Raw genomic sequence first — 54,873 nt, 5'->3', positions numbered from 1 at the left:
CATTTCAGGAAAAACGCTGTTATAGTTACCTTCTTTGCTGCTGACGCCCAGCGACGGCAAGCAAAAACAAATCGGGGTGTAGCTTAGCCTGGTAGAGCGCTACGTTCGGGACGTAGAGGCCGGAGGTTCGAATCCTCTCACCCCGACCAGATTAAAAAAAAAAAAGCCGAATCAACGAAAGTTGATTCGGCTTTTTGTCTTTCTGCCCTCCCGATCCTCATGGCCACCCCTGCCCCCGCGCAAGTAGGGTTGCGCCCGTGTCGCGCAAACGCCAACACGTCCCGCCGTCGCCTTTACAAAAAGTGACCCCAGCGGCAAACTGCCCCGATCCCAGGACGTGAACCGTATCGTCCGTCCGTGGCCGGCGGCCACTGTCCAACCACTGCGCACCTGTCATGACACTCGGACTTGCCCTGGCCCAGAGCCGGCGTATCGCGCCCGCCCTGCTTGCTCAGCTGGAGCAGGCCGCCCGTGAAAAGCAGTCGCAGCTGATCGACGAGATCGTCGGCAGCGGCACCATGAGCGCGCACGACCTGGCGGTGTTTGCCGCGGACAAGTACCAGCTGCCGCTGCTCGACCTGAACCAGTACAACCTGACCAAGGTGCCGCCGGGGCTGGCGGGCAACCGCGAATTCCATGCGCACCGCCTGCTGCCGCTGGGCCGCCGCGAAAACCGGCTGGTGCTCGGGCTGTCCGATCCGTCCAACCAGGCCGGCCTGGACGCGATCAAGGAAAAGTACAAGGTGCCGGTCGAAGCGGTGGTGGTCGAGCACGACAAGCTGATGAAGCACGTGCGCTCCGCCGGCGAGGCGCTGGGCACGCTGAAGAACATCTCGCCGGTGCAGGCCGAGCGCAAGATGATCGAGTACGACCCGGTGGCGGCCGCCGGCGCGCAGCGCAACCGCACTGCCGCCGATGCCATCGACGACGCGCCCGTGGTGCGCTTCCTGCAGAAGCTGCTGACCGAAGCCTTCCACCGCGGCGCGTCCGACCTGCATTTCGAGCCGTTCGAGACCTTCTACCGGATCCGCTTCCGCGTGGACGGCGTGTTGCAGGAGGTGGCAAGGCCGCCGCTGGATATCCGCGACAAGATTGCCACCCGCATCAAGGTCCTGTCCCGGCTGGATATTTCTGAAAAGCGCGTGCCGCAGGACGGCCGCATGAAGCTGCTGATCGCGCTGCCCAAGGATCCGAAGGACAACAAGGACAGCAAGGACGCGAAGGATCCCAAGGACAAGGACGCCAGGGAAACGGTCGAGAAAGCCGTCGATTTCCGCGTCTCGACGCTGCCGACGCTGTTCGGCGAGAAGATCGTGATGCGGATCCTGGAATCGTCGACCGACAAGCTCGACATCGACCAGCTCGGCTACGAGGCGCAACAGAAGGCGCTGCTGCTGGACGTCATCAAGCGTCCGTACGGCATGGTGCTGGTGACCGGCCCCACCGGCAGCGGCAAGACGGTGTCGCTGTACACCTTCCTGAACCTGCTGAACCAGGGCGACATCAATATCTCGACCGCAGAGGACCCGGCCGAAATCCAGCTGCCCGGCATCAACCAGGTCAACGTCAACGACAAGGCCGGCCTGACCTTTGCCGCGGCGCTGCGTTCGTTCCTGCGGCAGGATCCGGACGTCATCATGGTCGGCGAAATCCGCGACCTGGAAACCGCCGATATCTCGATCAAGGCCGCGCAGACCGGCCACCTGGTGCTGTCGACGCTGCACACCAATGACGCCCCCACCACGCTGACGCGGCTGATGAACATGGGGGTGGCGCCGTTCAACATCGCTTCCAGCGTGCTGATGATCACGGCGCAGCGGCTGGCGCGGCGGCTGTGCACCTGCAAGCGCGCCGGCGAGCTGCCGCGCGAGACGCTGCTGGACGCCGGCTTCCGCGAACACGACCTGGACGGCAGCTGGCAGCCCTACCATCCGGTCGGGTGCGAGCGCTGCAACGGCAGCGGCTACAAGGGCCGCTGCGGTATCTACCAGGTCATGCCGATCACCGAGGCCATGCAGCAGATCATCCTGTCGCACGGCACCGCCCTGCAGATCGCCGAGCAGGCGCGCAAGGATGGCGTGCTATCGTTGCGCGAAGCCGGGCTGCTGAAGGTCAGGGCGGGCGTCACGTCACTCGAAGAGGTGCTGGCGACCACGAATACGTAGCAACTGAGTCAAGTCACAACGTAAATACAAGACGTACCAGAAACGTCATTTACACCGGGGGTCAACAACATGGCGACGCGCGCACCAGCGGCGGGCGCCCGGACGGCAGCACCGTCGCGGGCAAAATCAGGCAAGGGGCGCAAGGCCCCCACCCAGTACATCTTCGAATGGGAAGGCAAGGACCGCAAGGGCAAGACCTTCACCGGCGAGCTGCGCGCGGAGAGCCAGGCCGAGGTCACCGCCACGCTGCGCAAGCAGGGCCTGACCATCGTCAAGCTCAAGAAGCGCAAGGCCGCGCGCGGGCGCAAGATCACCGAGAAGGACATCGCCTACTTCACCCGGCAGCTGTCGACCATGCTCAAGGCGGGGATTCCGCTGCTGCAGTCGATCGACATCATCGCGCGCGGGCACGCCAATCCCAACTTTACCCAGCTGCTGTCCGAGATCCGCTTCGATATCGAATCGGGCAGCAGCATGGCGGCGGCATTCCGGCGACAGCCGAAGTACTTCGACACGCTCTACTGCAACCTGATCGATGCCGGCGAACAGGGCGGTATCCTCGATGCGTTGCTGGAGCGCCTGTCGCTCTACATGGAAAAGACCATCGCGCTGAAGGGCCAGATCAAGTCGGCGATGATCTATCCGATCGCGGTGCTGACGGTGGCCTTTGCCGTCACCGTGATCCTGATGCTGTTCGTGATCCCGGCGTTCAAGGGCGTGTTCTCCAGCTTCGGCGCCAACCTGCCCGCACCAACGCTGCTGGTGATCGCGATCTCGGACTTTTTCGTGCAGTACTGGTACCTGGTCATCGGCGCGCCGGTGGCCGGCATCACGTTCTACCTGCGGGCGCGCAAGAAGTCGGAGAAGGTGCAGCGCTGGTCCGACCGCGCGCTGCTGAAGCTGCCGATCTTCGGCAGCCTGTTCCGCAAGGCGGTGATTGCGCGCTGGACGCGTACGCTGGCGACCATGTTCGCCGCCGGCACGCCGCTGGTGGAGTCGATGGAGTCGGTGGCGGGCGCCGCCGGCAACTGGGTCTACTACGACGCCACGCGCGAGATCGAACAGTCGGTGCGCATCGGTACCAGCCTGACCAACGCCATGCAGGCCACGCACGTGTTCGACAACATGGTGCTGCAGATGACGCAGATCGGTGAAGAATCCGGCGCGCTCGACAACATGCTGCTGAAGGTGGCCGAGTTCTACGAGCGCGAGGTCGACGACGCGGTGGCCGCCATCTCCAGCCTGATCGAACCGATCATCATCGTGGTGCTGGGCGTGCTGATCGGCGGCATGGTGGTGGCGATGTACCTGCCGATCTTCAAGCTGGGACAGGTGGTGTAAGCGATGGCGCTGGCGTATTCCGTTTCGCCGTTTCCCGCCGGCAGCGGGCAATTGCTGCAGGCACTGGCGGCGCTGCCGCCTGCCTTCATGGTGGCGGTGACGGCCGTGCTGGGCCTGGTGGTGGGCAGTTTCCTCAACGTGGTGATCCACCGGCTGCCGCGCATGATGGAGCGCGAGGAAGCCAACTATATCGCCGAGCTGCGCGGCGATCCGCTGCCCTACCCCGCCCGCTACAACCTGATGGTGCCGCGCTCGGCCTGTCCGCACTGCGGCCACGCGATCGCGCCCTGGGAAAACGTGCCGGTGCTGAGTTGGCTGGCGCTGCGCGGGCGCTGCTCGGCCTGCAAGACCCGGATCAGTGCGCGCTATCCGCTGGTGGAGCTGGCCTGCGGCGTGCTGAGCGGGCTGGTGGCGTGGCGCTTCGGCCCTGGCGTGCAGGCATTGGCGGCGCTGGTGCTGGTCTGGGCGCTGCTGGCGCTGACCCTGATCGATGCCGACACCCAGCTGCTGCCGGACCAGATCACGCTGCCGCTGCTGTGGCTGGGACTGGTGCTGAACCTGGGCGGGTTGTTCGTGCCGCTGGCCGATGCCGTGATCGGTGCCGCCGCCGGCTACCTGGTGCTGTGGGCGGCGTACTGGCTGTTCCGGCTGGTGCGTGGCAAGGAAGGCATGGGTTTCGGCGACTTCAAGCTGATGGCGGCACTCGGCGCGTGGTTTGGCTGGCAGGCGCTGCCGGCGCTGGTGCTGCTGTCATCGGTGGCCGGCGTGGTGTTCGGGCTGGCCAGCATCGCGCTGCGCCGGCAGGATCGCGACACGCCCTTCCCCTTCGGCCCCTTTATCGCGCTGGCGGGCCTGGTGGTGCTGGTGTTCGGCTCCGGTGTGCTGCCGCTGACCGTACTGCCGTGAAGCTGGTATTGTGACGGCAACATCGTCAACTGGCCTTCACGGCATCCCCACATGCTGGAAATCGGACTGACCGGCGGCATCGGCAGCGGCAAGACCCGCGTGGCCGACATGTTCGCCGCGCGCGGCGCCGCGATCATCGATACCGACCTGCTCGCCCATCAGATCACCGCCCCGGGCGGGCGTGCCATCCCGGCGCTGGTCGAGGCCTTCGGGACCGAATGCCTGCGCCCTGACGGCGCCATGGATCGCGACGCGATGCGCGCGCTGGTGTTCGCCGACCCGGCCGCCAAGGCGCGCCTCGAAGGCATCACCCATCCGCTGATCCGCGCGCTGACCAACGAGCATGCGCAAGCGGTCCGCGACGCCGGCGAGCATCCTTACCTGATCTACGTGGTGCCGCTGCTGGTCGAGTCCGGCTCATGGCGCGAGCGCGTGGGCCGGGTGCTGGTGGTCGACTGCACGGAAGACACCCAGGTGGCGCGCGTGATGGCGCGCAACGGCTTCAGCCGCGAACAGGTGCAGGCGATCATGGCCAGGCAGGCAACGCGGCGCGCGCGGCTGGCATGTGCCGACGACGTCATCGACAACGACGGGCCGGTCGATGCGCTGGTGGCACAGGTGGACCGCCTCGACCGCTATTACCGCGAACTGTCGGCGTCCGGAAAGGTCCATCCCGAAGCTGGCGCATGATGCGCGGGCACGGCCCGGCGGCACGCGGCGAACGCGCGTCCGACATTGTCCTCGGCCCGGGTCTCGCATAGAATGCGCTGGAACATGCCGGGAAATCGCCGCATACTGCGGGCATTGGACACCGCGGATCACTCCGACACAGTCCACCCAGCCCCTTCCGGCGTTCCCCGGGCCACATTCCGCACCGGGCCTGCTCCTCACAGGGGCCCGCCCGGCGCCCTGCACGGACATAGCACTTGATTCTGTACGAATACCCTTTCAACGAACGCATCAGGACACTCCTGCGCCTGGAGGACCTGTTCGATCGGCTGGAATACTTCCTCGGCCAGGATCATCCCCAGCAGCACCATGTCGCGCTGACCACGCTGTTCGAGATCATCGACGTAGCCGGCCGCGCCGACCTCAAGACCGACCTGATCAAGGAACTGGAACGCCAGCGCCAGGCGCTGGCGCCGCTGCGCGCCAACCCGCAGATCGACCAGGAAGCGCTGGACAGCGTGATCGGCGAGATCGAGCAGGGCATCACCATGCTCAACCAGACCGTGGGCAAGGCCGGGCAGCTGCTGACCGACAACGAGTGGCTGACCAGCATCCGCAGCCGTGCCATCATTCCCGGCGGCACCTGCGAGTTCGACCTGCCTGCCTACTACGCGTGGCAGCATCGCCCCGCTGAGGATCGCCGCGCCGATATCCTGAAGTGGGCGCGCCCGCTGGTGTCGCTGCGCATGGGCACCACCATCGTGCTGCGCCTGCTGCGCGAAGCCGGCCAGAGCGGCAAGGTCATCGCCACCGGCGGCAGCTACCAGCAGATGCTGTCCGGGCGCAGCTACCAGTTGATGCAGGTGTGGCTGGATGACTCGCTGCTGGCCTTCATCCCGGAAATGAGCGCGAACAAGTACATGCTGTGGGTGCGTTTCACGCAGCAGGACGGCGACCTGCGGCCGCGCTCGGTCGATGCCGATATCCCGTTCCTGCTGAAACTCTGCAATTTCTGAAGCCTGAGTCTGAAGCCATGCCCGCTGTAGTCAAATGCCCCACCTGCGGCACCGAGGTGGCCTGGGTGCCCGACAACAAGTTCCGCCCGTTCTGTTCCGAGCGCTGCAAGCAGATCGACCTCGGCGCCTGGGCGTCCGAAAAGTACGTAATTGGCGGCAAGCCGGGCGAGACGCCCTCGCCTGACCTGCCCGGCGACGAGGACGACTGACGTAATCGCCTCCGCCGCACAGTCCGCTCAGTGCGCCGCCGCCAGTACGCGGCGGTAGAACCCCACGCACACCAGCACGAAGACCGCCAGGCCCAGCCACACGCCGTCGATCGGCGCAATCACGGGCGCCGCGGGGCGCGGGTAGGTCAGGCAGGGCCGGCCCGGGGTCTGTGCCCTAGGCTTCTTCGCCCAGCCATTCGACCACCGGAATGGTGGCCGGCAGCAGCGGCGCGACCGTCACGGGCACCGTCTGCCAGGAAAAGGCCTGGCCTTCGCGGCCGACCGGGTCACCGCGCCAGGCAGTGACCTTGCAGAAATGCAGCCGCACATAGGCGTGCGGGTAGTCGTGCTCGAGCACATGCCAGCGCTCGCACGCGGTAATGTCCAGCCCCAGCTCCTCATGCAGCTCGCGGGCGAGCGCGGCTTCCACGGTCTCCCCTGGCTCGAGCTTGCCGCCGGGGAATTCCCAGTAGCCCTCGTACGGCTTGCCCGCGGGGCGCTGCGCCAGCAGGAAGCGGCCATCCGGCTGCACCATCACGCCGACGGCGACTTCGGTGACCTTGCGCGGCGGGTTGCCGGCGGTCTCCGCGGGCTTGTCCATGGCCGCGCTCATGCCTTGTCGTTCCCCGGCACGTCGGCGATGTACGGCTGGCCATGCTTGCCGCCCCAGTCGCGCGCGAACTGCCACGCCACGCGGCCCGAGCGCGAGCCGCGCTCCAGCGCCCACACCAGCGCGTCGCCGCGCGCGGCGGCGATGTCTTCGTCGGTGCAGCCGAAGTGCCTGAGCCAGTGGCCGACGATCGCCAGGTACTCGTCCTGCTTGGGCGGGTAGAACGACAGCCACAGCCCGAAGCGCTCGGACAGCGAGATCTTCTCTTCGACCACTTCGCCAGGATGAATCTCGCCGTCGTCGGTGTGGCGGTAGGTTTCGTTGTCCTTCATGTACTCCGGCAGCAGGTGCCGGCGGTTGGACGTGGCGTAGATCAGCACGTTGTCCGACTGCGCCGCGACCGAGCCGTCCAGCGCCGACTTCAGCGACTTGTAGCCCGACTCGCCTTCCTCGAACGACAGGTCGTCGCAGAAGATGACAAAGCGCTCGGGCCGGGTCGAGACCAGCTCGACGATATCGCCGAGGTCGCCCAGGTCATCCTTGTCGACCTCCACCAGCCGCAGGCCGTCCTTGACGAAGGCATTCAGGCAGGCCTTGATCAGCGACGACTTGCCGGTGCCGCGCGCGCCGGTCAGCAGCACGTTGTTGGCCGGCAGCCTGTTCACGAACTGGCGCGTGTTGGCGACGATGGCGTCCTTCTGGCGCTCGATGTTCTTCAGGTCGTCCAGGTGGATTGGCGGCAGCTGGCGCACCGGCTGCAGGTAGCCGATATTGCCGAACAGGCTCTGGCGCTTGCGCCAGCGGAACGCTACCGCCTCCTGCCAGTCCGCGTCGTTCAGTTGCGGCGGCAGCCATTGTTCGAGGCGTGAGAGGAAGTTGTCGAGGCGGGCAGCGAGGTCGGACATGGCGGGGCGGAGAATGGATTCTTGCGCCCTGCCCGCGTGCGCGGGCAGGATGGAACGGGCTCAGGAACGGTAGTCGGCGTTGATCGACACGTAGTCGTGCGACAGGTCGCAGGTCCACACCGTGGCTTCGGCATTGCCGCGGCCCAGCGCGATGCGCACCGTGATCTCGGCCTGCTTCATCACGCGCTGGCCGTCTTCCTCGCGATAGTCGGGATTGCGGCCGCCGTCGCGGGCGACCCAGACATCGTCCAGCCACAGGTTGACGCGGCCGACATCGAGGTCGTCCACGCCGGCGTAGCCCACCGCGGCCAGGATGCGGCCCAGGTTGGGGTCCGAGGCGTAGAACGCAGTCTTGACCAGCGGCGAATGCGCGACCGCATAGGCGATCTGGCGGCACTCGGCCACGTCCTTGCCGCCTTCGACGCGGATGGTCATCAGCTTGGTCGCGCCTTCGCCGTCGCGCACGATCATCTGCGCCAGCTCTTGCGCCAGGCCGGTCACGGCATCGCGCAGCGCTTCGAAGGCCGGGCCTTCGGCACGGTCGACCACGGCACCGGACTTGCCCGAGGCGATCAGCACGAACGAATCGTTGGTCGAGGTATCGCCGTCGATGGTGATGCTGTTGAACGAGTGATCGGCGGCGTGCGTCACCAGTCCCTGCAGCACCGGCTGCGCCACTGCGGCGTCCATGGCGATAAAGCCCAGCATGGTCGCCATGTTCGGGCGGATCATGCCGGCGCCCTTGCTGATGCCCGACAGCGTCACGGTCTTGCCGTCGATCTGCGCCGTGCGCGACGCGACCTTGGGCTGCGTGTCGGTGGTCATGATGGCTTCCGCCGCGGCCAGCCAGTTGTCGGCCCTGGCATTGGCGATGGCGGCAGGCAGCCCTGCCAGCAGGCGGTCCATCGGCAACTGCTCGAGGATCACGCCGGTCGAGAACGGCAGCACCTGGTCGGCGCTGATGCCCAGCTGCGCGGCCAGCGCGTCGCAGGTGGCGCGGGCATTGGCCAGGCCCTGCTCGCCGGTACCGGCGTTGGCATTGCCGGTGTTGACCACCAGGGCGCGGATGCCCTTGCCCGACTTGTCCGCGGCAGCAAGGTGCTCCCGGCACACCTGCACCGGCGCGGCGCAGAAGCGGTTGCTGGTGAAGACGCCGGCCACGGTGCTGCCTTCGGCCACTCGCACCACCAGCACGTCCTTGCGGTTGGCCTTGCGGATGCCCGCCTCGGCCCAGCCGAGCTCCACGCCGGCGACGGATTTCAGGTTCTCTGCCTGGGGCAGCGGAAGATTGACGGGCATGTAGGACTCCTCGATGTTCCTGCTCGCGACTTGCTTGTCATCAGACGAACATGCCCGCGAGGGGCGGGCATGTTCGTTTCCTGTTGCGTCACGCCCCGCGCTGCGGGACCGACGTCATACCGGGCACCCGGCGCGGCTCAGTTCAGCTGAGCTTGCCGTGGCACTGCTTGAACTTCTTGCCCGAGCCGCACGGGCACGGATCGTTGCGGCCGACCTTGGGCATGCCCGCCAGCGCCAGTTCGGCGGCGGCCATGGCAGTGCCGGTGCGCTGCGACGGCGCTTCCTCGACCGGCTCGCGGCCTTCGGCGAACTCGTCGTGCTTGTACTGCACGTTCTCCAGGTGCGACAGGCCTTCCTCGATCTCCTCGGAAGCCTGTTCCAGTTCCTCCGGCGACTGGATCTGCACGTTGAAGGTCACGCGGGTGACTTCGTTCTTGATCACGTCCAGCAGGCGCGCGAACAGCTCGAACGACTCGCGCTTGTACTCCTGCTTGGGATCCTTCTGCGCATAGCCGCGCAGGTGGATGCCCTGGCGCAGGTGGTCCAGCGCGGCCAGGTGTTCGCGCCAGTGCGTGTCGATGCTCTGCAGCATGACCGAGCGCTCGAAGCCGGCGAACGACTCGCGGCCGACCATCGCGACCTTGCCGTCGTAGCGTTCGGTCGCCGCCTTCATGATCAGGTTGAGCAGCTCTTCGTCCTCGATACTCTGCGCGCCCTCGATGGTCTGCGCCAGCGGCACTTCCAGGCCCCAGTCCTCGCGCAGGCGCGCTTCCAGGCCGGCGATGTTCCACTGCTCTTCCATGGTGTCGGCCGGCACGTGGTCGCGGAACAGCTCGACCAGCACGCTTTCGCGCAGGTTGGCGACCATCTCGCCGACGTCATTGGCCTCGAGCACGTCGTTGCGCAGCTTGTAGATTTCCTTGCGCTGGTCGTTGGCGACGTCGTCGTACTGCAGCAGCTGCTTGCGGATGTCGAAGTTGCGGCCTTCCACCTTGCGCTGCGCCGATTCGATCGAGCGCGTGACGATGCCGGCCTCGATCGGCTCGCCTTCGGGCATCTTCAGGCGCTCCATGATCGCGCGCACGCGGTCGCCGGCAAAGATGCGCAGCAGCTGGTCGTCCAGCGACAGGTAGAAGCGCGACGAACCCGGGTCGCCCTGGCGGCCGGCGCGGCCGCGCAGCTGGTTGTCGATACGGCGCGATTCATGGCGCTCGGTGCCGACGATATGCAGGCCGCCGGCAGCCTTGACCTGCTCGTGCAGCGAATGCCATTCGTCCTCGAGCTGCTTGATGCGCGCGGCCTTGTCGGCGTCGGACAGGTTCGGGTCCGCTTCGATAAAGCCCGACTGCTTTTCCACGTTGCCGCCCAGCACGATGTCGGTACCGCGACCGGCCATGTTGGTGGCGATGGTGATCATCTTGGGACGGCCGGCCTGCGCCACGATCTCGGCTTCGCGGGCGTGCTGCTTGGCGTTGAGCACCTGGTGCGGCAGCTGTTCGCGCTCGAGCAGGCCCGACAGGTATTCAGAAGTCTCGATCGAGGTGGTACCCACCAGCACCGGCTGGCCGCGCTCGTAGCAGTCGCGGATATCGCGCACCACGGCGTCGTAGCGCTCCTTGCCGGTCTTGTAGATCTGGTCCTGCTGGTCCTTGCGCTGGGCCGGGCGGTTGGTCGGGATCACCACCACTTCGAGGCCATAGATCTCCTGGAACTCGTACGCCTCGGTATCGGCCGTGCCGGTCATGCCGGCCAGCTTGGTGTACATGCGGAAGTAGTTCTGGAAGGTGATGGTCGCCAGCGTCTGGTTCTCTTGCTGGACGGTCACGCCTTCCTTGGCCTCGACGGCCTGGTGCAGGCCGTCGGACCAGCGCCGGCCGGTCATCAGGCGGCCGGTGAATTCGTCGACGATCACGACTTCGTCGTTCTGCACCACGTAGTGCTGGTCGCGATGGAACAGGCTGTGCGCGCGCAGGGCGGCGTACAGGTGGTGCATCAGCGTGATGTTCTGCGGCGCGTACAGCGACTCGCCCTCGCCGATCAGGCCCTGCTGCGCCAGGATTTCTTCGGCCTTCTCGTGGCCGGCCTCGGTCAGGTAGACCTGGTGGCCCTTCTCGTCGACGTAGTAGTCGCCCGGCTTCTCGACGCCGGTGCCGTCGGCCTTCTCTTCGCCGATCTGGCGCTCGAGCAGCCTGGGGATGCCGTTCATGCGCTGGTACAGGTCGGTCTGGTTCTCGGCCTGGCCCGAGATGATCAGCGGGGTGCGCGCCTCGTCGATCAGGATCGAGTCCACTTCATCGACGATGGCGTAGTTCAGCGGCCGCTGCACCCGCTGCGACGGGTCGTAGACCATGTTGTCGCGCAGGTAGTCGAAGCCGAACTCGTTGTTGGTGCCGTAGGTGATGTCGGCGTTGTACGCAGCCTGCTTCTCGTCATGCGCCATCTGCGACAGGTTCACACCCACCGACAGGCCCAGGTAGTTGTACAGGCGGCCCATCCACTCGGCATCGCGCTGCGCCAGGTAGTCGTTGACCGTCACCACGTGCACGCCCTTGCCGGTGATGGCATTCAGGTACACGGCCAGCGTCGCGGTCAGCGTCTTGCCCTCGCCGGTGCGCATTTCGGCGATCTTGTTGTCGTTCAGCACCATGCCGCCGATCAGCTGCACGTCGAAGTGGCGCATCTTCATGACGCGCTTGCTGGCCTCGCGGCACACGGCGAAAGCCTCGGGCAGCAGCGCTTCGAGCGACTCGCCGCCGGCGTGGCGCTGCCGGAAGGTCTCGGTCATGCCGCGCAGGTCGTCGTCCGAGAGTTGCTCGAACTTCGGCTCCAGCGCATTGATCTGCGCCACCGTGCGGCGGTATTGTTTGATCAGCCGCTCATTGCGGCTGCCGAAGACTTTCTTGAGAAGGCCCGTGATCATCGATTGCTTTCACCTGCGCGGGACCGGATTGACGCCCCTGGTAAGCGGGCTCCCCGGCGGCCGGGCGAGGAATGGATAGATTGGCGCGAAACGCCGAGTTTATCATGTGCCGGGGTCACGGCCGGAACGCGCGCCGGGCCTTGCCGTGCAAGGCTGCGAATGCCAGACACCGGCCAGCGCGGGCCGACCCCGCCCCCTGCCTGCAGCAGTTTGGGGCGGGTGCGGGTGCTTCAATCCTTTCCGCCCCGGGCAGCCCCGCCGCCCCTTGCTAGAATGCAGCCATGCGCCGCTTCACCCACCACGCCCTGCAGACCGCTGCCGCCAAGCCGCTCAATGACTGGCTGGCCAAGTCCGGCCCGGTTTCCGGGCTGATGCAGACCGCGCGCCAGCTGTCCGTGCTGGAGGCCGAAGTGCTGTCGCTGCTGCCCCCCGGCATGCGCGCCGGCATTGCCGTGGCCGGGGTCAAGCGCGACGCCGTCGACGCAAACGGCCAGGTGCTGCTGTTGCTGGCGGCACACGGCGCGGCCGCGGCGCGGGTGCGGCAGGTGGTGCCGACGCTGCTGGGACGGCTGCAGCAGCGCGGCTCGCAGATCACCGCGATCCGGGTGCGGGTGCAGCCCGAGGTGCAGCGCCACGCGGACTGGGACACCGGTCCGGTCGAGCGCAAGCGCACCAGCGGGCAGATGACGCCGACCGGCCTTGCCAGCCTGGACCAGCTCGCGCGCACGCTGCCCGATTCGCCGCTGCGCGACGCGCTCAAGACGCTGCTCTCGCATCACCGCTGAGCGGCCGACGGCGATTTCCGGACAAACAAGAAAGCCGACCCCCGGGTCGGCTTTCTCGTTGCGTGGCGGACAGGTGGCCCGGCTCAGGCAAAGGCCGGCTGCGCCTGCGGCAGGAAGGCAGCGGGCGCTTCCTCGACACGGTCGAAGGTGACCAGTTCATAGGCCTCCTGGTCCGCCAGCAGCGCGCGCAGCAGCTGGTTGTTCAGGCCGTGGCCCGACTTGTGCGCGACATAGGACCCGATCAGCGGATGGCCGACCACATACAGGTCGCCGATGGCATCGAGGATCTTGTGGCGCACGAATTCATCGCCATAGCGCAGTTCCTCGTTGTTCAGCATGCGGTGCTCGTCCAGCACGATGGCGTTGTCCAGGCTGCCGCCGCGCGCCAGGCCCATCTCGCGCAGCGCTTCCACCTCATGGGCAAAGCCGAAGGTGCGGGCCCTGGCGATCTCACGCACGTAGCTGGTGTCGCCGAAGTCGATCGAGAAGGTCTGGCCGGTCTTGTCGACCGCCGGATGACGGAAGTCGATGGTGAACGCCAGCTTGAAGCCGAAGAACGGCTCCAGCCGCGCGAACTTGTCGCCTTCGCGAACTTCCACCGGCTTCTTGACGCGGATAAAGGTCTTCAGCGCGTTCTGTTCTTCAATGCCGGCCGACTGCAGCAGGAACACGAAGGACGCGGCGCTGCCATCCATGATCGGGATTTCCTCGGCGTCGACGTCGACATAGAGGTTGTCGATGCCCAGGCCGGCGCATGCCGACATCAGGTGCTCGACGGTCGAAACGCGCGCGCCATCCTTCTGCAGCACCGACGCCAGGCGCGTGTCGCCGATGGCCGAAGCGGCCACGGGAATCTCGACGGCCTCGGGCAGGTCGACGCGGGTAAAGACGATCCCGGTGTCGGCGGCTGCGGGACGCAGGGTCAGCGTGACCTTGCGGCCGGAGTGCAGGCCGATGCCAACCGTCTTCACCAGGGATTTGATCGTGCGCTGTTTGAGCATGACAGCCTCAACTATTATAAAAATCTATCGTAGTGCTTTTTCTGATTAAGCGATTTTACCACCACCTGGAAGGTGGTGCAGCCGGGTTTTGTTTCCGGCTGTTAACACCGCATTAAGATGTTGCGAATAATCCACGTTTACCCGAATGACTGTGTCAGCCGCGCAACGCAGCCAGCACGGCGTCGGCGCTGCTGACGCGGAATTCGCCGGGCGCCTCCACGTCGAGCCGGGTCACCACACCATCGTCGATCACCATGGCATAGCGCTTGGAGCGCACGCCCATGCCGCGCGCGCCCAGGTCCTGGTCCAGGCCCAGCGCACGCGTCCATTCGGCGCTGCCGTCGGCCATCATGCGTACCGCGCCGGCGACCTGCTGTTCGCGGCCCCACGCGCCCATGACGAAGGCGTCGTTGACCGACACGCACCACACTTCATCGACGCCGGCGGCGCGCAGGTCTGCGGCATGCGTCACGAAGCCCGGCACATGCTTGGCCGAGCAGGTCGGCGTGAACGCGCCGGGCAGCCCGAACACCACGATCTTGCGCCCGCGCACCAGGTCGGCGACGCGGAAGGCGTTGGGTCCGAGCGAGCAGCCCTCGCTCTCGGTTTCGATGAATTCCTGCAGGGTGGCGTCCGGGACGCGGGAACCGACGGTAATCATGGGGCGAAGTCTCTGGGTTGTCTGAAGGATAGGACGGATGGCGGCCGGCTGCGCCGCAGCGGCGCGGCAGCGTGCCGGTTCAACAATCCGGACAGCGATCCGGACAGCGTTCCGGGTAGTGTTCCGTACTGCGGGCAACCCCAAGATCATAGGCGCCGCGCCGGCGATGCAAAAGCCGGATCACATCCGGTCGCATTCGATACACCTTGCTACAAAGACGTCCGCGCGACGCACCTGTGGGTGCGCCGCGCGGACGGCGAGACATCCCGACCGGGAAGGCGGGAAACCAGTCCGGGGAGGCGGCCAGCGGCACGCCCTGCCCGGCGACGGGATGCAGGTTGTGGCGGACGATGCGCCGTTGCGGCAGGCGGCGCGGCGCCGCCGGCTGCCTGCCGGGTCACGTCAGTCCATGCAAGGCACGCGCGGATAGGGAGCGCGCGTGCATCGCGACAAGGCGACGCGATCCGTCAGGCGGCCGGTGGAGGCACCGATGCCGAGCCGTCCGGCGCTCAGTCTGCCTGCTTGCGCAGGAAGGCCGGAATATCGTACGTGTCCACACCCTTTTCCTGCAGCGCCGCCACGTGGGCCGACGCCGATTCGCGCGAGCTGCGCCATACCGCCGGCGTGTCCAGGTTGCTGTAGTCCGGCGAGCTGTGCTGCGCAGCGGTGGCGGCCATGTTGGCCATCATCTGCACCGGCATGTTGTCCGTGCCGGTCTTCAGCAGCGTCATCGGCTGCTGCTTCTTGGCCGAGCGGCCCAGGCCGGTCGCGACCACGGTCACGCGCAGCGCATCGCTCATCGAATCGTCGTACACCGTACCGAAGATCACGGTCGCGTCTTCCGCGGCGTAGCTGCGGATGGTGTTCATGACTTCCTTGGTTTCCGACAGCTTCAGCGAACGGCTGGCGGTGATGTTGACCAGCACGCCGCGCGCGCCGGACAGGTCCACGCCTTCCAGCAGCGGGCTGGCAACGGCCTGCTCGGCCGCCAGGCGGGCGCGGTCCACGCCCGACACGGTGGCCGTCCCCATCATGGCCTTGCCCTGCTCGCCCATCACCGTCTTCACGTCTTCGAAGTCGACGTTCACCAGGCCGTCAACGTTGATGATCTCGGCAATGCCGGCCACCGCGTTGTGCAGCACGTCGTCGGCGCACTGGAAGCATGCGTCCATCTCGGCGTCGTCGCCCATCACTTCGAACAGCTTTTCGTTCAGCACCACGATCAGCGAGTCGACGCTCGATTCCAGCTCGCTGGAGCCATGCTCGGCCACCTTGGCGCGGCGCGCGCCTTCGAAGTCGAACGGCTTGCTGACCACGCCCACGGTCAGGATGCCCATTTCCTTGGCAACCTGCGCCACGATCGGCGCGGCACCGGTACCGGTACCGCCGCCCATGCCGGCAGTGATGAAGACCATGTGCGCGCCGCGCAGCGCGTCGGCGATCTGCTCGCGGGCCTGATCGGCGCAACCGCGGCCGACTTCCGGCTTGGCGCCGGCACCCAGTCCCGTACTGCCCAATTGCAGCACGCGCGAAGCGCTGGAACGCTTGAGCGCCTGGGCGTCGGTATTCATGCAGATGAATTCGACGCCCTGCACGCCGCGGCTGATCATGTGCTGCACGGCATTGCCGCCCGCGCCGCCCACGCCGACCACCTTGATGATGGTGCCGTCCATCACTTCCGTTTCGATCATGTCAAAGTCCATCACTGCCTCCGAGAAGAATCAGTCCCCAGACGATGCAGCCTCCCCGCCGCAACCCCTGGTTTCTGAACAAAAAAACCATTAAAAGAAAGAACCACGAAACCTTTGCTCAACGCGCCATCGGCTGTCCGGTAGACAAGACCTTGCGCGCGCCGTCGCATCTTCAGCCCGGCAAATTTCCGCATCGATCAGAAATTGCCGACGAACCATTCCTTCATGCGGGTCCAGACCTGCTTGACCGACCCGCTCTGCACCGCCACCTTGCGCCCGCGCATCCGTTGCACGCGGCCTTCCAGCAGCAGGCCCATCACCGTCGCATAGCGCGGGCTCTTCACCACCTCGTGCAGGTTGCCGCGGTACTCCGGCACGCCCACGCGCACGGGCTTGAGGAAGATGTCCTCGCCCAGCTCGACCATGCCCGGCATCATCGCGGTACCACCGGTGATGACCACGCCGGACGACAACAGTTCTTCATAGCCCGACTCGCGCACCACCTGGTGCACCAGCGAGTACAGCTCTTCGATGCGCGGCTCGATCACCGCGGCCAGCGCCTGGCGGCTGAGCGTGCGCGTGCCGCGGTCGCCCACGCCCGGCACCTCGATCATGTCTTCCGGATCGGCGATCGCCTGCTTGGCGATGCCGTACTGGATCTTGATGTCCTCGGCGTCCGGCGTGGGCGTGCGCAGCGCCATGGCAATGTCGTTGGTGATCTGGTCGCCGGCGATGGGGATCACGGCCGTATGGCGGATCGCGCCTTCGCTGAAGATGGCGATGTCGGTGGTGCCGCCGCCGATGTCGACCAGCACCACGCCCAGTTCCTTCTCGTCCTCGGTCAGCACCGCCAGGCTCGAGGCCAGCGGCTGCAGGATCAGGTCATGCACTTCCAGGCCGCAGCGGCGCACGCACTTGACGATGTTCTGCGCGGCGCTGACGGCGCCGGTGACGATATGCACCTTCACTTCCAGGCGGATGCCGCTCATGCCGATGGGCTCGCGCACGTCTTCCTGCCCGTCGATGATGAATTCCTGCGTTAGGATGTGCAGGATCTGCTGGTCGGTCGGGATATTGACCGCCTTGGCGGTCTCGATCACGCGCGCCACGTCGGTCTGCGTGACCTCCTTGTCCTTGATTGCCACCATGCCGCTGGAGTTGAAGCTGCGGATATGGCTGCCGGCAATGCCGGTAAAGACCTCCGAGATCTTGCAGTCGGCCATCAGCTCAGCCTCTTCCAGTGCTTTCTGGATCGACTGCACGGTGGCCTCGATATTGACCACGACCCCTTTCTTCAGACCCTTGGACTCCGACTGGCCCATCCCGATCACCTCGTAGCTGCCGTCGGGGCGCAGTTCTGCGACCACCGCCGCCACCTTCGAGGTGCCGATATCGAGACCGACCAACAGGTCCTTGTATTCCTTGCTCATCGGGTTTTCTCCGCGTTCTTGCTCTTCAGTCGCGTCGGATTGTTGTTGGAAGTACCGGAAACCGCTGCCGCTGCCTGCGTAGCCCGGGCCGCCTTCGCCGCCCGCTCCGCCTTCTCGGCCCGCACCGCCGCAGCGATCTGCGCCTCGGTCAGGAAGCGGGCATTGGCGGCGCGGATGGCAAAACCATTGGGATAACGCAGGTCGGCGTAGTCGATCTGCTTGCCCCACTGCTCGGTGACCTGCGGCCATGCAGCGACGAAACGCCTGACCCGCTGGTCCATCGCAGTGCGGTCTTCATCGTTCTGCTCGCGGCCAAGCTCGACCACCATGCCGTTGGACAGCCTGGCGCGCCAGGCATAGCGGCCCGACAGCGTCACCGCCAGCGGCTCGGTATGCAGCGGCTTGAACCACTGGCGCATGACCTCGAGCTTCTCGATCACGTCGCCCTCGCTGTCCGGAGGACCGTCCAGCGCCAGCAACTGTGCGTCTTCTTCCGCCTCGGCGGTGTTGGCCACGAAGATCTCGCCGTAGGTATTGAGCAGGCGCCCGCTCTCCGGCGAGCCCCAGGTACCCAGCGCCTCGTGTTCCTCGACCTCCACGGCCAGGCCGTTTGGCCACTCGCGCCGCACGCTGGCGCGCCGCACCCAGGGCACCGACTCGAACGCCTGCCGTGCCGCGTTCAGGTCAAGCGTGAAGAAGTTGCCCGACAGCTTGCCCAGCGCGCTGGCACGCACGCTGGGGGCGTTCACGTGGCGCAGCGCGCCGCCGTCCATCGGCGCGATCTCCACGTGGGTGATGGCAAACACCGGCCGCTGCGCCAGCCACAGCAGGCCGGCCGCGAGCGCCATCAGCGCCACCACGGCATAGAGCGTGGTGGCGATCAGGTTGAGCAGGCGTGCGTTATGCCACATGGTCCAGGCGGGTTCTCTGTTATTCGGGCTTCCAGTGCTCGTTCGGGTGCAGGTCCAGCGTCGCGGCGGCCACCACCTGCAGCACGAAGTCCTCGTAGCTGATGCCGGCCGCGCGCGCCGCCATCGGCACCAGCGAGTGGCCGGTCATGCCGGGCGAGGTATTCATCTCGAGCAGGAAAGGCTTGCCGTCGGCGCGCAGCATCACGTCGGCGCGCGCCCAGCCGCGGCAGCCCAGCACCCGGTAGGACTGCACCGCCAGCGCCTGGACTTCCTTCTCGACTTCGGGGTCCAGTCCTGACGGACACAAGTATTGGGTATCGTCAGTAAAGTACTTATTTTGATAGTCGTAGTTCGCTTCGGGCGCGACGATGCGGATCACCGGCAGCGCTTCGGCGGTATCGCCCTCGCCCACGATCGGGCAGGTCAGCTCGGCGCCGTCGATGAAAGTCTCGGCGATGACGTCGTTGTCCAGCGCCTCGGCCTTCTCGAACGCCTCGCGCATCTGCCCGGCCGCCGTCACCTTGGTCAGGCCGATCGACGAGCCTTCGCGCGCCGGCTTGACGATCAGCGGCAGGCCCAGGTCGGCGACCACCGCGTCGAAATCCGTATCGGCATGCAGCATCGCGAAACGCGGCGTGGGCAGGTCATGCGTGGTCCACAGGCGCTTGGTGGCCTGCTTGTCCATCGCCAGCGCCGAGGCCAGCACGCCGCTGCCGGTGTAGGGCACGCCCAGTTGTTCCAGCAGGCCCTGGATGGTGCCGTCTTCGCCATAGCGGCCGTGCAGCGCGATAAAGACGCGGTCGAACTTGGCCGCGGCCAGCTCGGCCACGCCTTGCAGGCCGGGATCGAAGCCATGCGCGTCGACGCCGCGCGACTGCAGCGCGGCCAGCACGCCGCTGCCCGACATCAGCGAGATCTCGCGCTCGGCCGAGCGGCCGCCGAACAGCACGCCGACCTTGCCCAGCGACTTGGGATCGATATTGGGATGGGCGACGAAGCTCATTGCTGGCCTCCCGACTGTTGCGTCTGCTGGTGCGACACCAGTTGCCCCGGCACGCCGCCGATCGAGCCGGCGCCCATCGTCACGACCACATCGCCGGGCCGGACAGCATTCAGGATGGCCTGCGGCATCTCTTCCATCTGCTCCACGAAAACAGGTTCTACCTTGCCGGCCACGCGCAACGCGCGGGTCAGCGCACGGCCGTCGGCGGCCACGATCGGGGTCTCGCCGGCGGCATAGACCTCGGACAGCAGCAGGGCATCGACAGTGCCCAGCACTTTGACGAAGTCTTCAAAGCAATCCCGCGTACGGGTGAATCGGTGCGGCTGGAACGCCAGCACCAGGCGGCGGCCCGGAAACGCGCCGCGCGCCGCGGCAAGCGTGGCGGCCATTTCCACCGGGTGGTGGCCGTAGTCGTCCACCAGCGTGAAGGTACCGGCACCGTCGGTGGTGGCCACTTCGCCGTAGCGCTGGAAGCGGCGGCCCACGCCGTGGAACTCGCGCAGCGCCTTGACGATGGCGGCGTCGGGCACTTCCAGCTCGGTCGCGATGGCGATCGCCGCCAGCGCGTTCTGCACGTTGTGCATGCCGGGCAGGTTCAGCACGATTTCCAGCGGCGGCTCGGTATGGCCGTTGAGCTGGCGCAGCACGGTGAAGTGCATCTGGCCGTCGACCGCGCGCGCGTCCACGGCGCGGATCTGCGCGTCTTCGGCAAACCCGTAGCGCACCACCGGCTTGGACACGAACGGCAGGATCTCGCGCACGTTGGGGTCGTCGACGCACAGCACGGCAATGCCGTAGAACGGCAGGCGCTGCGTGAATTCGATGAACGCCTGCTTGAGCCGGGCAAAGTCGTGCCCGTAGGTGTCCATGTGGTCGGCATCGATATTGGTGATGACCTCGATGACCGGGAACAGGTTCAGGAACGATGCGTCGGATTCATCCGCCTCGGCCACGATGAAGTCGCCGGTGCCCAGGCGCGCGTTGGCGCCGGCGGAGTTGAGCCGGCCGCCGATGACGAAGGTGGGATCCAGCCCGCCTTCGGCCAGCACCGATGCCACCAGGCTGGTGGTGGTGGTCTTGCCGTGCGTGCCGGCGATGGCCACGCCCTGCTTCAGGCGCATCAGCTCGGCCAGCATCACCGCGCGCGGCACCACCGGGATGCGCTTGCTGCGGGCGGCCAGCACCTCGGGGTTGTCGCCGCTGACCGCGGTCGACACCACCACGGCGTTGGCGCCGGTCACGTTGGCCGCGTCATGCCCGTGCATGACCGTGGCGCCGAGCGAGGCCAGGCGCCGCGTGGCGGCATTGCTGCCCACGTCGGAACCCGAGACCTTGTAGCCCAGGTTCAGCAGGACCTCGGCGATGCCGCTCATGCCGGCCCCGCCGATCCCCACGAAGTGGATGTTTTTGACGATATGCTTCATTGGATTGCTGCTTCGCTCACTTCAGTCCCTGGCCAGCTGGCTGCACACCTCGGCGACGCGCCGGGTTGCCTCAGGCTTGGCTAGTCCGCGCGCCAGGCGCGCCATGTCTTTCAGCTGCGGCCGGGTCAGGCTGGCGATGGTCTGCGCCAGGCCCCCGGCCGTCAGGTCTTGTTGCTGCACCAGCAGGGCCGCGCCCTGGCTGGATAAAAACTTTGCGTTGGTGGTCTGGTGATCGTCCACTGCGTGCGGGAACGGCACGAACAGCGCCGCCACGCCCGCCGCGGCCACTTCCGACACCGTCATCGCGCCGGCGCGGCAGATCACGAGATCCGCATCGGCATAGGCGCGCGCCATGTCGTCGATGAACGGCAGGGTCTGCGCCGGCACCTGTGCCGCCGCATAGTTGGCGCGCAGCGTGTCGATCTGCTTCGCGCCCGCCTGGTGCGTCACCACCGGGCGCTCGCTTTCCTGCAGCAGCGCGATCGCCTTCGGCACCACCTCGTTCAGCGCCGCGGCGCCCAGGCTGCCGCCCACCACCAGGATGCGCAGCGGACCGGTGCGCTGGTCGTAGCGCGCCTCGGGCGCATCCAGGTGCGCCAGTTCCTCGCGCACCGGGTTGCCGGTCCATTCGCCGCCGGGCAGCGTGTCCGGGAACGCGCACAGCACGCGGTCGGCCACCTTGGCCAGCACCTTGTTGGCCAGGCCGGCGATCGAGTTTTGCTCGTGCAGCACCAGCGGGCGGCCCAGCAGCGAGGCCATCATGCCGGCCGGGAAGGTGATGTACCCGCCCATGCCCAGCACCACGTTCGGCTTTACCCGGCGCAGCGCGCCGATGCTCTGCCAGAACGCGCGCAGCAGGTTCAGCGGCAGCAGGAACTTGGTCACCAGCCCCTTGCCACGCAGGCCGCCGAACTGGATGTATTCCATCGGGATGCCGTGCTTGGGCACCAGCGTGGCTTCCATGCCGGTGCGGTTGCCCAGCCAGACGATGTTCCAGCCCTGCTCGCGCAATGCATGCGCGACCGCCAGCCCCGGGAACACATGCCCCCCGGTGCCGCCGGCCATCACGAGCAGGGTGCGCGGTGCGGTCATACCTTGCCTCCGCGCATCAACACACGGTTTTCATAGTCAATGCGCAGCAGGATCGCCAACGCCACGCAGTTCATCAGAATCCCCGACCCGCCATAGCTCACCAGCGGCAGCGTCAGCCCCTTGGTCGGCAGCAGCCCCAGGTTCACGCCCATGTTGATAAAGGTCTGCCAGCCGATCCACACGCCGATGCCCTTGGCCACCAGTCCGGCAAAGGTGCGGTCGAGCTGCAGCGCGGTGCGGCCGATATTGAAGGCGCGGCGCACCAGCCAGTAGAACAGCACGATCACCACCAGCACGCCGACAAAGCCAAACTCCTCGCCGATTACCGCAAGGATGAAGTCGGTATGCGCCTCGGGCAGGTAGTGCAGCTTCTCGATGCTGCCGCCCAGTCCGACCCCGGTCCACTCGCCGCGGCCGAAGGCAATCAGCGAATGCGTGAGCTGGTAGGCCTTGCCCAGCGCGTTGCTCTCTTCCCACGGGCTCAGGTAGGCAAAGATCCGCTCGCGCCGCCATGGGGACGCCGTGATCAGCAGCGCGAACGCGCCCACCGCCACGCCGACCAGCCCGGCGAACAGCTTGCCGTTGATGCCGCCCAGGAACAGGATGCCCATCGCCACCGCCGCGATCACCAGGAACGCGCCCATGTCGGGCTCGAGCAGCAGCAGCATGCCGACCACCACTACCGCCACGCCCATCGGCAGGAAGCCCTTGGACACGGTCTGCATCCACTCCTGCTTGCGCACGGTGTAGTTGGCGGCGTACAGCACCACTGCCAGCTTCATCAGTTCCGACGGCTGGAAATTCATCACGCCCAGCGGGATCCACCGGCGCGCGCCGTTCACGCCCTTGCCGACGAACGGCACCAGCACGATCACCAGCAGGATCAGCGCGACGATAAAGAGCTTGGGCGCATACCGGTCCCACACCTTCACCGGCACCTGGAACGCCACCAGCCCGACCGACAGTCCGATAAACAGCGCGAACGCATGCCGCACCAGGAAATGGCTTTCGCGGTAGTTGGCGTAGCGCGGCGAATCCGGCAGCGCGATCGAGGCCGAAAAGACCATCACCAGGCCGAGCGCGAGCAGCACGATCGCGACCCACAGCAGGGGCTGGTCGTACTCCATCATGCGCGAACGCGTGGGCTTGACGCCCGAAACCGCGTCACGCAGGCCACCCCAGGCGTTGCCGATGGTGGCGCCGATGAAACCGCTGCGCTTGACCTGTGCCTCACTCATGGCAGGATCCCCCGGGACAGGGCCAGTTCTTCCACCGCGGCGCGGAATACCTCGGCGCGGTGCACGTAGTTGCGGAACATGTCGAGGCTGGCGCAGGCCGGCGAAAGCAGCACGACGTCGCCGCGCTCGGCCAGTTCGGTTGCCTTGGTCACGGCTTCTTCCAGCGTGGCGGCATCGGCCAGGGTCGAGCCGCTGCCCTGCAGGGCATCGCGCAACTCTCCCGCGGCCCGGCCGATCAGCACCACGGCGCGTGCGTATTGCGCCACCGGCGCGGCCAGCGGCGAGAAATCCTGGCCCTTGCCTTCGCCGCCCGCGATCAGCACCACGCGCTTGTCCAGCCCGGACAGCGCGGCCACGGTGGCGCCGACATTAGTGCCCTTGCTGTCGTCGAAATACTCGACGTCATCGATGGTGGCGACCCACTCCACGCGGTGCGGCTCGCCGCGATACTCGCGCAGGCCATGCAGCAACGCGTTCATCGGCAGGTCGATGGCACGGCACAGCGCCAGCGCCGCCATGGCGTTGGTGGCGTTGTGCATGCCACGGATATGCAGCGCATCGGCCGGCATCAGGCGCTTGTGGCGCACCGGCACGGCTTCCTCGGTAGCTTCGGCGGCCTTGCGGCGGCGCGGCTTGCCCTCCCCTTCCGCTTCCGAATCGGGTTCGGCCAGCACCAGCCAGGGCATGCCGCCCTCGCGCAGGATGCCGAAGCTGCCCGGCACTTCCGGCAGATCGATGCCGAAGGTCACCGGCTTGCGGCCGGCCCGCGCCATGTCCAGCGTGAGCCGGTCATTGCGGTTCAGCACCTGCACGCACTCGCTGCCGGCGGGCCCGAAGATGCGCGCCTTGGAGGCGGCGTAGGCTTCCATCGAGCCGTGCCAGTCAAGATGGTCCTGGCTCACGTTGAGCACGGTGGCCGCATCCGGCGCCAGCGTATGCGTGGTTTCCAGCTGGAAGCTGGAGAGTTCCAGCACCCACACCTCCGGCAGCGTGGCCGAGGCGATGCACGCCGACAGCTTGTCCAGCGCCGACGGGCTGATATTGCCCGCCACTGCCACGGTCTTGCCGGCGCGCTCGACCAGCCGGCCGGTCAGTGCCGTGGTGGTGGTCTTGCCATTGGTGCCGGTGATCGCGAGCAGCTTCGGCGCGTAGCCGGATTCGGCCTCCAGGTGCCTGAGCGCGCGCACGAACAGCTCGATCTCGCCCCACACCGGGATGCCGCGCGCCTGCGCGGCGGCCAGAAGCGCTCCGGTGCCGGCGTCCAGCGGCGACAGCCCGGGGCTGATCGCCACCAGGCCGATACCGTCGAGCAGGCTTTCCGAGAACGGCCCGCCCACGAACCCGGCCGAAGTCAGCTCGGCCTGCAGGAAGACAAGGTTGGCGGGCGCCTCGCGCGTGTCGGCCACGCGCACCGCGCAGCCGTTCAGGCCACACCAGCGCGCCATGGCCAGCCCCGATTCGCCGAGGCCAAGTACCAGCACATGAGGTTTCTGCAGCTCGCCAAACACTTCGATTTCCTGCCTTTGGTTTCCTGTTTCTATATAGAGAGCGCCGCGGTTCTGACCATCGGCGCAACCACCAACACCCCTAGCGCAGCTTCAGCGTCGACAATCCGATCAGCACCAGCAGCATGGTGATGATCCAGAAGCGCACCGTGACCTGCGTTTCCTTCCAGCCGCCCAGCTCGAAATGGTGGTGCAGCGGCGCCATCCGGAACAGCCGCCTGCCCTCGCCAAAACGGCGCTTGGTGATCTTGAACCACGTGACCTGCGCCATCACCGACAGCGTTTCGACCACGAAGATGCCGCCCATCACGAACAGCACGATCTCCTGGCGCACGATCACCGCCACCGTGCCCAGCGCGCCGCCCAGCGCCAGCGCGCCCACGTCGCCCATGAACACCTGCGCCGGATGCGCGTTGAACCAGAGGAAAGCCAGCCCTGCCCCGCCCAGCGCGGAACAGAAGATCAGCAGCTCCCCCGCGCCCGGGATATGCGGGAACAGCAGGTACTTGCTGTAGACCGCGTTGCCCATCACGTAGGCAAACACGCCCAGCCCGCCGCCCACCAGCACCACCGGCATGATCACCAGGCCGTCCAGGCCGTCGGTCAGGTTCACGGCGTTGCTCGAGCCCACGATCACCAGGTAGGTCAGCACGATGAAGCCGGCCACGCCCAGCGGGTAGCTGATCTCCTTGAAGAAGGGCACGATCAGGTTGGACTTGTACGGCATGTCGAGCGACAGCCCGCCTTCGACCCAGTTCAGGAACAGCTCCCAGACCCGCACGTTGCTGCTTTCGGACACCGAGAACGCCAGGTAGACCGCGGCCACCAGGCCGATCAGCGTCTGCCAGAAAAACTTTTCGCGGCTCGACATGCCGCGCGGGTCGCGATAGACCACCTTGCGGTAGTCGTCGACCCAGCCGATGGCGCCGTAGCCGAAGGTGACCAGCATCACCACCCAGATAAAGCGGTTGCCCCAGTCGCACCAAAGCAGCGTCGAGACAGCGATCGACACCAGCACCAGCACGCCGCCCATGGTCGGCGTGCCGGACTTGACCAGGTGCGTCTGCGGGCCGATGGTGCGCACCGCCTGGCCGACCTTCAGCTCGGTCAGCTTGCGGATCACCCACGGCCCGAACGTCAGGCCGATCAGCAGCGCGGTGAGGTTGGCCATCACCGCGCGGAAAGTCAGGTAGTTGACGACCCGGAGGAAGCTGTAGTCGTTTTGCAGCCACTGGGCCAGAGCCAATAACATCGTGTTGTCTTCGTTAATGTGCGGAAGTGTCTGCGACCAGCGCAGCGACCATCCGTTCCATGCGCATGAAGCGCGATCCCTTCACCAGCACGGCGCCGGCTTGCGCCACCATGCCCCCGCTGTCTTCCTCCAGGGCCTTTGCCAGGTCCTCCGCGCTGCCGAAATGGCGGCCATTGGCGCCGAACGCACGCACCGCGTGCACGGCCAGCTCGCCGGTGCCCCACAGCTTGTCGACGCCGCGCGCCTGCGCGTAGGCGCCGATTTCTTCGTGGAACGCCGGCCCCTGGTCGCCGACCTCGCCCATGTCGCCCAGCACCAGCACGCGCGGCGCGGCGAAGCCGGCCAGCACGTCGATGGCGGCGCGCATGGAATCGGGGTTGGCGTTGTAGGTGTCGTCGATGACCACCGTGCCGCCCGGTGTGTACTTCACCTGCAGACGGCCCTTGACCGCCTGGAAGCCGGCCAGCCCCGCCTGGATCGACGGCACGTGCACGCCCGCGGCCAGCGCGCAGGCGATAGCCGCCAGCGCGTTGCGCACGTTGTGCTCGCCCAGCAGCGCGAGCCTGACTTCAAACGCATGGCCCGGCGCGCGCACCTGCATCACCTGCGCGCCGTCGACCAGTGCCATGGTGGCGTGCACATCCGCGCGCTGCGATGTGCCGAACGACAGCGCGCGGCGCGCACCGGCGGCCTCGCGCCAGACCGGCGCAAAGGCACCGCCGCTTTCCTCGTCGAGCGGGAACACCGCCACGCCGTCCGCCGGCAGCGCCGCCAGCGCGGCCGCGTGTTCGTGCGCCACGGCTTCCACGCTGACCATGAATTCCTGGTGCTCGCGCTGCGCGTTGGTGATGACCGCCACGGTGGGCTGGGCGATGCCGGCCAGGTAGACGGTCTCGCCCGGATGGTTCATGCCGAGCTCCAGCACCGCCAGCTTGTGCGTGGCGCGCAGGCGCAGCACCGTCAACGGCAGGCCGATGTCGTTGTTCAGGTTGCCGCCGGTGGCCAGGCGCTGGTCCTCGCCCACCGCCGCGGCGAAGATCGCCGCGATCATTTCCTTGACCGTGGTCTTGCCGTTGCTGCCGGTCACCGCCACCGCGGGCAGCGTGAACCGGCGGCGCCAGCCGGCGCCCAGCTCGCCCAGCGCGATGCGGGTGTCGGGGGCGACGATGGCCGGCACGCCGGCATAGTTGCTGGTAGCCGCGTCGCGGCTCACCAGCACCGCAGCGGCGCCCTTGGCCACCACGTCGGCGATGAAATCATGCGCATCGAAGCGCTCGCCCTTCAGCGCGACGAACAGGTCGCCGGGCTCGACGGTACGGCTGTCGGTCTGCACGCGCGAGAACGCAACGGCGCCGTCGCCACAAACGCGCGCGCCGGCGATCCAGCCGGCGGCGTCCTGCAAGGTAGTCATGGTGGTCTGGCTCATGCCGATACTCCACGGGTGGCAAGCGCCAGGCGGACATGCTCGCGGTCGGAGAACGGGCGCTTGCGCCCCTGGATCTCCTGGGTGGCCTCGTGGCCCTTGCCTGCCACCAGCACCACGTCGGCCGGGGCCGCATGCTTGATGGCGTAGAGAATGGCCGCGGCGCGGTCCTCGATCTGGCGGCCGCGCGCGCGGTCCGCCATGCCGTCGGAGATCGCGTCAAGGATGTCCTGCGGATCCTCGCTGCGCGGGTTGTCGCTGGTCAGGATGACGTCGTCAGCCAGGCGTTCGGCCACTGCGCCCATCAGCGGGCGCTTGATCGGGTCGCGGTCGCCGCCGCAGCCGAACACGCACCACAGGCGGCCATGGCGCGCCTGCGCCACCGGGCGCAGCGCGGCCAGCGTCTGTTCCAGCGCGTCGGGGGTGTGGGCATAGTCGACCACGGCGAGCGGGCCCAGCGCGGCATCGCCACCGTTGGCGCCGAACAGTTCCATGCGGCCCTCGACCGGCGTCAGCGCGCGCAGCGCGGCCAGGGCCGCATCCCACGCCACGCCGTTGGCCAGCGCCGCGCCCAGCACCGCCAGCAGGTTGCTGACGTTGAAGGCGCCGATCATGGGCGTGGACATCTCGGCGCTGCCGAAGTTGCCGTCGATATGGAAAGCGGTGCCGTTGGGCGTGGCGCGCACGTTGGTGGCGCGCAGCCATTCGCCGCGCGGGCGGCGCACCGTGGCGGCGCCGGGCCCGTCGATGCCGTATTCGATCACGTGCGGCGCGGCGATCGCGGCCGCGTCCGCGGCCAGCAGCCGCTGGCCCATGGCGTCGTCGCGGTTGACCACCGCGGTGCGCAGGCCGTCCCAGCGGAACAGGCGCTCCTTGGCGGCCTCGTACTCGGCCATCGAGCCGTGGTAGTCGAGGTGGTCCTGCGTCAGGTTGGTCAGCACCGCCACCGAGAAATGCGTGCCGGCGACGCGCTCCTGCTCGAGGCCGTGCGAGGACACTTCCATCGCCACGGCACGCGCGCCGGCATCGTGCAGCGCCGCCAGGCTGGCCTGCAGCTGCACCGCGTCGGGCGTGGTGAAGCCGGTCGCCTGCAGGGCGCCGGGGAAACCGGTGCCGAGCGTGCCGACGGTCGCGCTTGGCGTGCCCGCGGCCTGCAGCACGCGCGCCAGCCACTGGCTGCACGAGGTCTTGCCGTTGGTGCCGGTGATTCCGGTCACGGCCAGGCCGCGCACCGGATTGCCGTGCCAGCCGGCGGCGATCGGGCCGGCAAGCTGATGCAGGTTGCTGAGCGCCAGGTGGGGCACGACATCGCCAAACGGCCAGTCGAAGCCGTCGGCCTCATAGACGATGGCGCCGGCGCCGGCCGCGATGGCCTGCTGGATATACGGCCGCCCATCGGTGGTCAGGCGCTCGTTGCCGAGCACGTAGGCGAAGAACACGTCGCCGTGCGCCAGCCGGCGGCTATCGCCGGTCAGCTGCGCCGAAGCGGCCACGTTGGTACGCAGCCAGGCCAGCGCGTTGCTGGCCTGGGTGGTCACCTCGAGCGGGAGCAGGGGCTTGGCCGTCATTGGGTCGCAGTCCACGGTTCGCTTTCCGGCACCTTGTCGCTGACCACCAGCTGGCGGATCGGCGAATCGGGCTGGACATTCAGTGCGCGCAGCGTGCCGCCGGTGATGGCGGCGAACGCCGGGCCGGCTACCAGGCCGCCATAGTGGCTGCCGGCGGTGGGCTCGTCGACGCTGACGGCGACGATGATGCGCGGGTTGGACATCGGCGCCAGGCCGATGAACGAGGCGCGGTACTTGCTGCGGTTGTAGCCGCGGCCTTCGTGCTTGTAGGCGGTGCCGGTCTTGCCGCCGACGCGGTAGCCCATCACCTGCGCCTCGGGCGCGGTGCCGCCGGGCGCGGTCACGGTTTCCATCATGGCGCGCACGTCGCGCGCCACCTGCGGCGACAGGATGCGCTCGCCGGTGGCCGGGCCGTTGGTGCGGAACATGGTGACCGGGATCAGCTCCCCGTCGTGCGCAAAGATGGTGTAGGCATGCGCCATCTGGAACAGCGACACCGACAGGCCGTAGCCGTACGACATGGTGGCCTGCTCGATCGGACGCCAGCTCTTGAACGGGCGCACGCGCCCCGCCACCGCGCCGGGGAAGCCGATCTTGGGCGCCTGGCCCAGGCCGATGCTGGTGTACATGTCCCACATCTCCTGCGGCTTCATCAGCATCGCGATCTTGGTCGTGCCGATATTGGACGACTTCTGTATCACGCCGGTGACGGTGAGCGCGCCGTAGTTGTGGGTATCGGTGATGGTGGCGCCTTCGAACTGGTACTTGCCGGTGGTAGTGATCACCGTCGATGGCGTCACGCGCTTGAGCTGCAGCGCCAGCCCCACGGTGATCGGCTTCATCATCGAGCCGGGCTCGAAGGTGTCGGTCAGCACGCGGTTGCGCAGCTGCTCGCCGGACAGCCGGGTGCGGTCGTTGGGGTTGTAGGTGGGCCAGTTGGCCAGCGCCAGCACCTCGCCGGTCTGGGCGTCGAGCACCACCGCGCTGGCGGCCTTGGCCTTGTGCTTCTCGACCACGGCCTTCAGTTCGTTGTAGGCCAGGTACTGGATCTTGGCGTCGATCGACAGCTGGATGTCCTCGCCGTCGCGCGGAGTCTTCAGGATGCCGATATCCTCGACCACGCGGCCGAGGCGGTCCTTGATCACCTGGCGCGCGCCGGCGCGGCCGGCCAGCCCGGTCTCGCGCGCCAGCTCCACGCCTTCCTGGCCGCGGTCCTCGACGTTGGTGAAGCCCACGATATGCGCCATCGCCTCGCCTTCCGGGTAGAAGCGCTTGTACTCGCGGGTCTGGTGGATGCCGTCGATCTTGAGCGCGGCGATCTTGTCGGCGACGTCGGGCAGCACCTGGCGCTTCAGGTAGACAAAGCCCTTGTCTTCCGACAGCTTCTTGCCGAGGTCTTTCTCGGACATGCCGAGCAGCTTGGCCAGCTGGCGGATCTTGGCCAGCTCGACCTGGTTGGGCACGTCCTCGGGCACCGCCCAGATCGCCTTGACCGGCAGGCTGGTGGCCAGCACCAGGCCGTTGCGGTCGAGGATCTTGCCGCGCGTGGCCGGCAGCTCCAGCGTGCGCTGGAAGCGCTTCTTGCCCTCGGCCTCATAGAACTGGTTGCCCGGACCCTGGATCCATGCGGCGCGCAGCGCCAGCGCGACAAAGGCCGCGAACATCAGGAACACCACCAGCTTGGAGCGCCACATCGGCAGGCGCAGCCCCAGCACCGGGCTGGCCGAGAACTGGCCGCTGCGCGGGCGCGACGGGGTGCCGCTGCCGTTGCGGCCGGGCGGGTTGGGGCGGGCCATGCTCATTGGCGCGCCTCCGCCTCGCTGGCCGGCGCTGGCTGCGCCGGCGGCAGCACGATGCCCGACAGGTATTGGGTCTTGCCGGGGTTGGCCGGCGCCATCTTCAGCTGCGCGCGCGCCGCGTCGGCGATGCGCGCGCTCTTGCCAAGCGAGCTCTGCTGGTACTGCAGGCGCGCCCAGTCGATGTCGAGCTGGCGTTCTTCCCCCTGCGCCCGCTCCAGCGCCACGAACAGCGTGCGCGCCTGGTGCTGCGCGCTCACCAGCGAAAGCGCACACAGGATCAGCGCGGCCAGCAGGAAGAAGGTCAGGCGGTTCATGCGCGCGCACCTCCGCCGGCCGGAGCCAGTTTCTCGGCCACACGCATCACGGCCGAGCGCGCGCGCGGGTTGGCTGCGATTTCCTCGGCGCCGGGCTTGGAGCGGCCCAGCAGGCGCAGCGTGGGTTGCGGCAGGTCGGCCGCGCGCAGGGGCGCGCGGCGCAGGGCCGGGTCGGCATCCTGCTGGGGACGGGCGTGCGCCGCCATGAACCGCTTGACGATGCGGTCCTCCAGCGAATGGAAGCTGATCACCACCAGGCGTCCCCCTACCTGCAGCAGGTCATAAGCCGCCTTCAGCCCTCTTTCGAGGTCCTCAAGCTCTTGATTGACGTGAATCCGTAGAGCCTGAAAGGTGCGGGTCGCAGGGTCCTGGCCCTTCTCGCGTGTTTTGACGGCTTTCGCCACGAGCGCGGCAAGGTCGGCAGTAGTGGCGATGGGTCCGCCATCGCCGGGTTCGCGCCGGCGAGCAACAATCGCCTTTGCAATCTGTACAGCAAACCGTTCTTCCCCATAGTCTCGTATCACCCTGGCAATGTCCTGCTCATCCGCCTGCGCCAGCCACTGCGCGGCGGTGATGCCGCGCGTGGTGTCCATGCGCATGTCCAGCGGGCCCTCGAAACGAAAGGAAAACCCCCTCGCCGCCTCATCGATCTGGGGCGAGCTGATCCCCAGGTCGAGCAGCACGCCGGCCACGTGGCCGCGCCCGGCCAGGCGCTCTGCCATGTCCGCAAAGCTGGCGTGCTCAATGGAGAAGCGGGCATCCCCGATGGTGCCCGCTTCTGCGATTGCTGCTGGGTCCTTGTCGAACGCGACCAGGGCCCCGTCTGGGCCCAGCCGGGCCAGTACCGCCCGGCTGTGCCCTCCCCTGCCGAAGGTGCCGTCCACGTAGACGCCGCCCGGGCGCCAGACCAGGGCGTCGACGGCCTCGTCCAGCAGCACGGTGCGATGGCGCAGGGCGGGGGTTGCCGGCGTTCCGGTAGGACTCATGACCTCTTCAGAAAGAGAAATTTTTCAATGCTTCGGGCATGCCTTGCGCCATCGCCTGCTGTTCCTTGGCGGCGTAAGTCGCGGCATCCCACACTTCGAAATGGCTGCCCATGCCGAGCAGCATGACTTCCTTGTCGAGCATGGCTGCACTGCGCAGCTCCGGCGCGATCAGCACCCGGCCTGCGCCGTCCATTTCCACGTCGGCGGCGTTGCCCAGGAAGATGCGCTTCCACCAGTGCGCATCCATCGGCAGCGCTGCAATGCGCGTGCGGAAGGTTTCCCACTCGGGCCGGGGAAACAGCAGCAGGCAGCCATCCGGGTGCTTGGTAAGCGTCACCCGGCCCTCGGCCTGCTGTTGCAGCGCCTCGCGGTGCCTGGACGGAATGGACATCCGCCCCTTGGCATCCAGCGACAGCGCCGATGCTCCCTGAAACAAGCTCGCCCCCGGTTACTGCCCGCTGCCGGTGACCCCTGGCGGCTGGCAATCGCGTGAATTCGGCTGTTTCCGACTGTGACGAAATGATCCCACGGTCGGTTCGCAATTTCACACAAAAATACACTTCCTCACACTATTTCCCACTTTAGAGGAAGCAATTTGGGCGGTCAAGGCTGCTTGCAGGGCAGCAAACGAGATTTTTCGAATCAGAACAATGACTTAGCGCGCACACCTCACGCACCGTGAAAGTGAATCCTTAATGAAATGAACATCTTAGGGAGGAAAGCAGAGAAACCACCTGAGAACTGCGGGAGGAGGACTGCCGGCGGCGGCGGGAACGACTGTCCCGCAACCCGAGGGAAGGATACAACAATCGCCCGCCAGCGCCGGAAAATCAAGGGCGGGCGGGCAACCGCGAGCGCGCGGCCATAAGGCCGGGCGCTCGGACCCAGCGCGTCAGATGCGGTAGGCCGCGGTGGTCATCACGCGCGAGGCACCACGCATCAGCGCACGCACCGGCGCGGGCAACGGGATGCCGCCGGCATCGCGCGCGGCATCGCCATGGCGGATCTCGTCGTCGCGCATCTGCTCGAGGATGGCGCGCGAGCGGCCGTCAGCTCCAGGCAGGCGGTCCAGGTGGCCGCCGAGATGGTGCTCGACCTGGCGCTCGGTCTCGGCCACGAAGCCGAGACTGACCTTGTCGCCGGCGCGGCCGGCGACAAAGCCGATCGCAAACGCGCCGGCGTACCACAGCGGGTTGAGCAGGCTCGGCCGCGAACCCAGTTCGCGCAGCCGCTCGGCGCACCAGGCCAGGTGGTCCTCTTCTTCGCGCGCGGCGGCATCCATCTGCGCGCGCACCGTCGCGTTGCGCGCGGTCAGCTTCTGCGCCTGGTACAGGGCCTGGGCGCAAACCTCGCCGACATGGTTGATGCGCATCAGCCCGGCCACGTGGCGCCGCTCTTCGGCGCTCATCTGTTCGGTGTCCGGTGCCAGCCGGTCGGCCGGGTTGGCGCGCGCGGAGCGGGTTGCCCCGGCAACGGCGCGCAGTGCCACGTCGAATTCTTTGATCAGGGTGTCCATGTCGCGGATGCGGATTGATCTTCTGGCTCCCAAGGCCCCGCCATGGTGGGGTACGCGCTGCCGGCGCGGCCCGCTACGACCGCCATCGGGATTACCCGCATTGTAGCTTGCCTCTAATTCGCGCCATCCCGCGCCACGCCTTGCATTGATGCGGCCCGCTACTCAGAAACCCTGAGTTGTTAAAACCAGACAAGGGGGTTGCGCCCGAATGGTGAACGAAAAGTTGTTTGTTACAGTACTTCGCAACTTCTAAGGAAGTTTGACGCATGGGGGATGGAGACCAACAGGAGGTTCCCCCGGGCCGTCACCAATAATTCTTACAGTGGAGATCAACGAGCATGAAGAAATCGCTTCTGGCGCTGGCAGCGCTTGGCGCATTTACCGGGGCGGCGCAGGCCCAATCGAGCGTCACGCTCTACGGTGTGGTGGATGCCAACATCGAGTACGTGAGCAATATGTCGAGCGTCACGCCGTCAGCGGCCAACGGATTCGCAACGGGCCCGTCGGAGAACCTCTTCCGCATGTCGTCCGGCGGCCTGTCCGGTTCGCGTTGGGGCCTGCGCGGCGTGGAAGACCTGGGCAGCGGCCTGAAAGCCTTGTTCGTGCTCGAAAGCGGTTTCGGCCTCGATGATGGCCGCTCGCAGCAAGGCGGCCGCCTCTTCGGCCGTCAGGCTTATGTCGGCCTGGAAAGCGCCCAGGCGGGCCGCGTGACCTTCGGTCGCCAGTACACCTCGCTGTTCGACATGATGGCCAACTTCTCGCCGACCGGCTATGCCACCCAGTATGAGCCGGTGGTGGCGCAGCTGGGCCTGAACTTCCGCTCGGACAACACCGCCAAGTACACGGGCAAGTTCGGTCCGGTGACCGCGGTCGCCCACTGGTCGTTCGGCAACGGCGTCGCCGGCGGCGGCGAAGTCCCGGGCCAGTTCCGCCGCGACACCGGCTACGGTGCAGGCGTGTCGTGGGCAGCCGGCCCGTTCGGCATCAGCGGCGCGTATGACCAGTACAACCCGACCCTGAACGCCGCCGGCGGCACCGGGGAATTCAAGAAGGCCGCGGTCGCTGCCAGCTATGCCTTTGGCCCGGCCAAGCTGATGGCCGGCTATCGCTGGGGCATGAGCAAGGCGCCGAACGACAATACGATCCTGAAGGACAACTACTACTGGGTCGGCGGCAACTACCAGGTCACCCCGGCACTGGGTCTGACGCTCGCGTACTACTACGACGACGTCAAGAACTTCAACCCGGCCGCCACCGGCGCCACCAACAACATCAAGAACCCCTGGCAGATCTCGTTCATCGCCGACTACAACCTGTCCAAGCGCACCGACGTGTACCTGACCACGGCCTTCTCGAAGAACGCCGGCCTGAACTTCGACACCTCGGCGATCAGCTTCGCCAATGGTTACTTCCTGGGTACCGGCGAAGACAAGATGATTGGCGCCGCCATCGGCATCCGCCACAAGTTCTGATCGCCAGCCTCACCGGCCGATCGATCAAAGGCACCTGCGGGTGCCTTTTTTTCATTGGGGGCGAGTGGCGCCTGCCGCATAGGGCATCACCCCATCGGCGCGCCGATTCCCGCCAACTAGAATGCACTGACCATGCCACCGCCCGGCAACACAAGGCGGCTACAACAGGAGACCACGCATGCAACCCCTTCGCCGGCGCGCCGTCGCGCTGTTGCTGTCCGCCAGCCTTGCCGCGCTCGCCAGTCCCGCGGCACTGGCCGCCGATCCGTATCCGACCAAGCCGATCCGCCTGGTCGTGCCATTCGCCGCCGGCGGCACCACCGATATCCTGGCCCGAGCTGTCGCCGCGGAGCTGGCCAAGCTGCCCGGCTGGAACGTGGTCGTGGACAACAAACCCGGCGCGGGCGGCAATATCGGCGCCGATATCGTCGCCAAGGCGGCGCCGGACGGCTATACGCTGCTGATGGGCACGGTCGGCACCCACGGCATCAACCAGTCGCTGTACGGCAAGCTGCCGTTCGACCCCATCAAGGACTTTGCCCCCATCGCCGAAGTCGCGGCGGTGCCGAACGTCCTGGTGGTCAACCCGGCGTTTGCGCAGCAGAACAAGATCGACAGCGTCAAGGACCTGATCGCCTACGCGCGTGCCAACCCGGGCAAGCTGAACATGGCGTCCAGCGGCAACGGCACCTCGATCCACCTGGCAGGCGAGCTGTTCAAGACGCAGACCAAGACCTTCATGGTCCATTTCCCGTACAAGGGCAGCGGGCCGGCGCTGACCGACCTGACCGGCGGCACCATGCAGGTGATGTTCGACAACCTGCCCTCGTCGATGGCGCTGATCAAGGCCGGCAAGCTCAAGGCGCTGGCCGTGACCAGCGCCAAACCCTCGCCGGCGCTGCCGGGCGTGCCGACCATCGCGCAGGCGGCCGGCCTGCCGCAGTACGAGGCCAGTTCCTGGTTCGGCATGCTGGCACCCGCCGGGACACCGCCGGACATCATCCACCGCATCCAGCAGGAAGTGGCCAAGGCGCTCGGCGCGCCGGCGGTGCGCGAACGCCTGCAGGCACAGGGCGCCGAACCGGTCGGCAACACGCCGGAGCAGTTCGCCGCGCTGATCCGCGCCGAAACCGCCAAATGGGCCAAGGTGGTCAAGGATTCGGGCGCCAAGGTCGATTGATGGCGGTTTGACCGCCGGCAGGGCGACCGTCCGCATCGCGCATATACTTGAGGCATCAAATGTTGGCTGCCGGTCCCGCTCCGGCAGCCGCTGGCGGCGTTCGCCGCACACCCGCGCACCGTTGCACTGAAGATGCCAAACCTGTCTCCTGCCGCCGGCGCCGAGAACGCGCCGGTCGACCTTGAAACCCGTGCCGACCAGACCGAGCACGAAGACCTGCGGCTGTGGCTGCGGCTGCTGACCTGCACCAACCTGATCGAAGGCGACATCCGCTCGCGGCTGCGGCAGGAATTTGCCTGCACGCTGCCGCGCTTCGACCTGATGGCCCAGCTCGACCGCCACCCCGAAGGGCTGAAGATGGGCGAGCTGTCGCGCCGCATGATGGTCACCGGCGGCAACGTCACCGGCATCACTGACCAGTTGCAGCAGGAAGGCCTTGTCTCGCGCGAGGCGCTGCCCACCGACCGCCGCGCCTACCTGATCCGCCTGACGCCGGCCGGACGCGCGGCATTCTCGCGCATGGCGCGCGCGCATGAGGACTGGATCGGGCAACTGTTTTCGGGTCTGGCCGAAACCGACCGGCGCGCGCTGTTCCGACTACTCGGCAGGCTCAAGAATGGCCTGATCTCGCCATGAAGACGCTACCCTACCTCACGCTGTGCGGCCTGCTGCCGCTCATGGCGGCGTGCAGCAGCACGCCGCAACCGCCGCAGGTGACCCCGGTGAACGCCACCATCAAGCTCGGCCGCGTGACCGAGAAGACATTCCTGACGCGGATGGACGTCGCGCAGGTGCCCTACTACGGCAGCGGCACCAGCGTCGGCGTGGGCGCGGCGGGTGGTGGCGGCGGCGGGGTGGGCGTTGGCTTTGCCTTCGACCTGAGCCGACTGTTCAGCCGTCCGGGGCCGGTGCAGCAGGTCGACCTGTTCCAGTACAAGGTGCGGACCACGGAAGGAGCGCTCTTATCGGCCAATGCGCCGGCGATAGCGGGGCTGGAGCCTGGCGCGTGCGTGCGGGTGATCTACCTCGACGGAAGCCCGGACCCAAGGCTGGCGCCGTCGAACGAATGCTGAGCCGCTGAAGGCTGCAAGACAAACGGCCCCGTTGCGGAGGCCGTTTTCGTTTGCGCAGGAACTGGCGCTCAGGCCGCCTTGCGGCTGTCGCGCAGTTCGCGGCGCAGGATCTTGCCGACGTTGGTCTTGGGCAACTCGGTGCGGAACTCCACGTACTTCGGCCGCTTGTAGCCGGTCAGCCGCTCCTTGCAGAACTCGATCACGTCCGCCTCGGTCAGCGCCGGGTCTTGCTTGACCACGAACAGCTTGACCACCTCGCCCGAGTGCGTGTCGGGCACGCCCACAGCGGCCACTTCCAGCACGCCCGGGCACTCGGCCACCACGCCTTCGACTTCGTTCGGGTACACGTTGAAGCCCGACACCAGGATCATGTCCTTTTTGCGGTCAACGATCTTGGTGTAGCCGCGCTCGTCCATCACGCCGATATCGCCGGTCTTGAAGAAGCCGTCAGGGGTCATGACCTTGGCGGTCTCGTCCGGGCGGTTCCAGTAGCCCGCCATCACCTGCGGGCCGCGGATGCAGATCTCGCCCGGCTGGCCCAGCGGCACGTCCTTGCCGTCGTCGTCGCGGATCACCACTTCGGTCGAAGGCAGCGGCATGCCGATGGTGCCGGAGAACGCATTGCTGTCGGTCGGGTTGCAGGTGGCCGACGGCGAGGTCTCGGACAGGCCGTAGCCTTCGATGATCGGGCAGCCGGTCTTGTCCAGCCACTTCTTGGCTACCGCTTCCTGCACCGCCATGCCACCGCCGTTGGCCACGCGCAGGCCGGAGAAATCGACCTTGGCGATCTCCGGGTTGTTGATCAGCGCGTTGTACAGCGTATTGACCGCCGGGAACATGTGGAACTTGTACTTCTGCAGTTCCTTGATAAAGCCCGGGATATCGCGCGGGTTCGGGATCAGCACGCTCATGCCGCCGCTGCGCATCCCCAGCAGGCAGCAGACCGTCAGCGCAAAGATGTGGTACAGCGGCAGCGCGGTAATGGTGACGATCTGGTCGATATGGCCGCCCTTGGCCAGCGCCGGCTGCATCCAGGCCTCGGACTGCAGCACGTTGGCGACCACGTTACGGTGCAGCAGCACGGCGCCCTTGCTCACGCCGGTAGTGCCGCCGGTGTATTGCAGGAAGGCGATGTCGTCAGGTCCGGTGGTCGCCGGCTGCAGCGTTAGCTTGCTGCCTTCGGCCAGCACGCTGTTGAAGCGCACGCAGTTGGGCAGCTCCCACTCCGGCACCATCTTCTTGACATTGCGCACCACGAAATTGACGATCGCGCCCTTCAGTCCGCCGAGCATGTCGCCCATGGTGGCGACCACCACATGCTTGACCGGGGTGCGGGCCAGCACCTGCTGCAGCGTGGCGGCAAAGTTCTCCAGGATGACAATGGCCTCGGCGCCGCTGTCCTTGAGCTGGTGCTCCAGCTCGCGCGGGGTGTAAAGCGGATTGACGTTGACCACGACAAAGCCGGCGCGCAGCACCGCGGCCAGCACCACCGGATACTGCAGCACGTTCGGCATCATGATCGCCACGCGCGCGCCGGGACGCAGCCCGCGCGACTGCAGCCACGCGGCGAAGCGCGCGGACATCTGGTCGAGTTCGCCGTAGGTGATGGCCTTGTCCATGCAGACGAAGGCCTTGCGGTCGGCATAGGTGCGAAAAGACGCTTCGAGCAGCTGGGCAAGCGTACGAAACTGGCTGGCATCAATCTCGGCGGGTACGCCGGCCGGGTAGTGTTTCAGCCAAATCTTGTCCATAGCACCGTCTCCTGAATTTCTGAATGGTCGTTCGATTTTTCCGAGATGCTAAACGGGCGCCCCGGTTAGAACAACAACTTAGCAACAACTTAGACGAAGTCCTCGGGGACATTGCACGATGCAACGCGCCCCTGACGGGCATTATGCGCCACCGGTACCGCGGTGGCAGCGGGATAACCCCTAGGACGGTGCGCTCAACCGCCGCTGGGCAGCACCAGCTTCATCATGTTGGTGGCGAGTTCGTGCGCAAGCGCCTCGTCATCCATGCGGCCCGGCTGGTGCCACGTGTACATGAAGCCGACCACGCTGCCGATCGCATGCGCCGTCACGCGCGCATCGCCAAAGGCAAACACGCCCTCGCGCTTGCCCTCTTCCAGCAACGCATACAGGTCGCGGTAGAAGCCGCGCGCCATGCTGTCGAGCCACGCCACGGTCTCGGGGCGCAGGTACTGGTTGTCGCGGAAGCTGAGCGTCGCGGGCACGTGGCAGGCGACGCAGCGGCGCGCCATTTCGAGCAGGCAGGCATGCAGGCGCTCGCGCACCGGCAGCGCCGGGTCGGCAGTTTCGCGGATCACGGGCAGGCAGGTCTGCGCCGACTCGCGGCACAGGATGTCGAAGATCTCGTACTTGTCGGTGAAGTAGTAGTAGACCGCCGGCTTGGTCACGCCCAGCGCGCGGCACAGGTCGTTCATGGTCATGCCGGGATAGCCCTTGGTGTAGAAGAGCTGCGCGGCGGTATCCAGGATCTGGCGGCGGCGCGCTTCCTGGCGCTCGGCGATCTGCGCGCGCGCCGGCACGGGCTCGGGCGCGACGTCTTGTGGGTTGGGGCTCGGTACGGTCGACATGATCGCAATTCTCGCATGGCGCCATGGGCGGGAACGGACCAGAATGCGCCGATCGTCAGTTGGTCGCGGCCGCCTTGCCGCTCGCGGTCAGCGTATCGAGGCGGGTAGCGGGCGGCGCCAGCCGGCGCAGCGCCGCCTCGCGCTCGGCGGACGGCAGCGCGCCGATGCGGCCGGCTTCGGCATAGAAGCGGCGCCAATCGCCATCGCACTGCGCCAGCAGCGCGGTAAAGGCCGGCACCCACTGCTGGTAGGTCGCCACCGCCGCCAGGTGGGCATTGGTCAGGGGCTGGTCGAACCAGCGGTCATAGCCGCTGTAGTTGCCCCACTCCACCTTGAGCCGCGCGTATTGTTCGCGCATGTCGGCGAAGATCCTGGCCTTGCCCTCGCGCTTGGCTTCGTCGTCCAGCGGCGTCTCGTACAGCGCCGCCAGCCGGTCGCGCGTGCCGAGCAGCAGCGCGCGGAACTGCTGGCGGCGCGCGTCGTACTGGCGATAGCTGGCGCGCGCGTCCTCCGACGCATCCTCGGCCAGCCAGCGCTCCACGCCGGCGGCTTCCACGGCGGTGGCAAAGGACTCGTTGAAGGCGGTGTCGTTGCGCACGTAGACCACCTGGTGCGCCAGTTCGTGGAAGATCAGCCGCGCCAGCTCGCCTTCCGGCAGGTAGACGAAGGTGTTGAGCAGCGGGTCGTCGAAATAGCCCAGCGTCGAATAGGCGGGAATGCCTGCCACGTACGCTTCCAGGCCGTCGCGGCGCAGGCCCTGCGCGTACTGCTCGGCATCGGCCTGCGCGTAGTAGCCGCGGTAGCTGATGCAGCCGACGATCGGGAAGCACCACTTGCGCAGCTCCATCGACAGCTCGGGCGTGGCGAACACGCTCCACACCACGTAGGGCCGGTGCAGGTTGGCGTAGCGGCGGTAGCTGCCGTTGTCGGGCAACTTCAGCTCGCGCGACGCGTAGTCGCGGATGCGGCCGGCCAGCGCCAGCCGTTGCGCCAGGCGCGCGTCGTTGGCGTCGCGCGCGCCGGCAATGGCGTCGTCGAGCGGCTGCGCCTGCGCCATCACGCCGAGGTGGCCGCCGATCGACTGCGCGTAGTAGCTGACGGTTTCGCACCCGGCCGTGAGCAGGGCCAGGGCCGTCATGACCGCCGCCGCCAGGATTGACGCCCCGCGCCGGCGGCCGGGCCGCGGACCGTGCCGCGCGTTCATGCCGGCTGGACCGCCCCTTCCGTGCAGGCCTCGACCTGCACCAGGCAGTCATAGAATACCGGCGCCCGCCCCAGGTCGGTCAGGCGCTGGCTGGTCAGCTCGTTGGCGTTCTTGCCGTCCGAAGCCAGCTTCTTCCACCAGATCGACAGGCCTACCACCAGCCCGCGCCGGGCGCGGTCGGTCACGCGGGCGCGCGCCAGCATGCTGCCGCGGTCGTTGAAGGCGCGCACCATGGCGCCGTGCACGATGCCGCGCTCGGCGGCGTCGGCCGGGTGGATGTCCAGGTGCGGCTCGCCCTCGGTGGCGCGCAGGCTATCGACATTGACGAAGGAGCTGTTCAGGAAGTTGCGCGCCGGCGGCGAGATCATCGCCAGCGGGTAGCGCGCCGCAAGTTCCGGCGCGGTCGCCGAGGACTCGTACTGCGGCACGTAGTCAGGCAGCGGGTCGAAGCCGTCGCGCGCCATCGGCTCGGAATAGAACTGGCACTTGCCCGAGTCGGTCGGAAAGCCGCCTTCGGCAAACGGTGCCGGCGCCAGCGCCAGCTTCTGCCAGCCCTGCTCCTTGAGCGATGCCCAGCTGATGCCGGCGGCACGCGCGTCGCCCGGAAGGATCGCCTGCGCGGCGATGTCGTCATCGCTGTCGGCAAAGCACGCCTCGGCAAAGCCCATGCGCAGCGCCAGGCGGCGGAAGATCTCGGTGTTCGGCAGCGCCTCGCCCATCGGCGCGATCGCCGCGTTGTTGGCCAGGAAATAGGTGTGGCCGTAGGCCTTGTGCACGTCGGTGTGCTCCAGCTGCGTGGTGGCCGGCAGCAGGATGTCGGCGTAGTCGGCGGTATCGGTGCGGAAGTGCTCCAGCACCACGGTGAACAGGTCTTCACGCGCAAAGCCTGCGGCCACCTTGCTGGATTCCGGCGCCACCGCGACCGGATTGCTGTTGTAGACCACCACCGCCTCGATCCGCGGTGCACCAGGGGCGGGGTCTGCCAGCAGTGCATCGCCGATGGTGCTCATGTTGACCAGCCGCGGCAGCTTCCCGGGCCAGCCCGGCAGCAGGTCGGGCCGCTGCAGCGCGGCCTCGTTGATCGGGAAGAAGCCCGAGGTCGACAGCTGCAGCCCGCCCGCGGCATGGCGCCACGCGCCCACCAGCGACGGCAGGCACGCCACCGCCCGCACCGCCTGGCCGCCGCCGTGCACGCGCTGCATGCCGTAGTTCAGGCGGATCGCCACCGGCTGGCGCTCGCGTACCGCCAGCTGGCCGTAGAGGCCTGCCAGCCACTCGATGTCTTCAACGGGGATGCCGCAGATCTCGGCCACGCGCGCCGGCGGATAGGACTGGGCGCGCTCGCGCAGTGCCTCGAAGCCCACCGTGTGGCGTTCGATGTAGTCGTGGTCGAGCAGCCCGTCGCGGACCAGCACATGGATCATGCCCAGCGCCAGCGCGCCGTCGGTGCCGGGCATCGGCGCGATATGGCGGTGGCATTTCTCGGCACTCAGCGAGCGGTAGGGATCGATCGCCACCAGCGTGGCGCCGCGGCGCTTGGCTTCCTGCGCACGCGTCCAGAAATGCAGGTTGGAAGCGATCGGGTTGCCGCCCCAGATGATCACCAGCCTGGCATCGGCCACGTGCTCCATGTCCATGCCGACGCTGGCGCCATAGGTGTAGCGCAACGCGGTGGCGCCGGCGCTGGCGCAGATGGTGCGATCCAGCCGCGATGCGCCCAGCTTGTGGAAGAAGCGTGCGGCCATGCTCTCGCCCTGCACCAGCCCCATGGTGCCCGCATAGCTGTATGGCACGATGGCCTGCGGATCGCGCGCGGCGATGGCCTGCAGGCGCGTGGCGATGGTGTCGAGCGCTTCGTCCCAGGAAATCGGCGCGAACTTGCCCTCGCCCTTCCTGCCAATGCGCTTCATCGGCGTCAGCAGGCGGTCGGGATGGTAGGTGCGTTCGGTGTAGCGCGATACCTTGGTGCACAGCACGCCCTGCGTGCCGGGATGGTCCGGATCGCCGGCCACCTTGACGGCGCGGCCGTCCTCGACGGTGACGAGCAAGGCACAGGTGTCGGGGCAGTCATGCGGGCAGGCGGCGCGGACGATGCGGGAAGCCATGGGATCTCCGGGGGCTGGCGGTCTGTCGTTATCTTTCGTTCGGTCGGAACGTGAGGTTTGTGGCGCGGTTTCCGCGGGTCGCGGGCCGGCGCCGCGGCGCGTCCCCGTCCGTGCGGGCGTGAGGAGCCAGGGCGGGGAGTATCTCGATCGGATTGTATTCGATATGATGTGCCGGCGCGCGGCCGGCCCCATGCTGGCAGCGCGCTTGCCGACCAATGCCGGCGCAGACCGGCCCATGGCGGCGAACGGGTAACCGAACCACATTTTGCGGGGGTTTATGTTTTTCCGATCCGGGGTCAAGGGCCGGCTTGCCGGCCTGCTGGTGGCGTGCGCCATCGGCACGTGCGGCGCATCCGGCGCTGCCATCGCCAGCACTGCCATATCCGAAACCGGCGTCACCGCCGACACCATCCTGCTGGGGCAATCCGCGGCACTGACGGGCCCGGCCAGGTCGCTCGGCAAGCAGATGAACGCGGGCGCGCGACTGTATTTCGACCACATCAACCAGCAGGGCGGCATTTTCGGCCGCAAGATCCGGCTCGAAGTGCTGGACGACTACTACGAGCCCGAGCCCGCCGCCAAGAACACCCGGAAGCTGATCGAGGAAGAGCGCGTCTTCGCGCTGTTTGGCTACGTCGGCACGCCCACCAGCCAGGCAGCGCTGCCGCTGGCGACACAGGCCAGGGTGCCGTTCTTCGGCCCGTACACCGGCGCGCGCTCGGTGCGCGAGCCGCGCAGCCGCTACGTCTTCCATGTCCGCGCCGGCTACAGCGACGAGGCCACGGCGATCCTGCGCCAGATCCAGACCACCGGCCTGAAGCGCGTGGCGGTGGTCTACAACGACGATGCCTATGGCAAGGCCGAACTGGAGGAGCTGGAACGCGCAGTGAAGAGCGCCGCCGACAGCGGCGTGCAGCTGGTTGCGCGCGAAGCCGTGGTCCGCAATACGATGGAAATCGGTGACGCCATGCAGGGCGTGCTCAAGGCCAGCCCGGACACCGTGGTGATGATCAGCGCCTATCGCACCGCTGGCGCCTTCGTCAAGGAAGCGCTGCGCCGCGGCTACAACGGGCAGTTCTATAACGTCTCGTTCGTCGGCACGCAGGCGCTGGCCAACGAGGTCGGCGCGAAAGGCAGCGGCGTGATCATCTCGCAGGTGATGCCGCATCCGGGCAATGCCACGCTGCCGGTGGTGCGCGAATACCTGCGCCTGCTGCAGGCCGCGGGCAAGCCGAACGAGTTCGACTACGCCAGCATCGAAGGCTACATTGCGGCGAAGGCGTTTGCCGAAGGACTGCGCCGCGCGGGCAAGGACCTGACGCGCGAGAAGCTGGTGACCGCGCTGGAATCGATGCGAAGCGTTGACCTGGGCGGCTTCATCGTCAACTTCACGCCGGAGAACCATGTGGGGTCGCGGTTCGTGGAGATGACGGTGATCAATTCGAAGGGGCAGGTGATCCGGTGAGTTTTCCTGCCCGCGCCTGTTTTCTCCCCTCTCCCTCTGGAGAGGGGAGCAAGGCAGCGGGATCGCGTAAGCCGCCGCGCTACTTCATGTCATTCAAATGACAAGCCGAAAACCGCATCGGCGCAATCTCCTTCAGCGCCGGCTGCTCCTCCTTGCAGCGTGGCATCGCATACGGACAGCGCGGATGGAAATGGCACCCCGACGGCGGATTCAACGGTGAGGGAATCTCGCCCTTGATCGCCACATAGGTCTTCTTGCCGACCTCCAGCTTCGGCGCTTCGGCCAGCAGCGCCTGCGTGTAGGGATGGTTCGGCGCGGCGAACACGTCCTCGGTCGGCGCCGACTCGACCACCCGCCCCAGGTACATGATCACGACGCGGTCGCTGATGTGCTTGACCACGCCAAGGTCATGGCTGATGAACAGGTAAGTCAGGTTCAGCTCTTCGCGCAGCCGCATGAACAGGTTCAGCACCTGCGCCTGGATCGATACGTCGAGCGCCGCCACCGACTCGTCGCAGACCAGGAACTCCGGCTTTACCGCCAACGCCCGCGCAATGCCGATGCGCGCGCGCTGCCCGCCCGAGAACTGGTGCGGGAAGCGCCGCAGCACGGTCGGGTCCATGCCGACGCGCACCAGCATGTCCTCGACATAGCCCTTCTGCCCGCCACGGTCGACCATGCCGTGCACCACCGGCGCCTCGCCGATGATATCCAGCACCCGCAGCCGCGGATTGAGCGAGGCGTACGGATCCTGGAAGATCATCTGGATCGCCAGCTGCTTCTCGCGACGCTTGTCCGGCGGCAGGTGGTCGAGGTTGGTGCCGCGCCACAGCCGATCGCCTTCCGTCAGCGTGTGCAGGCCCACGGCCATGCGGCCCAGCGTGGACTTGCCGCAGCCGGATTCGCCCACCAGCCCCACCACCTCGCCGGTGCGGATGCTCAGGTCGACGCGGTCGACCGCATGCACCACCTCTTCGCGCGCATGGGCGCCGAACAGGTTGGCGATGCGCGCGGCGGTGTCGAGCGACTTGACGAAGCGCTTGGACACGCCGCGCAGCTCCAGCAGCGGCGCCGCCGGTGTCTCGCCCGGAGCGGATGCAGTATTTGCCATCGGTCGGGATTGCAGTTCAGTCGTGGTCATGCCGCCTCCTGGTTGGCCAGCACCGGATGGAAGCAGCGCAGGCGGCGGCCGTCGGGAGCGGTCTCCAGCGGCGGCTCGGTCTTGCACGCGGCGGTCGCATACGGGCAGCGCTCGCGGAACGAGCAGCCGCCCGGCAGGTTCAGCAGCGATGGCGTCATGCCGGGGATCTGCCGCAGCGGCGCGCCGCGCGGGTTGCGCGACGGTGCCGATCCGATCAGGCCGTGCGTGTACGGGTGCTCGGGATGTTCCAGCACCTGGCGCACATCGCCGGCTTCGACAATTTTGCCGGCATACATCACGCACACGGTGTCGGCCAGTCCCGCCACCACCGACAGGTCATGTGTGATCCAGATCAGTGCCGTGCCAGATTCGCGGCACAGGGTCTGCATCTCGTAAAGGATCTGGCCCTGGATGGTGACGTCGAGCGCCGTGGTCGGCTCGTCGGCGATGATCAGGTCGGGCTTGTTCAGCAGCGCGATCGCGATCGCCACGCGCTGGCGCATGCCGCCCGAGAACTGGTGCGGATAAGCCAGCAGGCGCTCGTCCGGGGACGGGATGCCGACCCGCGCCAGCGCATTGCGCGCGCGCTCGCGCGCCACCGCCTTACCGACGTTCTCGTGCGCCAGCACCGCCTCGATCATCTGCGTGTCGATGCGCAGGACCGGGTTGAGCGTCATCATCGGGTCCTGGAAGATCATCGCGATGCGGTTGCCGCGCACGTCGCGCTGCTGTGCCGGCGTCAGCGCGCGCAGGTCGCGCGTAATGCCGTCGCGGCTGGTGAGCGCGATGCGCCCGTCGACCACCTTCCCGGGCGGGTCGATCAGGCCCATGATCGAGTAGCCGGTCATCGACTTGCCGGAACCGGACTCGCCCACCAGCCCCATGATCTCGCCGCGGCCCACGGTAAAGGACACGTCGTCGACAGCCTTGGCAATGCCGCCGCGCGTATAGAAATGCGTCTTCAGGTTCTCTACGACCAGCGTAGGTTGTGCCATGTCGGTCTCCCGCGGGTTATTGCGTCTGCAGGCGCGGGTTGAGCACGTCGCGCAACTGGTCGGCCACCAGGTTCATCGCCACGATGGTGACCACCAGTGCGATGCCCGGGAAGAAGCTGATCCAGTACTTGCCCGACAGCATGTATTGCTGGCCGTTGGAGATCAGCGAGCCCAGCGACGGCTCCGTGATCGGCACGCCCAGCCCGAGGAACGACAGCGTCGCCTCCAGCGTGATCGCCGACGCCACCTGCAGCGCCGCGATCACGATCAGCGGCGGCAGGCAGTTGGGCAGCAGGTGGCGGAACATGATGCGGCGCGGCGGCAGGCCCAGGCAGGTGGCCGCCTCGATATATTCCTTGCGGCGCTCCACCAGCGCGGCGCTGCGCGTGGTGCGCGCGTAGTAGGCCCACTGCACCGCCACCAGCGCGATCACGATATTGCCCAGCCCAGGGCGCAGGAACGCCAGCAGGATCAGCGCCAGCAGGATCGGCGGGAACGACAGCTGCAGGTCGGCCACGCGCATGATGAAGGCCTCGGTGCGCCCGCCCAGGAAGCCGGCCAGCAGGCCCAGCGTGGCACCCAGCAGCAGCGCAATCACGGTGCTGACCACGCCCACGCCGATACTGATGCGCAGCCCGTACATCACCGCCGACAGGATGTCGCGCCCCTGCTCGTCCGAGCCGAGCAGGAAGGTCATGCCGGTGCCGGCCTTCTCGCCCGGCGCCAGGCGCGCGTCGAGCACGTCGAGCGTAGCCAGGTCATACGGGTTCTGCGGCGCCAGCCACGGCGCGAGGATCGCAATCAGGATGATGGTGACCAGCGTGGCCAGCCCGGCCACCGCGATCTTGCTGGAAAAGAACTCCGTGGCAAAGCGGCGCCACGGCGATTGTTCGCGCGCGGCCGGCGAAGTCTTGTCTTGCGGTTCAACGGTTGCGGCAGTCATGGCTCAGCCCTTGTTGTCGGCAATGCGCACGCGCGGATCGAGCATGCTGTAGACGATGTCCACCACCAGGTTGATCAGGATAAACAGCGTCACGATCACCATGAGGTAGGCGACGATCACCGGCCGGTCCAGCAGCTGGATCGAGTCGATGATCAGCTTGCCCATGCCGGGCCAGGCAAAGATCGATTCGGTCACGATCGCGAATGCGATGATCGAGCCGAACTGCAGCGCGATCACGGTGACGATCGGGATCAAAATGTTCTTCAGCACATGCACGCCGACGATGCGCGTATTGGACAGGCCCTTGGCGCGCGCGAACTTGACGTAGTCCTGCAGCATCGCCTCCTGCGTGCCGGCGCGCGTGAGCCGGATCACCATGGCGATGTTCAGCAGCGACAGCGTCACCGCCGGCAGCACCAGGTGGCGGATGCCGTCGACGGTCAGGAAGCTGAGCGGGATGCCGAGCACGCGCACGGTCTCGCCGCGGCCGTTGGACGGCAGCCAGCCGAGCTGCACCGCGAACACCATGATCAGCATCAGGCCGACCCAGAACGTGGGCAGCGAGAAGCCCAGGATCGACACCGTCATGATTGACTTGCCCGCCACGCCGTTGGGCCGCAGCCCGGCCCATAGCCCCAGCGGGATGCCGAGCACGATCGCCAGCAGGATCGCGCACACGGCCAGTTCCATGGTGGCCGGCATGCGCTCGAAGATCAGCTTGAGCGCCGGCGTGCCGTGCGCGAACGAGGTACCGAGGTTGCCCTGCAGCGCATTCTGCAGGAACACCCAGTATTGCTCCCATAGCGGCTTGTCCAGGCCAAGCGCCGCGATGGTGCGCTTGATGTCCTCCTGGTCGGCCTGCGGGTTGATCAGGATGTCGACGGGATTGCCGATGGCAAAGACGCCGAGGAAAACCAGCAGCGACATGACGAAGAGCACCACTACGCTCTGCATCAGGCGCCGGATGATGAAAACCAGCATATAAAGACCACTATCCTTTCGCGCGCGAATGCGCACGCCGCCCGGGAGCGCCATGCGCTTCCAGGCGGCGCGGCAGCCATGCGCGGCACCGCAAACTCAGCAGCAGGCAGCCTGCTTACCGGGGCTTGACTTACTGGGGCTTGAAGTTATGCGCGTAGGTGCGCTCGTCGGTACGCGGCACGTAGACGATGCCCTTCTGCGTGGCCCAGGTGGTCACCTGCTGGTGGATCGGGATGATACCGCCATCGTTGATCGCGATCGCGGTGGCTTCCTGCAGCATCTTGGAGCGTTCGGCGTCATTCACGGTAGACAGCGCCTGTTCCAGCACCACATCCATCTTGGGGTTGCAGTATTCACCCCAGTTGGTGGTGCCAAAGCCCTTCTTGCTGTCCTCGCACGCCAGCAGTGCGCGCAGCGGCGAGCTGACCTCGCCGGTCTGCGCGCCCCACCCGAGCAGGCCGAACGACCACTCGTGCTTGATGCCCTTGGACGAGTACGTCGCCATCGGCATGCCTTCGACCTTGGTGGCGATGCCGATGCGGGTCAGGTTCTGCGCGATCGTCTGCGCGATCTTCTCGTCGTTGACGTAGCGGTTGTTGGGCGTGTGCAGCGTCACGCCGAAGCCGTTCGGGTAGCCTGCCTGGGCCAGCAGCTTCTTGGCGCCTTCGGGGTCGTACTTGACCGTCTTCAGGTTGGGGTTGTAGCCGAACAGCGTGGGCGGCACCAGGTTGTTGGTCGGCTCCGACAGGCCTTCCATCAGCCGGTCCTTGATGCCCTGCCGGTTGATCGCCATGCTGATGGCATTGCGCACGCGCGCATCCTTCAGCGGGTTCTTGTCCAGCGGCGCGCCTTCCTTCGTGGTGACGTAGGGCGACTTGTCGCGCTTGGCATCGAAATACAGGTAGATCACGCGGTGCGAGATCTTGGAAAAGAACGACAGCTTGGGATCCTGCCGCACCTTGGGCAGGTCGGGCGTCGGCACGTTCTCGATCGCCTGCACGTCGCCCGACAGCAGCGCCGCCAGACGCGTGGCCGGATTCGGGATGAAGCGCAGCGTGGCCTTTTCCCACGCCGGCTTGGCGCCCCAGTAGTTGTCGTTGCGCACCAGTTCGACCCGGTCGTCGCGGGCGTAGCTGACGAACTTGAACGGCCCGGTGCCGATCATGCCCTTGCCCTGGGCGAAGTCGTCCGAGCTCAGGCCCTGCGTCGCCTTTTTCTGCACGATGAAGATCGACGTCAGGTCGTTCAGCATCAGCGGGTACGGCTTGTTGGTGGTCAGCTGGATGGTGTACTTGTCGATCACCTTCTTGTTGACGATCGCCTTGGTGTAGACATCGAACTTGCCCGGGCTGTTCTGGATGGTAGCCGGGCGGTCCAGCGACCAGACGATGTCTTCGGTGGTCAGCTCGGAACCGTCATGGAACTTCACGCCCTGGCGGATCTTGAATTCCCAGGTCAGGTTGTTGACCAGCTTCCAGGATTCGGCCAGGCCGGGAATGATGCGGCTGTCCGGGTCCATCTTCACCAGCGAGTCGAAGATATGCTCCGACACGTTGATATTGGAGAACAGGTTGTAGAAATGCGGATCCATCGAGGTCGGCGGCGAACTCATGGCCAGTTTGAGGTCCGCGGCCTGGGCGCTGCCGGACCATGCCAGGCCAAGGGCCCCGGCCACGGCGACAACACCGATTGCCTTCTTGAAAGTGCGAAGGGACATCGCGCAATTCTCCCTGTAGGAAGTGAAGCAGACGTTTTAGGATCGGCAATGCACGCGCCGCGGGTCACGCGGCAGGTCGCGCACGGGCGCTGCTTTTTGGTGCGCTATCTGGCGCAGCGATGCAGCGCAAAACGGCAATTTGCCGGCCGGACACTTCAAGCATGAACTGTTCCAGCAGTCGACATATCCCGGCAATGCGGGGAAACCCACACCGTTTGGCATATTGCACCGCGCCATTCGCTGCATGAGGCACGAACCGGCGCATTTTGGCGCTTTTCCGAGAGGCATCGTATGATCGGGGGTATCCGACGCCTACCCGGCGCGCCACGCCCAGACTCCGGCATCATGAAGCTCATCCCCGAAATCCTGCAGGCGCAAGCTGAAATCCGCGCGATCCGCCGCGATATCCACGCGCATCCGGAACTCTGCTTCGAAGAACAGCGCACCGCCGACGTGGTCGCGCGCAACCTCGAGTCGTGGGGCATCGAAGTGCATCGCGGCCTCGGCACCACCGGGCTGGTCGGGGTGATCCGCAATGGCGGCAGCGCGCGCACCATCGGCCTGCGCGCCGACATGGACGCCCTGCCGCTGCAAGAGGCCAACACCTTCGGCCACTGTTCGCAGCATGCGGGCAAGATGCATGCGTGCGGCCACGATGGCCATACCGCGATGCTGCTCGGCGCGGCGCGCTACCTGGCGCAGCACAAGCCCTTCGACGGCACCGTGCACCTGATCTTCCAGCCGGCCGAGGAAGGCGGCGGCGGCGCGCGCGAGATGATCAAGGACGGGCTGTTCTCGCGTTTTCCCTGCGATGCGGTGTTCGGCGTGCACAACTGGCCCGGCATGCCGGTCGGCGCTTTCGGCACGCGCGTGGGTCCGCTGATGGCTTCGAGCAATGAATTCCGCATCGTCGTGCGCGGCAAGGGTGCGCATGCGGCCATGCCGCACAATGGCAACGATCCGGTCTTCACTGCCGCGCAGATCGTCTCGGCGCTGCAAGGGATCATCACCCGAAACAAGCGCCCGATCGATACCGCAGTGATCTCGGTCACGCAGTTCCATGCCGGCGACGCCACCAATATCGTGCCGAACGAAGCCTGGATCGGGGGCACGGTGCGCACGTTCACGGTGCCGGTGCTCGACCTGATCGAGCGCCGCATGGAGGAAGTGTCCCGCGCCGTCGCGAGCGCGTTCGACTGCACCGTCGACTACGAATTCCACCGCAACTATCCGCCCACGATCAATACCGAGGCCGAGACCGGCTTTGCCGCCACGGTGGCCGCCGAACTGGTGGGCGAAGCCAATGTCGACAGCGATATCGAGCCGACCATGGGCGCCGAGGATTTCTCCTTCATGCTGCAGGAAAAGCCGGGCTGCTACCTGTTCCTCGGCAACGGCGACGGCGCGCATCGCGACAGCGGGCATGGCATGGGGCCCTGCATGCTGCATAACCCCAGCTACGATTTCAACGACGAACTGCTGCCGGTGGGCTCGACCTTCTTCGTGCGGCTGGTGGAGAAATGGCTGGCGCCCGCGTGACAACTAGAACTCAAGGCGCAGCCTGCAGGCAAAATCGATAACAGCGCATTCGCGCAAGACAGGGGGAGCATCTGCATGGGCCGCTCGGCGCTTGATCGCGGGACGGCGCGCAGCTTTGCGCGCGTGGCGCTGGACAATATCCTGCGCCGCTATCCGTACAAGGTGGATCACATGATGTGCGCCACCGGCGACGTGGCCGAGCCGGCGACCTGGCACCCGGCCTTCTGCGGCAGCTACGACTGGCATTCGAGCGTGCACATGCACTGGCTGCTGGTGCGGCTGCTGGCGCTGTACCCGGACCTCGATGAAGCTGCCGAACTCCGCGATGCCCTCGACGCGCAGCTGCGGCCGCAGCATATCGCGGTCGAACTGGACTATTTCCATCGACCCGGTTCGCGGACGTTCGAACGTCCGTATGGCTGGGGCTGGGTGCTGAAGCTGCAGGCGGAATTGCTGGCACTGGCGCAGCAGGATCCGCGCGCCGCGGCATGGGCCGACGCGTGCGCGCCGCTCGCCTCGCACCTGTCGCGGCAATTGGCCGAGTTTCTGGACGCGGCGGATTTCCCGGTGCGCACCGGCACGCACTTCAACAGCGCCTTTGCCTGCGTAATGGCGCTGGCCTACGCGCGCGCGACGCAGGACACGGCCTTGCGGCGCGCCATTGTGCGGCGCGCGCACCGCTGGTTCGGGCACGACCGCAGCTATCCGGCGCGCTATGAGCCAGGCGGCGATGAGTTCCTGTCGGGCGGCATGACCGAAGCCGTATTGATGCATGCCGTCATGGACGGCAGCGCATTCGGGCAATGGTGGGAAATGTTCGTGCCGGGCGCGGCGGAACTGGCCAACTGGCTGACGCCGGTGGAGGTCGCTAATCGCAGCGACCCCAAGGCGTCACATCTCGACGGGCTGAACCTGTCGCGCGCCTGGTGCTGGCGCCTGCTGGAGCCGGCGTTGCCGGAATCGCTGCGCCCGCTGGCCGTGCGCGCCTGGTCCGACCATATCGAGGCATCGCTGCCCTATGCCGTTACCGGCGAGTATGTCTCGACACACTGGCTGGCTTCGTTCGCGGTGCTCGCGATGGCCGAGCCGGTCGGCGGCTGAAGCCGCCGCTTTGCCATCAGTCCAGCGCGATGTCCCCGTACCAGGATTCCGCGTTGCTCCGGGTGTTGTCGGTATCGGTCATGATGCCGACCGCAATCACTCGCCCAGGATCGGTGCCGAACGCCTTGCGGTAATCGGCGCGCAGGTCGCGTTCGTGGCATCGCCACTCATTGGCATGCTTCGTGCCGCTATCGACCACGATCATGCGCACACGGTCGGTATGCGGATTGGCCACCACCGAGCCTTCGGCGCGCTTGCCGCCCCAGATATACATCAGCGTGGCGTAGGGCATTTCCCGCCCGGTGGTGAGCCGTGCCATCTCGTACATCAGCTGGTCTTTCAGCGGCAGGCTGCCCTTGTCGCCATCGAAGGCGACGAACAGGCGCAGCGGAGAATCCTCGCGCGGACCGTGGCTGTTGTCGGCATTGCGGATGATGCCGCTGGTCTTCCAGCTCCAGCGCACCATGCCGGCATCGCGGTCGTGCAGGGGAACGTAGAGGCCTGACGCCGAGCTTTCGGCCTGCGCGTGGACGACGACGCGCTGGTCGACTTCGACTATCGAATAGCGCGTCGGGGTCTTGTTGCGGTTGATGGTCCAGGGCTGCCAGCCGATCGGCAGGCGGCCGTCACGCGGGGCAACCGAGAACAGCGGCAGCGTGGCACGGGTCTGGGGCTCGTCGGCGGCGTCTTCACCGTCGTCCCCGGCGTCTGCCTCCGCAGCCCGGGCACTGGCGGCGGCAAGCGGATCGCTCGGGGCGGCCGGCGCAACCTCGCCGCCGGCCGCGCGCTGCTCGGCGGCGACCTGGGCCGCGGCGTAAGCGCCCATGCGCTTGGCAAACGCCTGACAATCGACCGCCGAGGCCGTTGCCAGGGATGACGTGTCAGCAGTGGAAGCGGAAGAACCCGTGGAACCAGGAGAAATGGATGCGCATCCTGCCAGCATCAGCGCGCTGGCCGCGCCAGTAAAAACCAGCCGAAACACCTTGGCCGTCATGTAACCCCTCGAATCCCGAAACTGGCCCTGCTTCCTTGGCAAGGACCTGTCTATTGCTCACTGCTTGCTGCCTGCAAACGGCTTCGTGCCGCTTGGGGACACTTAAAGGTCGAACATAGCAGAAGGTTTGCGGGGCCGGAATGCTGGCGTACCCGGGATGCGGCGGGAATACAACGGGGTTTTTTGATGTTGTCGCCGTTTGTGAGGTGTTGTCGGTTGTTGGAGCGGCTTTATCGCGGTTGGTGACAGGCCCGCCGTTGAGGCTTCGCCGTCGCTGCTGATGACGTGCTGTCGGCCGTTGAACCGACAGACCGCAAGGCCGGATATAAGTCTGCAACCAGTCCTGCTCAAGCCAGAATGGTCGTCTTACCTTGCAAACGGGGCGCGTTCATATAAGTGAACCGCCCAGGAGGGCGGAACCAGGCGCTTCAACGGCCGACAGCTGTCACCAGCAACGCTGGCATGGCGCCAACCACCTTGTAGCAAAAATCAAAACTCAAAAAGCAAAAACCCCTCGCAGCACACGCTGTCGAGGGGTTTTGCACAATAAGAGCCTGGCGATGACCTACTTTCACACGGGTAATCCGCACTATCATCGGCGCGGAGCTGTTTCACGGTCCTGTTCGGGATGGGAAGGGGTGGTTCCAGCTCGCTATGGTCACCAGGCATGAGGGGTTGTGGCGCTGGGGTTCAAGCCAGCGTCACGAATCGGGATGTAGTTGGGGTTG

Annotated in this window: 46 protein-coding genes, 1 tRNA gene and 1 rRNA gene; 15 read left to right on the top strand and 33 right to left on the bottom strand. The window is 66.8% G+C overall.

From position 1 onward, the window contains the following. Nucleotides 1-72: 72 nt before the first annotated feature. The 7 genes from E1J61_RS32800 (at nt 73) to E1J61_RS32770 (ending at nt 6,306) form a co-directional block, all read left to right on the top strand. Nucleotides 73-149, top strand: a tRNA-Pro gene (locus E1J61_RS32800). A 246-nt stretch (nt 150-395) separates the two neighbouring features. Then, nucleotides 396-2,165, top strand: coding sequence for an ATPase, T2SS/T4P/T4SS family (locus E1J61_RS32795; RefSeq protein WP_133098009.1), 1,770 nt, complete (start codon nt 396-398; stop codon nt 2,163-2,165). Between the two features lie 69 nt (nt 2,166-2,234). Continuing rightward, nucleotides 2,235-3,506, top strand: coding sequence for a type II secretion system F family protein (locus E1J61_RS32790; protein ID WP_133098008.1), 1,272 nt, complete (start codon nt 2,235-2,237; stop codon nt 3,504-3,506). Between the two features lie 3 nt (nt 3,507-3,509). Continuing rightward, the gene (locus E1J61_RS32785; RefSeq protein WP_133098007.1) at nt 3,510-4,412 is read left to right on the top strand and encodes an A24 family peptidase; all 903 of its coding nucleotides are present in this window, start codon (nt 3,510-3,512) and stop codon (nt 4,410-4,412) included. Nucleotides 4,413-4,463: 51 nt separating this feature from the next. After that, on the top strand, nt 4,464-5,102 hold the full coding sequence (gene coaE, locus E1J61_RS32780) for a dephospho-CoA kinase (RefSeq protein ID WP_133098006.1): 639 nt from the start codon (nt 4,464-4,466) through the stop codon (nt 5,100-5,102). Between the two features lie 236 nt (nt 5,103-5,338). Next, nucleotides 5,339-6,097, top strand: coding sequence for a cell division protein ZapD (gene zapD, locus E1J61_RS32775; protein ID WP_133098005.1), 759 nt, complete (start codon nt 5,339-5,341; stop codon nt 6,095-6,097). Nucleotides 6,098-6,114: 17 nt separating this feature from the next. Then, nucleotides 6,115-6,306, top strand: a complete 192-nt coding sequence (locus E1J61_RS32770) for a DNA gyrase inhibitor YacG (protein WP_029048086.1) — start codon at nt 6,115-6,117, stop codon at nt 6,304-6,306. A gap of 175 nt (nt 6,307-6,481) precedes the next feature. Here the strand turns inward: E1J61_RS32770 and E1J61_RS32765 are convergent, their stop codons facing one another. The 4 genes from E1J61_RS32765 to secA all read right to left on the bottom strand — a co-directional run bounded on the left by E1J61_RS32765 (nt 6,482) and on the right by secA (nt 12,040). Next, nucleotides 6,482-6,919 (bottom strand): NUDIX domain-containing protein, encoded by a 438-nt coding sequence (locus tag E1J61_RS32765; RefSeq protein ID WP_133098004.1) that lies wholly within the window; start codon nt 6,917-6,919, stop codon nt 6,482-6,484. After that, the gene (locus tag E1J61_RS32760) at nt 6,916-7,821 is read right to left on the bottom strand and encodes an ATP-binding protein (RefSeq protein WP_133098003.1); all 906 of its coding nucleotides are present in this window, start codon (nt 7,819-7,821) and stop codon (nt 6,916-6,918) included. The genes E1J61_RS32765 and E1J61_RS32760 overlap by 4 nt, the downstream gene beginning before the upstream one ends. Before the next feature lie 60 nt (nt 7,822-7,881). Further along, complete coding sequence (argJ, locus tag E1J61_RS32755; RefSeq protein WP_133098002.1) at nt 7,882-9,120, bottom strand: bifunctional glutamate N-acetyltransferase/amino-acid acetyltransferase ArgJ; 1,239 nt, start codon at nt 9,118-9,120, stop codon at nt 7,882-7,884. A gap of 142 nt (nt 9,121-9,262) precedes the next feature. Beyond that, entirely contained in the window at nt 9,263-12,040 is a 2,778-nt protein-coding gene (secA, locus tag E1J61_RS32750; RefSeq protein ID WP_133098001.1) for a preprotein translocase subunit SecA, read from the bottom strand. Nucleotides 12,041-12,321: 281 nt separating this feature from the next. Between secA and E1J61_RS32745 the strand changes: the two genes are divergently transcribed. After that, nucleotides 12,322-12,825, top strand: coding sequence for a DciA family protein (locus E1J61_RS32745; protein WP_133098000.1), 504 nt, complete (start codon nt 12,322-12,324; stop codon nt 12,823-12,825). Between the two features lie 83 nt (nt 12,826-12,908). On the opposite strand, the gene lpxC is transcribed toward E1J61_RS32745, so the two are convergent. The 18 genes from lpxC to coq7 all read right to left on the bottom strand — a co-directional run bounded on the left by lpxC (nt 12,909) and on the right by coq7 (nt 33,639). Next, the gene (gene lpxC, locus E1J61_RS32740; RefSeq protein WP_029048080.1) at nt 12,909-13,826 is read right to left on the bottom strand and encodes a UDP-3-O-acyl-N-acetylglucosamine deacetylase; all 918 of its coding nucleotides are present in this window, start codon (nt 13,824-13,826) and stop codon (nt 12,909-12,911) included. A gap of 154 nt (nt 13,827-13,980) precedes the next feature. Further along, nucleotides 13,981-14,487, bottom strand: coding sequence for a peroxiredoxin (locus E1J61_RS32735; protein WP_133097999.1), 507 nt, complete (start codon nt 14,485-14,487; stop codon nt 13,981-13,983). Between the two features lie 509 nt (nt 14,488-14,996). Further along, nucleotides 14,997-16,190: a cell division protein FtsZ gene (gene ftsZ / locus E1J61_RS32730; RefSeq protein WP_063241547.1), complete on the bottom strand. Its 1,194-nt coding sequence runs from the start codon at nt 16,188-16,190 to the stop codon at nt 14,997-14,999. Nucleotides 16,191-16,375: 185 nt separating this feature from the next. Further along, nucleotides 16,376-17,608, bottom strand: coding sequence for a cell division protein FtsA (gene ftsA, locus E1J61_RS32725; protein WP_012353950.1), 1,233 nt, complete (start codon nt 17,606-17,608; stop codon nt 16,376-16,378). Further along, entirely contained in the window at nt 17,605-18,519 is a 915-nt protein-coding gene (locus E1J61_RS32720; RefSeq protein WP_133097998.1) for a cell division protein FtsQ/DivIB, read from the bottom strand. Before E1J61_RS32720 ends, ftsA begins: the two co-directional genes overlap by 4 nt. Nucleotides 18,520-18,538: 19 nt before the next feature. After that, a complete protein-coding gene (locus E1J61_RS32715) occupies nt 18,539-19,522 on the bottom strand; it encodes a D-alanine--D-alanine ligase (protein WP_133097997.1) in 984 nt (327 codons plus the stop codon). Next, nucleotides 19,519-20,946 (bottom strand): UDP-N-acetylmuramate--L-alanine ligase, encoded by a 1,428-nt coding sequence (murC, locus tag E1J61_RS32710; protein ID WP_133097996.1) that lies wholly within the window; start codon nt 20,944-20,946, stop codon nt 19,519-19,521. The genes E1J61_RS32715 and murC overlap by 4 nt, the downstream gene beginning before the upstream one ends. A 21-nt stretch (nt 20,947-20,967) precedes the next feature. Then, nucleotides 20,968-22,038 (bottom strand): undecaprenyldiphospho-muramoylpentapeptide beta-N-acetylglucosaminyltransferase, encoded by a 1,071-nt coding sequence (gene murG, locus E1J61_RS32705; protein WP_133097995.1) that lies wholly within the window; start codon nt 22,036-22,038, stop codon nt 20,968-20,970. Then, on the bottom strand, nt 22,035-23,276 hold the full coding sequence (ftsW, locus tag E1J61_RS32700) for a putative lipid II flippase FtsW (protein ID WP_133097994.1): 1,242 nt from the start codon (nt 23,274-23,276) through the stop codon (nt 22,035-22,037). Before ftsW ends, murG begins: the two co-directional genes overlap by 4 nt. Then, nucleotides 23,273-24,784, bottom strand: coding sequence for a UDP-N-acetylmuramoyl-L-alanine--D-glutamate ligase (murD, locus tag E1J61_RS32695; protein ID WP_133097993.1), 1,512 nt, complete (start codon nt 24,782-24,784; stop codon nt 23,273-23,275). Before murD ends, ftsW begins: the two co-directional genes overlap by 4 nt. Before the next feature lie 79 nt (nt 24,785-24,863). Continuing rightward, nucleotides 24,864-26,033: a phospho-N-acetylmuramoyl-pentapeptide-transferase gene (mraY, locus tag E1J61_RS32690; RefSeq protein WP_133097992.1), complete on the bottom strand. Its 1,170-nt coding sequence runs from the start codon at nt 26,031-26,033 to the stop codon at nt 24,864-24,866. Between the two features lie 13 nt (nt 26,034-26,046). Beyond that, on the bottom strand, nt 26,047-27,459 hold the full coding sequence (gene murF, locus E1J61_RS32685; protein WP_133097991.1) for a UDP-N-acetylmuramoyl-tripeptide--D-alanyl-D-alanine ligase: 1,413 nt from the start codon (nt 27,457-27,459) through the stop codon (nt 26,047-26,049). Further along, on the bottom strand, nt 27,456-29,024 hold the full coding sequence (locus E1J61_RS32680) for a UDP-N-acetylmuramoyl-L-alanyl-D-glutamate--2,6-diaminopimelate ligase (RefSeq protein ID WP_133097990.1): 1,569 nt from the start codon (nt 29,022-29,024) through the stop codon (nt 27,456-27,458). Before E1J61_RS32680 ends, murF begins: the two co-directional genes overlap by 4 nt. After that, the gene (locus tag E1J61_RS32675; protein ID WP_133097989.1) at nt 29,021-30,826 is read right to left on the bottom strand and encodes a penicillin-binding protein 2; all 1,806 of its coding nucleotides are present in this window, start codon (nt 30,824-30,826) and stop codon (nt 29,021-29,023) included. The genes E1J61_RS32680 and E1J61_RS32675 overlap by 4 nt, the downstream gene beginning before the upstream one ends. Then, the gene (gene ftsL, locus E1J61_RS32670) at nt 30,823-31,137 is read right to left on the bottom strand and encodes a cell division protein FtsL (protein WP_133097988.1); all 315 of its coding nucleotides are present in this window, start codon (nt 31,135-31,137) and stop codon (nt 30,823-30,825) included. The genes E1J61_RS32675 and ftsL overlap by 4 nt, the downstream gene beginning before the upstream one ends. Then, nucleotides 31,134-32,123, bottom strand: a complete 990-nt coding sequence (gene rsmH, locus E1J61_RS32665; protein WP_133097987.1) for a 16S rRNA (cytosine(1402)-N(4))-methyltransferase RsmH — start codon at nt 32,121-32,123, stop codon at nt 31,134-31,136. The genes ftsL and rsmH overlap by 4 nt, the downstream gene beginning before the upstream one ends. A gap of 7 nt (nt 32,124-32,130) precedes the next feature. After that, the gene (mraZ, locus tag E1J61_RS32660) at nt 32,131-32,559 is read right to left on the bottom strand and encodes a division/cell wall cluster transcriptional repressor MraZ (protein ID WP_010814778.1); all 429 of its coding nucleotides are present in this window, start codon (nt 32,557-32,559) and stop codon (nt 32,131-32,133) included. 456 nt (nt 32,560-33,015) lie between these two features. Beyond that, entirely contained in the window at nt 33,016-33,639 is a 624-nt protein-coding gene (coq7, locus tag E1J61_RS32655) for a 2-polyprenyl-3-methyl-6-methoxy-1,4-benzoquinone monooxygenase (RefSeq protein WP_133097986.1), read from the bottom strand. A gap of 338 nt (nt 33,640-33,977) precedes the next feature. Here coq7 and E1J61_RS32650 point away from each other — a divergent pair, with 338 nt between their 5' ends. From E1J61_RS32650 to E1J61_RS32635, 4 genes are all read left to right on the top strand, one after another. After that, nucleotides 33,978-35,111, top strand: coding sequence for a porin (locus E1J61_RS32650; RefSeq protein WP_133097985.1), 1,134 nt, complete (start codon nt 33,978-33,980; stop codon nt 35,109-35,111). A 178-nt stretch (nt 35,112-35,289) separates the two neighbouring features. Continuing rightward, a complete protein-coding gene (locus E1J61_RS32645; RefSeq protein WP_133097984.1) occupies nt 35,290-36,291 on the top strand; it encodes a tripartite tricarboxylate transporter substrate binding protein in 1,002 nt (333 codons plus the stop codon). A gap of 132 nt (nt 36,292-36,423) precedes the next feature. Further along, nucleotides 36,424-36,927 (top strand): MarR family winged helix-turn-helix transcriptional regulator, encoded by a 504-nt coding sequence (locus E1J61_RS32640; protein WP_133097983.1) that lies wholly within the window; start codon nt 36,424-36,426, stop codon nt 36,925-36,927. Further along, nucleotides 36,924-37,364, top strand: a complete 441-nt coding sequence (locus tag E1J61_RS32635; RefSeq protein WP_133097982.1) for a hypothetical protein — start codon at nt 36,924-36,926, stop codon at nt 37,362-37,364. Before E1J61_RS32640 ends, E1J61_RS32635 begins: the two co-directional genes overlap by 4 nt. A 68-nt stretch (nt 37,365-37,432) precedes the next feature. On the opposite strand, the gene E1J61_RS32630 is transcribed toward E1J61_RS32635, so the two are convergent. The 4 genes from E1J61_RS32630 to E1J61_RS32615 all read right to left on the bottom strand — a co-directional run bounded on the left by E1J61_RS32630 (nt 37,433) and on the right by E1J61_RS32615 (nt 43,269). Then, complete coding sequence (locus E1J61_RS32630; RefSeq protein ID WP_133097981.1) at nt 37,433-39,115, bottom strand: long-chain fatty acid--CoA ligase; 1,683 nt, start codon at nt 39,113-39,115, stop codon at nt 37,433-37,435. A gap of 194 nt (nt 39,116-39,309) precedes the next feature. Then, nucleotides 39,310-39,960, bottom strand: a complete 651-nt coding sequence (locus tag E1J61_RS32625; protein WP_205751639.1) for a TetR/AcrR family transcriptional regulator — start codon at nt 39,958-39,960, stop codon at nt 39,310-39,312. A 55-nt stretch (nt 39,961-40,015) separates the two neighbouring features. Next, nucleotides 40,016-41,098 carry an aminopeptidase gene (locus tag E1J61_RS32620; RefSeq protein ID WP_243737072.1) on the bottom strand — a complete coding sequence of 361 codons (1,083 nt, stop codon included), beginning with the start codon at nt 41,096-41,098 and terminating at the stop codon, nt 40,016-40,018. A 62-nt stretch (nt 41,099-41,160) separates the two neighbouring features. Beyond that, nucleotides 41,161-43,269, bottom strand: a complete 2,109-nt coding sequence (locus E1J61_RS32615; RefSeq protein WP_133097978.1) for a molybdopterin-dependent oxidoreductase — start codon at nt 43,267-43,269, stop codon at nt 41,161-41,163. Between the two features lie 277 nt (nt 43,270-43,546). Between E1J61_RS32615 and E1J61_RS32610 the strand changes: the two genes are divergently transcribed. Then, the gene (locus E1J61_RS32610) at nt 43,547-44,734 is read left to right on the top strand and encodes an ABC transporter substrate-binding protein (RefSeq protein ID WP_133097977.1); all 1,188 of its coding nucleotides are present in this window, start codon (nt 43,547-43,549) and stop codon (nt 44,732-44,734) included. A 79-nt stretch (nt 44,735-44,813) separates the two neighbouring features. Here the strand turns inward: E1J61_RS32610 and E1J61_RS32605 are convergent, their stop codons facing one another. The 5 genes from E1J61_RS32605 to E1J61_RS32585 form a co-directional block, all read right to left on the bottom strand. Further along, a complete protein-coding gene (locus E1J61_RS32605; RefSeq protein WP_133097976.1) occupies nt 44,814-45,875 on the bottom strand; it encodes an ABC transporter ATP-binding protein in 1,062 nt (353 codons plus the stop codon). Then, entirely contained in the window at nt 45,872-46,870 is a 999-nt protein-coding gene (locus E1J61_RS32600) for an ABC transporter ATP-binding protein (RefSeq protein ID WP_029048054.1), read from the bottom strand. Before E1J61_RS32600 ends, E1J61_RS32605 begins: the two co-directional genes overlap by 4 nt. A 16-nt stretch (nt 46,871-46,886) precedes the next feature. Next, nucleotides 46,887-47,813 (bottom strand): ABC transporter permease, encoded by a 927-nt coding sequence (locus E1J61_RS32595; RefSeq protein WP_133097975.1) that lies wholly within the window; start codon nt 47,811-47,813, stop codon nt 46,887-46,889. 3 nt (nt 47,814-47,816) lie between these two features. Beyond that, the gene (locus E1J61_RS32590) at nt 47,817-48,794 is read right to left on the bottom strand and encodes an ABC transporter permease (protein WP_133097974.1); all 978 of its coding nucleotides are present in this window, start codon (nt 48,792-48,794) and stop codon (nt 47,817-47,819) included. A gap of 130 nt (nt 48,795-48,924) precedes the next feature. After that, on the bottom strand, nt 48,925-50,511 hold the full coding sequence (locus tag E1J61_RS32585) for an ABC transporter substrate-binding protein (RefSeq protein ID WP_133097973.1): 1,587 nt from the start codon (nt 50,509-50,511) through the stop codon (nt 48,925-48,927). A gap of 345 nt (nt 50,512-50,856) precedes the next feature. Here E1J61_RS32585 and E1J61_RS32580 point away from each other — a divergent pair, with 345 nt between their 5' ends. Together E1J61_RS32580 and E1J61_RS32575 are read left to right on the top strand one after the other, a co-directional pair. Further along, on the top strand, nt 50,857-52,050 hold the full coding sequence (locus E1J61_RS32580) for a M20 aminoacylase family protein (protein ID WP_133097972.1): 1,194 nt from the start codon (nt 50,857-50,859) through the stop codon (nt 52,048-52,050). A 75-nt stretch (nt 52,051-52,125) separates the two neighbouring features. After that, entirely contained in the window at nt 52,126-53,151 is a 1,026-nt protein-coding gene (locus E1J61_RS32575) for a DUF2891 domain-containing protein (RefSeq protein WP_133097971.1), read from the top strand. A gap of 16 nt (nt 53,152-53,167) precedes the next feature. Here E1J61_RS32575 and E1J61_RS32570 read toward each other — a convergent pair whose 3' ends face one another. Together E1J61_RS32570 and rrf are read right to left on the bottom strand one after the other, a co-directional pair. After that, on the bottom strand, nt 53,168-54,145 hold the full coding sequence (locus E1J61_RS32570; RefSeq protein WP_133097970.1) for a DUF3047 domain-containing protein: 978 nt from the start codon (nt 54,143-54,145) through the stop codon (nt 53,168-53,170). A 552-nt stretch (nt 54,146-54,697) separates the two neighbouring features. Next, a 5S ribosomal RNA gene (gene rrf / locus E1J61_RS32565) occupies nt 54,698-54,811 on the bottom strand. Nucleotides 54,812-54,873: the final 62 nt, after the last annotated feature.

Origin of the sequence: Cupriavidus sp. L7L (assembly GCF_004353535.1) — a bacterium.
Taxonomy (GTDB): domain Bacteria; phylum Pseudomonadota; class Gammaproteobacteria; order Burkholderiales; family Burkholderiaceae; genus Cupriavidus; species Cupriavidus oxalaticus_A.
Note: the sequence above shows the minus strand (reverse complement) of the source record. Positions and strands in the feature narration are given on the sequence as shown.

Coding starts and splice junctions, on each gene's coding strand:
- E1J61_RS32715 (WP_133097997.1), bottom strand. CDS start 19,522: ATGAGCTTCGTCGCCCATCCCAATATCGATCCCAAGTCGCTGGGCAAG.
- argJ (WP_133098002.1), bottom strand. CDS start 9,120: ATGCCCGTCAATCTTCCGCTGCCCCAGGCAGAGAACCTGAAATCCGTC.
- E1J61_RS32760 (WP_133098003.1), bottom strand. CDS start 7,821: ATGTCCGACCTCGCTGCCCGCCTCGACAACTTCCTCTCACGCCTCGAA.
- E1J61_RS32585 (WP_133097973.1), bottom strand. CDS start 50,511: ATGTCCCTTCGCACTTTCAAGAAGGCAATCGGTGTTGTCGCCGTGGCC.
- E1J61_RS32580 (WP_133097972.1), top strand. CDS start 50,857: ATGAAGCTCATCCCCGAAATCCTGCAGGCGCAAGCTGAAATCCGCGCG.
- mraY (WP_133097992.1), bottom strand. CDS start 26,033: ATGTTATTGGCTCTGGCCCAGTGGCTGCAAAACGACTACAGCTTCCTC.
- E1J61_RS32575 (WP_133097971.1), top strand. CDS start 52,126: ATGGGCCGCTCGGCGCTTGATCGCGGGACGGCGCGCAGCTTTGCGCGC.
- E1J61_RS32680 (WP_133097990.1), bottom strand. CDS start 29,024: ATGACGGCCAAGCCCCTGCTCCCGCTCGAGGTGACCACCCAGGCCAGC.
- secA (WP_133098001.1), bottom strand. CDS start 12,040: ATGATCACGGGCCTTCTCAAGAAAGTCTTCGGCAGCCGCAATGAGCGG.
- E1J61_RS32610 (WP_133097977.1), top strand. CDS start 43,547: ATGTTTTTCCGATCCGGGGTCAAGGGCCGGCTTGCCGGCCTGCTGGTG.
- E1J61_RS32590 (WP_133097974.1), bottom strand. CDS start 48,794: ATGCTGGTTTTCATCATCCGGCGCCTGATGCAGAGCGTAGTGGTGCTC.
- rsmH (WP_133097987.1), bottom strand. CDS start 32,123: ATGAGTCCTACCGGAACGCCGGCAACCCCCGCCCTGCGCCATCGCACC.
- E1J61_RS32615 (WP_133097978.1), bottom strand. CDS start 43,269: ATGGCTTCCCGCATCGTCCGCGCCGCCTGCCCGCATGACTGCCCCGAC.
- E1J61_RS32785 (WP_133098007.1), top strand. CDS start 3,510: ATGGCGCTGGCGTATTCCGTTTCGCCGTTTCCCGCCGGCAGCGGGCAA.
- E1J61_RS32620 (WP_243737072.1), bottom strand. CDS start 41,098: ATGACGGCCCTGGCCCTGCTCACGGCCGGGTGCGAAACCGTCAGCTAC.
- coq7 (WP_133097986.1), bottom strand. CDS start 33,639: ATGGACACCCTGATCAAAGAATTCGACGTGGCACTGCGCGCCGTTGCC.
- E1J61_RS32790 (WP_133098008.1), top strand. CDS start 2,235: ATGGCGACGCGCGCACCAGCGGCGGGCGCCCGGACGGCAGCACCGTCG.
- E1J61_RS32640 (WP_133097983.1), top strand. CDS start 36,424: ATGCCAAACCTGTCTCCTGCCGCCGGCGCCGAGAACGCGCCGGTCGAC.
- E1J61_RS32770 (WP_029048086.1), top strand. CDS start 6,115: ATGCCCGCTGTAGTCAAATGCCCCACCTGCGGCACCGAGGTGGCCTGG.
- ftsL (WP_133097988.1), bottom strand. CDS start 31,137: ATGAACCGCCTGACCTTCTTCCTGCTGGCCGCGCTGATCCTGTGTGCG.
- E1J61_RS32630 (WP_133097981.1), bottom strand. CDS start 39,115: ATGGACAAGATTTGGCTGAAACACTACCCGGCCGGCGTACCCGCCGAG.
- E1J61_RS32600 (WP_029048054.1), bottom strand. CDS start 46,870: ATGGCACAACCTACGCTGGTCGTAGAGAACCTGAAGACGCATTTCTAT.
- lpxC (WP_029048080.1), bottom strand. CDS start 13,826: ATGCTCAAACAGCGCACGATCAAATCCCTGGTGAAGACGGTTGGCATC.
- E1J61_RS32745 (WP_133098000.1), top strand. CDS start 12,322: ATGCGCCGCTTCACCCACCACGCCCTGCAGACCGCTGCCGCCAAGCCG.
- E1J61_RS32765 (WP_133098004.1), bottom strand. CDS start 6,919: ATGAGCGCGGCCATGGACAAGCCCGCGGAGACCGCCGGCAACCCGCCG.
- murC (WP_133097996.1), bottom strand. CDS start 20,946: ATGAAGCATATCGTCAAAAACATCCACTTCGTGGGGATCGGCGGGGCC.
- murF (WP_133097991.1), bottom strand. CDS start 27,459: ATGAGCCAGACCACCATGACTACCTTGCAGGACGCCGCCGGCTGGATC.
- E1J61_RS32675 (WP_133097989.1), bottom strand. CDS start 30,826: ATGAGCATGGCCCGCCCCAACCCGCCCGGCCGCAACGGCAGCGGCACC.
- E1J61_RS32795 (WP_133098009.1), top strand. CDS start 396: ATGACACTCGGACTTGCCCTGGCCCAGAGCCGGCGTATCGCGCCCGCC.
- ftsZ (WP_063241547.1), bottom strand. CDS start 16,190: ATGGACTTTGACATGATCGAAACGGAAGTGATGGACGGCACCATCATC.
- E1J61_RS32625 (WP_205751639.1), bottom strand. CDS start 39,960: ATGTCGACCGTACCGAGCCCCAACCCACAAGACGTCGCGCCCGAGCCC.
- E1J61_RS32645 (WP_133097984.1), top strand. CDS start 35,290: ATGCAACCCCTTCGCCGGCGCGCCGTCGCGCTGTTGCTGTCCGCCAGC.
- E1J61_RS32720 (WP_133097998.1), bottom strand. CDS start 18,519: ATGTGGCATAACGCACGCCTGCTCAACCTGATCGCCACCACGCTCTAT.
- E1J61_RS32605 (WP_133097976.1), bottom strand. CDS start 45,875: ATGACCACGACTGAACTGCAATCCCGACCGATGGCAAATACTGCATCC.
- ftsW (WP_133097994.1), bottom strand. CDS start 23,276: ATGAGTGAGGCACAGGTCAAGCGCAGCGGTTTCATCGGCGCCACCATC.
- E1J61_RS32650 (WP_133097985.1), top strand. CDS start 33,978: ATGAAGAAATCGCTTCTGGCGCTGGCAGCGCTTGGCGCATTTACCGGG.
- E1J61_RS32595 (WP_133097975.1), bottom strand. CDS start 47,813: ATGACTGCCGCAACCGTTGAACCGCAAGACAAGACTTCGCCGGCCGCG.
- E1J61_RS32570 (WP_133097970.1), bottom strand. CDS start 54,145: ATGACGGCCAAGGTGTTTCGGCTGGTTTTTACTGGCGCGGCCAGCGCG.
- ftsA (WP_012353950.1), bottom strand. CDS start 17,608: ATGAGCAAGGAATACAAGGACCTGTTGGTCGGTCTCGATATCGGCACC.
- E1J61_RS32635 (WP_133097982.1), top strand. CDS start 36,924: ATGAAGACGCTACCCTACCTCACGCTGTGCGGCCTGCTGCCGCTCATG.
- murG (WP_133097995.1), bottom strand. CDS start 22,038: ATGACCGCACCGCGCACCCTGCTCGTGATGGCCGGCGGCACCGGGGGG.
- coaE (WP_133098006.1), top strand. CDS start 4,464: ATGCTGGAAATCGGACTGACCGGCGGCATCGGCAGCGGCAAGACCCGC.
- E1J61_RS32735 (WP_133097999.1), bottom strand. CDS start 14,487: ATGATTACCGTCGGTTCCCGCGTCCCGGACGCCACCCTGCAGGAATTC.